Consider the following 54,633-nt stretch of genomic DNA (forward strand, 5'->3'; position numbering starts at 1 on the left):
GTTCGACTGTGTGTGTCCATTCCGATAAACTTCATTTGCAGCGCCTCCTTCCTTGGCTTGTGTTGGGCAAACAACAAGCTATCAGGAGGGGCGCTGCTTTTTCATGGTGCCTTTTTTTTGGGGGGGGCGCCGCGCGAAGACGGATGGGAGGGATCGTGAAACGAATCATGATCGCAGGAATGGCACTGGTCCTGTCCAGTTGTGGCGGCACGAAGCAGTCGCCGACGGGCGATGCGCTGGAATCGTACTTGGTACAAGGGGCCCGCGCGGAAGGTTCTCCTATTGCATCGGTACCTTCTGAGTCCACCGCGGCAACCGGAATCTCGACTGATTCGGCAGGGGTGCAGTGGGTTACCTCTATCCCAGCGGGCGTGCAGTTCTCGAAGACCGAAATCACAGTGGATCAATACCGGGCGTGCGTGGATGCGGGAAAATGTACGGAGGACGGCGTGACGATGCCATACCGCCTCGAACGCGAACAACCCACAGGCGCGAGGTACTGCAACTGGGGCAAAGCGGATCGGGGAAATCACCCGATGAACTGCTTGGACTGGCAGCAAGCGGCAGATGTCTGTGCATGGTTCGGAGGAAGACTCCCGTCCGGTGAAGAGTGGTATGCGGAAGCGTCGAACGGTGGAACGCGCAAGTGGCCCTGGGGGGCGGACCCGACGGCGAGTTGCGACTACGTAGTGATGAGTAATTCGAGGCCGGGGAGGGGGTCAGAGGGGGCCGGCTGTGGACGAGGTACGGCGTGGCCGGTTTGCTCAAAACAGCGTGGAAACAGCGTGTCGGGGCTGTGCGACATGAGCGGCAACGTGATGGAGTGGACGTCGCAGGATTCAGAACTCGGCGAAAAGCTAATCTGCGGTAGCGATCTAGGGATGGTTAAACCTTCGCTTCTCAGCTCGGATTGTCAGTGGCGGGATGCGCCTGAGACCCGGAATTCCACCCTTGGCGTTCGATGCGCTCGAGCGTCTGAAGAAGAAGCGCAGAAGGGCGACGAAGAAGGGGTGGTCAGTAACCAGGCGGAGGAGGCTCCTACCGACGAGCACGAAGAGAAAGCCCAGCCAGCGACCGAGAAGAAGAAGACGAAGAAGGAAGTGAAAGAGGAGGCGGCTCGTCAGAAGGCCGTCCTTGCGTACGCCGATAACGTGCCGGAGAGAATCAGCGCTCTCCACATTCAGACGGAGGGAGACGGCTTCATCGGCTACTTCGCGCTTTCTACTTCCCAGGACGAGCCATCGGTTTCTTCGGGGCAGCTCACCCTGACGATAAACCTGACGAGCCGCGGGATGCTTGTCGAGAAAGAATACTACTACACGGGTGAAATTAGAGCCGAAGACTACCGGGAGGCCACTATTGGCCTCGGTGTTTTTGCGAGAGGAGCGATCGTGTACCGGTTACCCTACGTCAAGTGGTCAGATTTCTTGGGCCGTATGGTCTCGCTCGCGGGACCACGTGGTTTTGACAACACCTACGCTTACCAGGCAACGGTTCGTCTTGTGACCGACGACGGTATTGTTCTCGAATCCTCGACCGATTTCCGCCCCTGATCCGGTTCCAGCGAGACACTCGGTTGTCCACAAACCGGTCCCTTTGTGTCCTAAATGCCTTGCATATGTAAGACATAATGATTACATTCTGGTTAGGAGAGACCGGGATGAAAGCCAAGACCAAACGTAACCGACACGACGAGCACCGGGTAGTGGGCTACCTCCGGGTGTCTACCGACGAGCAGGCCCTCGGACCAGAGGCACAGCGGGCCTCCCTGGAGCGCTGGTGCCGGGAGCGGGGCGCCGTCCTCGTCGCCGTGTTCGAGGATCGCGGGGTGTCCGGCGGTGCCGCTCTGGAGCGCAGGAAGGGTCTTCTGGCCGCGCTCGACGCGCTCGACGACCTGGGAGCAGGGGTGTTGCTTGTGGCGAAGAGAGACCGTCTCGCGCGCGACGTGATACTGGCCGCCATGACCGAGCGCTTGGTCGAGCGCAAGGGAGCGAAGGTCGTCGCGGCCGATGGAACCGGCAACGGCGACGGTCCTGAGGCGCAGCTCATGAGGCACATGGTGGACGCGTTTGGCGAGTACGAGCGCGCCTTGATCCGCGCCAGGACCCAAGCGGCGATGAACGTCAAACAGGCACGAGGCGAGCGCGCGTCCCGGTGGTTGCCGTTCGGGTCTTCGCTTGCGGCGGATGGCGTGCACCTGGAGCCCAACGCCGAGGAGCAGGAAGTGATCGGCCTCGTGAAGCAGCTCCGCGCCGACGGGCTGTCCATACGGGCGATCGCCGATCGATTGAACGCCGAGGGCCGACAGGCGCGAGGCGCGAAGTGGCACAAAACCAGTGTCAGCCGCGTTCTCGACCGGGCGGCATGATCGATCTGGCGAGGGCTCGCCGCATCAGGCACGGTCTGGAGCGGCTGACGGAGATTGTAGGCACGAACTCGAGACTGGCCGCGCGCGCTCGAGCGTGGCTTGTTGTTGAAGAGAAGGAGGACGCTATGGTGCAAGATGCGACGGTGACGATCAGGCTGCCTCAGGATCTCCTCGACCGGGCCGAAAAACTGATCCCGCGACTGGAGAAGCAGGGAGCGCTTGCGGCGACGAGAGTGAGCAAGGCGGTTGTGATCCGGCTCGCGCTGCTCCGCGGACTGGATGCGATCGAGAGCGAGTTGAAGGCCAGTCGAAAGCGTTCGTGAGAACCGACAGCCACATCTTTGTCAGGGGAACATGAGCCGGCGATCCTTGAAACGGGCACATGCAACTCAGTCTTGGTCTTGGTACTGATCGTCGTAGTCCTCAGCTCGACGCTGCCACACCTCCCGAAGCGCATCGAAAACAGCGTCAACTTCCTCGGCAGAGAACCCGATCACGCGAAAGAAGAAGCGAAGCCGGTCCTCTTGCCCCAGGTAGGAGCCGAACGCCGGCTTCGGGATCATCGGGCAAGGTCTGGTTCTGTAGTTGTCGAGCGTCCGCTTGCCGAGCCCAAGCAGGTTCGCCACGCGCCCATAGGCACACTCATGAGGACCACCCTCACTACTGATCACCGACCTGGATACCGCGTCGAGGAAGCTCATCTTCGCGTTGCGGAACTCGTCGGTGGGAAGGTGACTCTCCAGAAGGAACACGAGAGCCGCTCGCAGGTCGTCGTGCGTGAAGGAGTCGTCCTTCTGGAACCTGCCGTACAGCTTCGCCACCTCGTCCGCGAGATCTCGGTAGAGGCTGTTGACGTGGTCCGTCTCCTGCCCCGGGCGGGGCTTGAGCAGGACGGGCACGACTTTCCCGAGCACCTTCTCGGCGGCCGGGTCTCGAGCGTCCGGACCTCGAGCACAGTAGGCGGCGGCCAGATCCAGGAAGATCCTGAGCGCCGTGCGGATCTCTTGGTCGTCGAGTTGCGGGACCATTCCGGGGCCAAATCTCCGTTCGATGTGGCAATCGCCACAAGCCGTGTCTAACATGGTCGGGGAAAAACCGAGGCGTTACAAGCCTCACAACGCGAGCAGGGCGAGAAGTGTCAGCTCATAACCCGAAGGTCGTAGGTTCAAATCCTGCCCCCGCTACTGAAAGCCTCCGGTGAAAGCCGGGGGCTTTCGTCTTGTTAGGGCATTTCTGCAACTTCGCTCCCTGATGCATTTCGGTCCGTTGCCCAACTGTTGCCCAATCCCGACCACGGACGGTCGAGATCCTCGACCGCCTGGGCCGTCACCGCCGGCGCCAGGTGCGAATAGCGGACCGCCATCGCGATCGTGCTGTGACCGAGCACCTCCTGCACAACCCGGATCGACTGGCCGCGCATGACGAGGTGGCTCGCGGTGCTGTGCCGGAGCTTGTGCCACGACGGCTCGCGCGGGATCCCTGCGCGCCGACAGATGCGGGCGAGCGCCCGGTCGGCCGTGCTCTTCGGGATCCGCGAGCCATCGGCAGAGGCGAAGACGAGGTCGTCGCCCTCGGTGTTCCCCTCCTGATTCTCCTTGAGCGCCGCCAACACCTCGGCCGTATGGGTGCTCAAAGCCACAGAACGCCCCCTGTTGCTCTTAGGCAGCGTGGTGTAGCCCCGGGAGTGGCTCCGGCGAACGTCGACGCGCCGGGCTTCCAGGTCGATGTCCGACCATCTCAGCTCGAAGATCTCGCCGCGCCGGGCACCGGTCCGCAGGGCGAACAGGATCGCCGCGTGCCAGGTCGGGTCATTTTCCGCCCTGGCGGCGGCGAGAAGCCGCTCGCTCTCTCCGAAATCGAGGAAGTCGAAATCGGACGACGGCGCCGTGGGCAACTTCATCCGGGGCGCTGCAGCGATGGTGCCCGTCTCCTCGGCGTAGTGCAGCACCTTGGACAGGAGCGCCAAGGCGTTGCGCACGCTCTTCCTGCCGAGCCCGGTGCCGAGCAGCTTCGCCTTGAGCTTGTCGGCCTCGAGCGCGCCGATCGCGTCGATCCGGGTCGGGCCGAGCTCCGGCAGCAGGTAGAGCCGGAAGAGCTGCCGGTACAGGTCGGCGGTGCGCGGCTTGCAGTTGGGCACCGCGTGCCAACTTTGTAGGCGGTGGTCGAGGAGAAGAAGAAGTAGACGGGCGGCTCCGCGATCCGCGGCGTCGCCCGGCCCGGCCGTAGAGGTCGGGTTTGGGGTCGAGGCATGCACATTCCACTGATCACTTGAATTCCAGTGACCACTTGAAGTAGACTCTCCTCCGGATGAAGCATTCCGATCCCATCGAGCTGGTGAAGCAGGCGCTCGGCGCGTCGCTATCTGGCTGCTATTTCAAGAAGGGCGGCGCGAAACGGGGCGGACCGGAGCTCGTCATCGTCTGCCCACCCTCGAAGTACGCGGCCCGGCTCGTGGCCGTGACCGCGCCGCGGGTCTCGGACGTGCTCGGCCGCCTGGCGGTCGCGATCCTCGAACGCGCCTCGTGGTGCGCGCCCGACGGGCTGTCGCCGTTCATCGCCGTGCTGATGCCGGCCTTTGGCCCGAAGATGGTCGAGGCGGTGCGCGACTTCATCGAGCAACACGCCGGCGACGTGTCGTGGATGCTCGTCAACCCGCAGGGTGGCCACCACCTGGAGATGAAGAGGAAGACGGGCGTCATCGTCACCGACCACGCCGCAGAGACGCCGTCGCAGCCGCAGCGGCCGAGCAACCGCAGGGGCTCGCTCTTCTCCGATCTCTACCGCTGGATGCTGAAGCTCCTGCTCCTGCGCGACGCGCCGGCGCCGTACGAGGCGCCGTTCCGCGGCAAGGTCGCGAACCCCACGCACCTGGGCCGCGCCGCGCAGGTGTCGGTGGAGACCGCGCACCAGTTCGTGCGCGCCTTCGCGGAGCGCGACTTCCTCCGCGTCGAGCGGGGCGACCTGAAGCTCGTGCGGCGCAAGGAGCTGCTCGAAGCCCTGCTCACCGAAGAGCGGCAGGCTTCCCCGGTCTGGACGCACGCGCGCCCGGCGGACGGCGGGACGTTCGACCTGGACCACATGCTCGCCTCGCGGCCGGCGGGCGGGATCGCGGTCGGCGGCTTCGAGGCGTGCCGCCGCTACGGGCTCCTGCACACCGCGCCGGGCGTGCCGCTGCTCCTCCTCGAAGGCCCGCCGAACGCCCTCGTCGCCGCGTGGGATCTCGATTACTGTGGACCGCGTGAGGCCCAGATCGTGATCGCCGAACCTCGATACCGCGCCTCGGTGTTCCGCGCCGTCACCCACGTCGGCGGCGTCCGGGTCGTGGATCTCCTCCAGGCCGCGCTCGATGTCGTGCCGGTGCCCGGACGCGGCTTCGAGCAGGCCGAGCTCGTCGTCGCGGAGATCCTCTCGTGGGGCGGTGCATGACCATCCGGCTGCCCGCGGAGATGGAGGACGCGCTGCGGGATCTGGGCGCGTGCCTCGCGAGCCTCGGGCCGTACCGCGACCGGGCGGTGCTCGCGGGCGGGATGGTGCCCGTGCTCTACCGCCACATGGAGTCGGTGCGCGAGGTCGACCGCGTTCCGCTCGCGACGTTCGACCTCGACATCGCGCTCCCGGCGAAGCTCGCGGCGCGGGGACAGCCGCGCATCGCCGATCTGCTCGAAGGGGCGGCGTTCGAGTCGCGGCTGCGGGGCTCGGACGATCCGCCGGTCGCGATCTACCAGCACGCGCGACACGGACGCGACGGCGTCGCGCCGATCCACGTCGAGTTCCTCGCCCCGCTCGTCGGCCCCGAGACCGATCGCGCCGGGGAGCAGCGGCGGCTCGTCGAGGTGCAGCGCGGCTTCCACGCACAGGCGCTGCGCTACATCGGCCTGCTGCTGGAGCATCCGCTCGTCGTCCGCTCCGACCGCGTGCCGGCGCTCCACGTCCCCGCGCCCGGGATCGAGCTCCGCGTCCCGCACCCGGCGATGTTCGTGCTGCAGAAGATGCTCTGCCGCGACGCGCGCCCCGTGGCCAAGCGGGACAAGGACCTCGCATACGTGTTCGACGTGGTGACGCTCTTCGCCTCGCGCTGGGCCGAGATGGGCGAGGTCGCCCGCGATGTATCGTCCGGAAGCGCGGCGCACGCGTCCTGGATCGTCAACGCGACGAAGCGGCTGACCGCGCTGTTCGCGTCGCCGACGGCGGACGGCCCGATCTCCGTGCGGCGCGTGTACGGCGGGTCGGGATCTGCGACCGCCCCCTCCGAGGACGGGGTGTTCCGGATCGTCGGCCGCTTCCTCGACGAGTCCGGGCTGCGCGCCGGGTGACGCTCGTTTCCTGCCCCCGCTACCGAAGAGAAACCCGGCAGCCGCAAGGCTCGCCGGTTTTTTCTTGTCCGGCCTCAGGGCATCGCGGCAACACTGTCACCCTCGAACTGTCGCAAAAAAAACACACCTCATCGAAAAACCGGCGGATTTTCGGGCCCGTCGCCATGGTTCGGATTTTGCAACCCATACTCGGGCATGGGCACCTCATGGAAAACCGCCATCGCAATCTGTCCCGCCGGACCGGCGGCCGGGACCGTCGGCCGGAAGCTCCTGGGCCTCGACATCGGCGAGCGGCTCCTGCTCGCCCTTGCGCACGCCGGGGTCGAGCGCGTCCTGTGCGTCGGGCCGGGTGAGCGACCCCGTTGTGCGCGCGCCGCCATTCGGGTCGACGAGCTGAAGCCCGGCTCCCTCGCGGTGCGGGAGCGGGCCGTGCTCCTCCCCGCGGATCTCGTCTTCGACCGCCGCCTCGTCGAGGCCAAGGGCGCCCTCCCCGCGGATCTGCCGCTACGGGAGGTCACCGCCGCCTCGGTCGGCGGGCTGCTCGCGCTCCCCGAAGAGCACCTCGATAGGCTCGGCGTCGGAAGCACCGGCGGCGCGGGGAAGGGCTTCGCCGTGCGGGTGACGGATCCTTCGTCCGCGCGCGGGGCCGAGCGCTCGCTCCTCGCGTCGCTCCGCAAGCCGACCGACGGGATCGTCTCGCGCCTCCTGAACCGCCGGATATCGCTCGCCGTGACGCGCCTCGTCGTGCGCACCCGCCTGCGCCCCAACCACCTGACGATCATGCTCATGGCGCTCGGCCCGCTGGCGTTCGCGGCGGCGGCGTTCACGGGGTCGTGGTGGGGCCTCGTGCTCGCGGGGCTCCTCTACCAGGCGCACTCGGTGCTCGACGGGTGCGACGGGGAGATCGCACGGCTCACCTACCGCTTCTCGCGGACCGGCCAGTGGCTCGACTCGATAGGCGACGCCCTCGCGAACTACCTGTTCTGCCTCGGGCTCGCGTTCGGGCAGGCGCACGCCCACGGCTGGACCTGGCTCTACGTCGCGGGCGCGCTCCTGTTCGCCATCCAGTGCCACGCCTCGGGGATCAACATCCGGCGGGGCGCGCGGATGGGCTCGGGCGATCTCCTCTCCGTGCCGAACGCCCTCACCGGCGGGCCGCCGCGCGGAGCGTTGGGGCGGTTTGCGCGCGGGTTCCACGCGGCCGCGAGACGCGACGTCTACGCGCTCATGACCGCCGTGCTCGCAGCGGCGCAGCTCCCCCTCGTCGCGCTCGGCGTGTTCGCCGTCGGCTCCGTCGTGCTCGCCTGCGCCATGACCCTGAACGAATGGCGGCTGCGCGCGCTGGAGCGGGAGGGCCGCGCCCTGCCGGACCCGGCGATGCCGGTCTCCATCGGCGGCCGCGAGCTCGGGCGCGCAGCCTGAACGCGGAGAGCCTCCCCGATCACCTTGATCACCCTCGCCGGGCAGTGTTACGTTGCCGACGCTGGGAGGCCCCATGGAGTTTCGATTCACCGAGGAGCAGGAGTTCTTCCGGGCCGCGGTCCGGGACGCGGTGGACAAGCTGATCCGCCCGCGCGCCGCGGCGATCGACGAGGCGGACGACTTCCCGCGCGATCTGTGGAACGAGTTCGCGGCGCTCGGCTACCTCGGGCTGCGCCACCCCGAAGTGTACGGCGGCATGGACGCCGACGTCGTCACCTCGATGATCTTCTATGAGGAGCTCGCGCGCGGCTCGTGCGGCTTCTCGATGTCCGTGACGATGCAGATCCTCATGGGCACCTACTTCGTCGGCCGCTTCGGGAGCGAGGAGATCAAGCAGCGCGTGCTCGTGCCCGCAATCCGCGGCGAGAAGATCGGCACGATCTGCTTCACCGAGGATCAGTCCGGCTCGGACCTCGGCGGCACGCGCACGACCGCGACGCGCAAGGACGGCGGCTGGGTGCTGAGCGGCCGCAAGATGTGGATCACGAACGGCCCGATCTGCGACTTCTGTACCGTGCTCGCGACCACGGATCCGGCGAAGGGGATGGAGGGCCTGAGCTTCTTCCTGGTGGAGGCCGGGACGCCCGGCTTCGCTCGGGGGCAGAGCATCCACAAGCTCGGCTCGCACGGTTCGGTCACGGGCGAGCTGATCTTCGACAACGTCTTCGTGCCGGATGAGAACCTGCTCGGCGAGGGTCCCGGCAACGGCGTGAGGTACACGACCGCGATCCTGAACGAGGTGCGCGTCATGACCGCGCTGAACGCCTGCGCCATCGCGAACGAGGCGATGGAAGACGCGCGGAAGTACGCGCAGGATCGCGCGGCGTTCGGCAAGCCGATCGCCCAGTACCAGCTCATCCGCTCCAAGTTCGGGAGCCACTGGGCGTGGTACGAGGCCGCGCGCCTGCTCGCCTACAAGGCCGCCTGGATGATCCAGGAGGGGCTCGACTGCCAGTACGAGTGCATGCTCGCCAAGATGTTCGCCACCGAGATGTGCCAGTCGGCTGTCGACGAGGCGAGCCGCATCTACGGCGGGAACTCCTACGCCATGGAGTACGCGCAGCAGCGCTGGTTCCGGGACGCCCGGTTCACGCTGTTCGGCGGCGGCTGCCACGAGGTGCTGCTGAATACGCTCGGAGCGGCCTATTTGAGAAGAGGGGGAAAATAGGAACCCATGGTTCCCAGGATTCCCATCGAGAGGCTCCCATGGCGCTGAAGATCGCGGTGCTCGTGAAGCAGGTCCCCGACCTGGAGGCGATGATCGAGATCGCGCCCGACGGGCAGCTGCGCATCGAGGACAGGTACGTCTGCGCGTTCTTCGACGAGATCGCGGTCGAGGCGGCGCTCGGCGTCAGGGCGGCGGTCCCGGACGCGGAGCTCGCGGCGTTCTCGGCCGGCGGCCGCCGCGCGATCGACGCGCTGCGCAGGGCCGTCGCGATGGGGATCGATCAGGTGGAGCAGCTCGGGGACGAGAGCCTGGAAGGCGCGGACAGCCTGACGGTCGCCGAGGTGATCACGGCGCGGCTCCGGACGTTCGGCCCGTCGCTCGTGCTCGCGGGCAAGCAGGCTGGCGACGACGACATGGCCGCGGTCGGGCCGATGGTCGCCGGGCTGCTCGGCATCCCCCACACGAGCGCGGCCGTCTCCCTCCGCGTCGACGCCGCCGGCGGCTCGATCGAGGTCGATCGCGCCGTCGAGGGCGAGCTGCTCACGCTGCGCGCCCCGCTCCCGGCGCTCGTCACGGCGGAGAAGGGGCTCGCGGTGCCGCGCGTCCCGGTCGTGATGCGCGTCATGAAGGCGATGAAGGCGAAGATCCCGAACGTCCCGCTCGCGGAGCTGGGCGTCGCGGCGCCCGCACCGGGGGCACGGCTGCGGCACCTCCGCTACGCGCCGCCGCCGACCCGACCGCCCGTGCAGATGATGGCCGAGCCGTTCCCCGCGAACGTGGACGCGCTCGTGCGCCGCCTCCTCGAGGCGGGCGTGCTGGCATAGGAAGGGAGGGCCCATGGCGTCGAAGGAGATCTGGGTCCTCGCGGAGGTTCGCGGCGGCGCCGTCACGAGGGGCACGCTCCAGCTGCTCGGCGCGGCGCGCGGGCTCGCGGCCCCGGGAGACGCGATCGCCGTCCTCGTCGGCGGCGACGAGGGGATCGCGGCGGGACTCGCCGACTTCGCGCCGACGACGCTGCGCCTCGACGGCCCGGGGCTCGCCACGTACGAGGCGACCCGGCACGCGGCGGCGATAGCAAGGCTCGTCGAGGAGCGCGGCGCGCCCGCAGCGATCCTCGCGCCCGCCTCGTCGAAGGGGCTCGAGCTCGCGCCGCGGATCTCGGCACTGATCGGGGCCGGCTACCTGGGCTCGTGCGTGGCGCTGTCGCTCGAGGGCGGCGCGCTCGTCGCGCGCAGGCCGGTGCACGGAGGGAAGGCGTACGAGGAGATCGCGTTGTCGGCGGCCCCGGCGCTCCTCACGGCTCGCCCCGGCGGCTTCCCGATGCCCGAGAGGCTCCCGGCAGCGGGGAGGATCGACATCGTGCCGATCGCCCTCCCCGACCGGCTGGGATTCGAGATCGTCTCGCGCAAGTCGACGGCCGCGGGCCGCCAGGACGTCTCCGAGGCCAAGCGCGTGGTGTCCGGCGGGCGCGGCATGGGCGATCCCTCCAAGTTCGCGATGATCGAGGAGCTCGCCTCGGCGCTCGACGCGGCGGTCGGCGCGTCGCGGGCGCTCGTGGACGCAGGCGTCCGCCCGCACGCCGAGCAGGTCGGCAAGAGCGGCAAGACGATCTCGCCGGAGCTGTACGTCGCCTGCGGCATCTCGGGCGCCATCCACCACACGCTCGGCATGAACACCTCGAAGGTGGTCGTCGCCATCAACAGCGACCCCGACGCGCTCATCTTCAAGAGCGCGGACTACGGCATCGTGGGCGACGGCGCGCAGGTGGTCCCGGCGCTCGCGGCGGCGGTCGCGAAGGTCGTGAAGAAGGCTTGAGCGCATGAGCGACGGCGACGAGCTGGACGTCATCGTGGTCGGCGCCGGTCCGGCAGGGCTCGCGTGCGCCTGGGAGGCCGCGTCGGCCGACCTGCAGGTCGCGGTCGTGGAGCGCGGCGACGTCGCCGGGGCCAAGAACCTCTCCGGCGGCCGACTGTACCTCGAGCCGCTCCTCGGGCTGTGCGGCCCGCTCCTCGATGGCGCGCCGCTCGAGCGGCCCGTGGTCTCCGAGTCGATCGTGCTGGCGGATGACGCTTCGAGCGTCTCGTTCCGGATCGACGACGCCCCGGGCAAAGGGCTCCCGAGCTCGGCGACCGTGCTGCGCGCGCGGCTCGACGCGTTCCTGGCCGACCGGGTCGCCGAGAAGGGCGCGATGGTGCTGCCGCAGCAGCGCGCCGACGAGCTCATCGAGGAGGGCGGGCGGATCGTCGGGGTGAAGATCGCCGGGGACGAGCTGCGCGGCGGGCTCGTCGTGATCGCGGAGGGCGCCCTGTCGTTCCTCGCCGAGAAGGCGGGGCTGCGCGGCGCGCGTTCGCCCGAGCAGTACGCCGTGGGCGTCAAGGAGGTCGTCGCGCTCGACGCCGCGGCGATCGATCAGCGGTTCAACGTGCCCAAAGGCATGGGCGCGGCGCGGCTCTACATGGGCGCGGTCACCGCCGGCGTGCCGGGCGGCGGTTTCCTGTACACGAACGCGGAGAGCGTCTCGCTCGGGCTCGTCTTCCAGCTGCCGGCGGTCCGGGGCTGGAGAGGCGAGGACCACCTGTGGGAGCTCCTCGAAAGGTTCAAGGCCCGCCCGGACGTCGCCCCCCTCATCGAGGGCGGCCGCACGGTCGAGTACGGCGCGCACCTCGTGCCGGAGCCCGACTTCGCGAAGCTCCCGAAGCCCGGAGGGCCGGGGATGCTGCTCGCAGGCGACGCGGCGGGCCTCGTCCTGAACACCGGCGCGACCGTGCGCGGGATGGACTTCGCGATCGCCTCCGGGGTGCTCGCAGGCCGCGCGGCGGCCGAGGCGAAGAAGGAGAGGCTCGACCCGGCCGCAACCGTCGCGCGCTACGAAGCCGCGCTCGCGGGGAGCTTCGTCCTGCGGGAGCTGTGCGCGCACCGGCGGGCCCACGGCGTGCTGGCGACGCCGCACCTCTATTCGCACTACCCGGCGGCGGTGAGCGCCCTCGCGCGCGACTTCTTCCGCGTCGGCGAGGACGGGAAGACGATGACCGTGAAGCAGGCGACGAAGCGGCTGCGCAAGGACGTGCTCGGCTGGCGCGGGATCCGGGATCTGCTCCGGTTTGCCAAGATGTAGGCGGCCATGAAGATCGAAGAAAAAGTCGCGCTGCTCGCCATCAAGGCCCACGAGAAGAGCCACATCACCGTGGATCAGGCCGCTTGCGCCTCCTGCGACAATCGCATCTGCCTCTCCGTCTGCCCGGCCGAGCTGTACACGCTCGAGCCCGAGACCAAGCAGATCAAGATCGAGCACGCCGGCTGCCTCGAGTGCGGCACCTGCATGATCGTCTGCCCCAAGGGCTCGATCACGTGGGCCTACCCCGAGCCGGGGTTCGGGATCAGGTACAGGTTCGGGTGAAACACCGATCGCGGTGACCGGTGCAACCGCGCGCTCGCGCCGGTTGCCAGGCACGCGTGTTTGTATTACAAAGATATCAGGAGGTGCTTTAGTATGCGGGTGCAGACGATACGGCTCTCCGATGACCTGAGCTCGAAGCTCGACAAGGCGGTTTCTCGGACGCGGCGCTCCCGTAGCTCGCTCCTGCGCGAGGCGCTCGAGAGGTTCCTGGAGGACGCCGAGGATCTGGAGATCGCCCTCTCCCGCCTGCGCGATCCGGGCGCCGAGTGGGTGAGCCACGCGCAGGTCGTCCGTGATCTCGATCTCGATTGACTGGGAACGGAAGGCGGTGAAGGAGCTCGCCGCCGTGCCGAAGAAGGAGCAGCGTCGCATCGTCGACGCGGTCGCGCTTCTGCGTCGCGATCCGCTCCGGGGCAAGCCGCTCAGCGCCGAGTGGAAGGGCCTGCGCCGCCTGCGCGTCGGCGACTACCGCGTGATCTACGCCTTCGACGGGAAGAAGCTGCGCGTCTGCATCGTCCGCGTGGGTCATCGCCGGGGCGTGTACGACGCGGGGTGATCTCATGCATGCCGTACCCTCACCCCACAGTGATCCGTCCTTGCGTAAAAAGAGACGCTCCCTTGTGCCACGGCGACACGCCCTTTCGCCGCAGTGACCCTTCCTAGCGCCTTTCTTCCCTTGGGTTGCGGCCTGCGGAGCCTGTTTTTCGGCTCGAGCCGGCTCCTCCGGCGCAGAAGTTGCGCGTCTTTTCGCGATCGTGAGGCGTTTTACGGTTCGGACGACGCGTTCTCGGCTCTTGCAGAATGAGTCTGAGCCATTTCAACGAGGGCGCCGTTTCCGGTCACCGAACGCCACCACACGGCAAGCGGATCCTTAGATGTCCAAACCCAGACGGCGTGGCGTTTTTCGGCCTCTTCGGCCCCCAACTTCGCCTCCTCCTCGCCGATCTCCGCCTGGATGGAGCTCTTCAACTCGACGCAATCGAACGCCTTCCGTTTCCCCTTGCCCATCACACCACCTCCAGTGGCGACCGGATCTCGATCGCGGTGTAGCCCCGCATCAGGTTCACCGCGTTGAACATGCGGATCTTGTCGTAGTGTACCACGTGCTTGAAGTTCCAGCTCACGACGAGGTCGGCTCTCGCCACGGTCGCGAGGGCGACGTGGAACGCGTCGTTTGCAGAGGCTCTGCCCACGACTCTCGCCTTCAGGTACGCGTCCCTGAGCGCCCTCGCCTCGGCGGAGTCCGCTATCACTTCCACGCACGTGGAAGGCAAACCAGCGAGCACGAGCCGCACGCTCTCAGGCGCTCTGGACAGCTCACGCACGAGAAGGCCGGACACCAGCAGCAGCGCCTTCCCCTGGCGGGCCTTCTCGAACAACGCCCTGCTTGGGGCCTTGAACTCGTCGTCCAGGCAGCCGCCGACGACCGAGGTGTCGATGTAGATTCGAGGGGATCTCATTCGTGCCTCCCTGTGAAAAGGGTTGGTTTTTTTGTCCCGATCTCTCTCTATTCCTCATCGTCGTCTTCTTCGACAGGCGTACACCATTTTGGCCGCTGTGATTCCAGCCCGCTCCATCCCCAATCGCGCAGCATGTCGATAAAGGAATCGCGATCGTACTCCACCGACTCCTCTGGCTCAGAGAGCGTCGAAAACCCGTAGCCAGCGTCGCCAACTTCCTTCCAGATATCCGCGATCACGGAGTAGTCGGTAACCACAATCATCCCGCGAGTGTATCCGAAATGCTTCAGAAGCAGGCGCGCGTTAAGCTGTGCACCCGACGGAAGCACGCACCTGTAGGGTGCCACGATTTCTAGACCCAGGTCCCGAGCCGCCGCACGCCATTCCTCCAACAAATGATCTTCCATTTTGTCGGCCCTTCTGGTTGCTGGAGCGTTCCGCTTCATTCTATCGGACAAGATCCCCGAGCGCCTTCTCGTACTCCTTCAGATCTCTCTCGCTGAAACACACGAAGATCACCTTCTCGATCGTCGCGTCGTTCTCGAGGAAGCGCAGCGTCTCGGCCAACGCGATCCGGCACGCCTTGTCGATCGGGTAGCCGTAGGCGCCGGTGCTGATCGACGGGAACGCGATCGTGCGAAGGCCGTTCGAGGCCGCGAGGGTGAGACTGTTCCTATAGCAGCGCGCGAGCAGCTCGGGCTCGCCCTGCCCTCCCCCGTGCCACACTGGCCCGACCGTGTGGATGACGTGCCGCGCCTCGAGGTCGTACCCGCCCGTGATCCGCGCCTCTCCCGTGGGGCAGCCGCCGAGCGTGCGGCACTCCTCGAGCAGCCCCCTCCCCGCGGCCCTGTGGATCGCGCCGTCCACGCCGCCGCCGCCGAGCAGGCTCTCGTTCGCGGCGTTGACGATGGCGTCGACGTCGCACGCCGTGATGTCGCCCCGAATGATCTCGATGCGGTCCATGTCCCCTCCGAACTGCGCGCCCTTGACGGCATCGCGCCCCCGAGAATACGATGCGGAACCGTTTTTCAAAGCCCCAAAGAAGGATCGACGCATGACCGACAAGAGAGTCCGCATCCTGGTCGCCAAGCCCGGCCTCGACGGGCACGACCGCGGGGTCAAGACCGTCTGCCTCGCCCTGCGCGACGCCGGCTTCGAGGTGATCTACACCGGCCTGCACAAGACCCCGGACCAGATCGTCCGCGCCGCGCTCCAGGAGGACGTCGACGTGATCGGCCTCTCCATCCTCTCCGGCGCGCACGTGCCGATCTCGACCGAGGTCAAACAGAAGATGCGCGACGCCGGCATCGGCGACACGCTGTTGCTCGTCGGCGGCGTGATCCCGGGTCGGGACGTCCCGAAGCTCGAGGCCGCGGGCGTCGACGGCGTCTTCCCGGTCGCGTCCCCTTACGACGCGATCGTCGCGTTCATCAAGGAAAAGCTCCATGTCTGACAAGAGCGAACCGAAGAAGCCGAGGAAGGAGGCACCGCCGCGCTTCCTGGAGTCCGGGATCGAGGTCAAGCCCTGCTACGGCCCGGAGGACGTCGCGGGGATCGACTTCGCGCGCGAGGTCGGCAAGCCCGGCGAGTTCCCGTTCACGCGCGGCATCCACCCCGGGATGTACCGCTCGCGCCCGTTCACCATGCGGCAGTACGCCGGCTTCGGCGCGCCGCACGAGGCGAACGGCCGCTTCAAGTACCTCATCGAGCACGGGCAGAACGCGCTCAACGTGGCGTTCGACCTGCCGACGCAGAACGGGCTCGACTCCGACGATCCGCGCGCCGCCAACGAGGTCGGGCGCGTGGGCATGGCGATCGACACGCTCGCCGACATGGAGACCGCGTTCGACGGGATCGACCTGTCGAAGATCTCGGTTTCTCTCACCATCAACCCGGTCGCGTCGATCATGATCGGCATGTACAAGGTGGTGGCCGAGAAGCAGGGCGTGCCGAACGATAAGATCATGGGCACGGCGCAGAACGACATCCTCAAGGAGTACGTCGGCCGCGGCACGTGGATTTACGCGGTCGAGCCGTCGCTGCGCCTGATCACCGACACGATCGAGTACTGCGCGAAGGAGCTGCCGCGCTACTTCCCGGTGTCGGTGTGCGGCTACCACATCCGCGAGTCGGGCGCGACGCCGGTGCAGGAGATGGCCTACGCCTTCTGCATCGCGAAGGAGTACGCGCGGCGGGCCATGGAACGCGGCCTCGCCCCGGACGACTTCCTCGGCCGGACGAGCTTCAACCTGGACATCTACGGCAACTTCTTCGAGCAGATCGCCAAGTTCCGCGCCGGCCGCAGGCTCTGGGCGAAGATCTGCCGCGACGAGCTCGGCGCGAAGAAGCCGGAGTCGATGATGCTCCGCGGGATCTTCGGCGGCGGCGGCGGCGGGCTCACGATCGAGGAGCCGGAGAACAACATCGTCCGCACCGCGTACTACGCGCTCGCCTCGGCGCTCTCCGGCACGCAGACGATGGCGCTGTGCTGCTACGACGAGGCGTACACGATCCCCTCGGAGCGCTCTTCGCTCATCGCGCTGCGCACCATGCAGATCCTCCAGGAGGAGGTCGGCCTCTGCGACACGGTCGATCCGTTCGGCGGCTCCTACTACGTCGAGGCGCTCACGAGCGAGATCGAGCGGCGCATCGTCGACGAGATGGCGAAGGTCGACAGGATGGGCGGCATCGTCCGCTGCGTCGAGAACGGCACCATCCAGCGGATCGTGGCGCGCCAGGCGTACGACGAGGAGCGGAAGATCCGCTCGGGCGAGATCCCGAAGGTCGGGGTCAACAGGTACAGGACCGAGGAGAAGGCGTCGCGCGAGGTCCAGCTGCACGAGCTCGACCCCAGGAACCGCGAGGAGCAGATCGCGCGGCTCGGCGCGGTCAAGGCGCGGCGGGACGCGGCCGAGGTCGCGCGCTGCCTGGCGAAGCTGCGCGACAAGGCGGCGGCCACGCAGGAGAACCTGATGCCGCACCTCATGGACTGCATCCGCGCGTACTGCACGGTGGGCGAGATGAGCGCGGTGTTCTGCGAGGTGTTCGGCGAGTTCCAGGAGCCGATCGACTTCTGATCGGCGCTTTTCGGGGAGGCCTTCGATGCGCATCGGGATTGACGTGGGCGGGACGTTCACCGACTTCCTCCTGACCCACGACGACGGCACCAGCCAGGTCTACAAGGTGCTCTCCACGCCGGACGATCCGTCCGTCGCCACCATGCGCGGCATCGAGGAGATGTCCGCGGATCGGGGCGTCGCGGCGAAGGAGTTCCTGCAGGGCGTCGACGTGATCGTGCACGGCACCACGGTCACGACGAACGCGGTGCTCACGCGCACGGGCGCGAAGACGGGCCTCCTCACGACGAAGGGCGTCCGCGACGCGCTCGAGATGCGGCGTGGCATCCGCGAGGAGCAGTACAACAACCGCTTCGAGAACGTGCGGCCGCTCGCCGATCGCCGCTACCGCCGCCCGATCGCGGAGCGCCTCGACTACCGGGGCGAGGTGATCGAGCCCATCGACCTCGCGGGCGTCGAGGCCGCGATCGCGCTGTTCGAGGCCGAGGGCGTCGAGGCGGTCGCGATCTGCTTCATGAACTCGTTCGCCAACGGCGCGCACGAGGAGGCCGCGGCGCGCGTCGTCCGCGAGCGGATGCCCGGGGCGTACCTCACCGCGTCCGCGTCGTTCCTCCCGTCCATCCGGTTCTACGACCGCGTCAGCACGACCGCGCTCAACTCGTACGTCGGGCCGATCCTGCGGCGCTACCTCCAGTCGCTGCTCGCGCGCCTCGCCGCGGTGGAGTTCTCCGGCGTGCTCCTCATCATGCAGTCGAACGGCGGCGTGATCGCTCCCGAGGTCGCGATCGACAACGCGGCGGTGACCCTGCTCTCCGGGCCGGCCGGCGGGCCGGTCGCGGGCGTCTGGTACACGGCCGATCAGGGCTACGACGACTGCATCACCATGGACATGGGCGGCACCAGCTTCGACGCGGCGCTGGTCAAGGACCGTACGCCGTTCGTCACCACCGTCGGCGAGATCGATCGCCTGCGGATCGCGCTGCCGATGCTCAACGTCGTCACGATCGGCGCCGGCGGCGGCTCGATCGGCTGGATCGACGAGGGCGGGCTCCTGCGCATGGGGCCGCAGAGCGCGGGCTCCAAGCCGGGGCCGGTCTGCTACGGGCTCGGCGGCGAGCTTCCGACGTGCACGGACGCGGATCTCGTCCTCGGCTACCTCGACAAGGCCTACTTCGCGGGCGGCCGCATCCGGCTCGACCTCGAGCGGGCCGCGCGGGCGATCGAGGAGAAGCTCGCGAAGCCGCTGGGCCTCTCGCCGCACGAGGCCGCGGCCGGGATGTACAACCTCATCAACGCGAACATGGCCGCCGCGGTGCGCGAGGTGGCGGTCAAGCAGGGCCAAGACCCGCGCGACTTCCCGCTCGTGGTGGCGGGCGGCGCCGGCCCGAACCACGCGTGCCGGATCGCGCTCGAGCTCGAGATCCCGCTCCTCATCGTGCCGCGGGAGTCGTCGATCTTCTGCGCCGCGGGCATGCTCATGAGCGACCTGCGGCACAGCTTCGTGAAGACCTACGCGACGCCGCTCGCCAAAGCGGACGCGAAGCGGTTCCGGGCCCAGTTCGAGGAGATGCGCCGGACGGGCGTCGCGCTCCTCGCCTCGGAGGGGATCCCGGAGGAGCGGGCCGAGCTCGTCTACGCCCTCGATCTCCGGTACGTGAACCAGTACCACGAGGTGAGCGTCGAGGTGGGCGCCGACGAGGTCGCGGGGGGCGACTTCGCGGCGATGGCCAGGCGGTTCCACCCGAAGCACAACGCCCTCTACGGCTACTCGCTCGAGGCCGAGGGTGCGCCGGTCGAGCTCATCAACATGCGGCTCGTGACCGTAGGCGTGACCGAGAAGCCGAGGTTCCTGCCCATGGAGTGGGCGGGCGATGATCCGGCGAAGGCGCGCAAGGGCCGCAGGAAGGCCTACCTGCCGAAGGAGAAGCGGTTCGCCGAGGTCGACGTCTACGACGGCTTCAAGCTCCGGTTCGGCAACAGGATCGCGGGGCCCGCGATCATCGAGCAGGTGAACACGACGACCTTCGTGACACCCGAGTACCGGGTGATCGTGGATCGCTTCGGGAACTACACGCTGTACATGCCCGAGCGCGAGGACGAGGCGTGCGGGAGGGTGCTCAAATGGAAAAAATAGACAAGGTGCTCGCCTCGATCCTGCAGAAGCGGTTCAAGTCGATCGTCGAGGAGATGTCGATCGCCATCACCATGACGACGCGCTCGCCGATCCTCTGCGAGGCGCAGGACTTCGTCACCGGGCTGTACGACGCCGAGGGCAAGATGCTCGAGCAGAAGGAGAACCTGCCGATCCTCTCGTTCTCCCTCGGGCCGGTGTGCGAGTACATCCTCCAGTACTACGGTGACGACATCCACCCCGGCGACGTGATCTTCCACAACGACGTGTTCTCGATGGGCAACCAGAACAACGACGTGGCGGTGTACAAGCCGATCTTCCACGGCGAGCGGCTCGTGGGCTGGGCGGCGTGCAAGGGGCACCAGGCCGACATCGGCGGCGCGGTCCGCGGCGGCTACAACCCCCAGGCGACCGAGATCTGGCAGGAGGCGCTCCGCATCCCGCCCATCAAGGTGTACGAAAAGGGAAAGCTCCGGAAGGACGTCTGGGAGCTCATCTTCGCGAACATCCGCCTGCGGATGGTCGAGGAGGATCTCAAGGCGCAGATCGGCAGCTGCGTCGTCGGCGAGCGCGCGATCCAGAAGCTCGTCGAGAAGTACGGGCTCGAGGTGTTCGAGGCGCACAAGCGCTACCTGTTCGACGCCACCGAGCGGATGATGCGGGCCGAGATCCGCTCCATCCCGAGCGGCGTCTACGAGGGCGCGGCGACCGGCTACTACGACGGCCGCAACCCGGGCTCCAAGTACACCATCCGCGTGAAGATCACGGTCGAGGGCGACGGCATCGCGTTCGACTACTCGAAGACCGATCCGCAGACCAAGGGGTTCGTCAACGGCACCTTCACGTCGAGCGCGTCGGCGACGATGCTCACGTTCCTGCAGATGGTGAACCCCGACATCCCGCACAACGACGGCATGGTGCGGCCGGTGAAGATGATCATCCCGAGCGGCACGGTCGTGAACGCGGCGTACCCGGCCGCGACGACGTACGGCAACCACCTGTGCCCGATCACGGCGAGCGCCATCATGCGCGCCCTCGGGCCGGTGATCCCGGACCGCGTCACCGCCGAGTGGAACTCGCTGCTCTGCTCGCTCACGACCGGCACCGATCCGCGCAAGGGCGAGCACTACGTGGACATCTGCTTCATGGGGCTCAAGGGCGGCTCGGGCGCCATCCAGGGGTGCGACGGGTACGATCACATCGGCATGATCGACGCCTCCGGCGGCGTGCTCGACCAGGACTACGAGATGTTCGAGCAGCAGACGCCGCACCGGATCCTCCAGCACGAGTACTGGACCGACTCCGCGGGCGCCGGCGAGTGGCGCGGCGGGCTCGGCGTGGTGACCCGGTTCGCGCTCGGCGGCGAGGGCAACACGCTCGTCACCTTCGGCGAGGGCGACGTGGAGCGGCCGCTCGGCGCGTTCGGCGGCAGGCCCGGACCGCTCAACGCGATGACCCTCACCTACCCCGACGGCAAGGTCGTCGCGCCGACCACCAAGGATCTCATCAAGGACGTCCCGGCCGGCACGATCTACTTCCAGGAGGCCGGCGGCGGCGGCGGCTGGGGCGACCCCAGGCGGCGCAAGGTCGAGAAGGTGCTCGACGACGTCCGCAACGAGAAGGTCAGCCCCGCGAGCGCCCGGGACGACTACGGCGTGGCGATCGACGAGAAGACGATGACCGTGGACGAGAGGGCGACCGAGAAGCTGAGAAGCTAGCCGGTGGACAGTGGACTTTGTGGACGCAGTGGACCAAGTGGACTGGGTGGACGTCCACTGCGTCCACAAAGTCCACTGCGTCCACAAAGTCCACCAGCCCCCCCCCCTGCGCTTTTTCGGCAACCTTTTCTCGAAACGGCCGATAGATCCTGTGTGGAGCGCGAAAACGAACGCCTGATCCCGACCCACGGTGGCTACCGCAAGCTCAAGAGCTTCCAGGTCGCGCAGCTCGCCTACGACGTAACCGTCCGCTTCTGTGACCGCTATGTGGACAGGTTCAGCCGGACCCGCGACCAGATGGTCCAGGCGGCGCGGTCGGGCGTGCAGAACATCGCAGAGGGGAGCCAGGCGTCGGGCACCTCGAAAAAGACCGAGCTCAAACTCACCAGCGTAGCCCGCTCGAGCCTCGAGGAACTCCGCGTCGACTACGAAGACTTCCTGCGCCACCGAGGTCTGGAGTGCTGGACAGACGAGATCCGCGGGGCGCCGCGCTGATCGCCAGGAGGCCGCGCTGCGCGGAAGAAGTCGCGGACTGGGTGAGAGAAACCAGGAATGGACCACGTGGACACAATGGACGCAGTGGACACGGCGGACCGGCCACCGAGTCCACTAAGTCCACTAAGTCCACCGCGTCCACTTCCTCCTCCGGTCCCTCCTCCGCCGAGATCGCGGCCAACGGGGCGCTCGCGCTCGTCCGCGTGGCGTGCATCTTGTTGGATCGACAGATCGCGTCCCTAGCTCGAAGCTTCCAGGCTCAAGGCGGCTTCGCGGAACGACTGTACAGGGTGCGGTCGGCCGCTAGAAAGCCCGCGTAGCTCCTCTTCCTACCACGTTGATCTCGCCCCGACGATGACCTATAGTTTGCCGTCCCCGAGAGAGAAAACCGCGTCCAACGAGGAGGGATCATGAAACCCGGAGAGAAGAAGTATCCCCACATCTTCAGCCCAGCGAAGCTCGGCAAGATGGAGGTCAAGAACCGCATCAAGTACGCCTCCACGGAGACCAACTTCAACTACGGCGACGGCTTCGTGGCGGACAAGGAGATCGCGTACATGGAGGCCCAGGCGCGCGGCGGCGCCGGCATGGTCACCACCCAGGGCGCGTACACCGATCCCCGCGGCGAGGGCCAGGGCTACGTGGGCATGATGGGCATCTGGGACGACAAGTTCATCCCGGGCCTCAAGAAGATCAACGACGCCATCCACAAGCACGGCGCCAAGTCGGTGCTCCAGCTCATGCACTGCGGGCGCGTCGGCGGCATCAACCTGCACTACACGGTCGGCCCGTCCCAGGTGAAGCAGCGCATCCCGCGCTTCCGCGAGCCTGTCGAGATGACGCGCGAGCAGATCGAGATGGGGATCCAGGAGCACGTGCTCGGCGCCCGCCGCTGCGTGGAGGCCGGCTACGACGCGGTCGAGATCTCCGGCATCGTCGGCTACCTCATCTCCAACTTCATCTCGAGCTACACGAACCAGCGCACGGACGAGTACGGCGGCTCGGTGGCGGGCCGCGCCAAGTTCATGACCGACATCGTGAGCCGCATCCGCAAGGAGGTCGGCCCCGACTACCCCATCATCATTCGCCTGTGCGCGGACGAGCTGCTCCACGATCGCGGCGGCAACAAGCCGGAGGAGTCGCTCGAGGTGATCAAGCTCGCCGAGAAGGCGGGCGCCGACTGCCTCTCCGTCACCGCGGGCTGGCAGGAGTCGGCCGTGTCGGTCATCTCGCGCGACTGCAAGATGGGGCAGTGGCTCTTCCTCGCCAAGCGCGTGCGCGAGGCGCTCGAGCCCACGACCTCCGTGTCGATGGCGTACCGCCTCTTCGTGCCCGAGCTGCCGGAGCAGGCTATCGCGAAGAAGGAGCTCGACTTCTGGGAGATGTGCCGCCCGATGATCGCGGACCCGTTCCTGCCGCTCAAGATCATGGAGGACCGACAGAAGGACATCATCCCGTGCATGGCGTGCAACATCTGCCTGGCGCGCCTCTTCCGCGACGCGGAGCTCAACTGCATGGTGCGGCCGTCGCTCGGCCACGAGTCGGAGCCGGAGTTCGGCTTCTACGGGTTCCCGAAGGTCGCGCAGCCCAAGCAGATCTGGGTGGTCGGCGCGGGGATCGCCGGCATGCAGGCCGCGGCGATCGCCGCGGAGAAGGGCCACCAGGTCACGGTGTTCGACAAGCGCGATCACGTCGGCGGCCAGGCGGCGACCGCGTCGCACGGCCCGTACGGCGACGAGGAGTTCATGCGCCTCGTCAACTACCTCAAGGCGTACTGCGACAAGGGCAAGGTGAAGTTCGAGCTCAACCGCGCGCTGACCGCCGAGGAGCTGAAGGCGAGCGGCGCGGACGAGATCGTCGTCGCGACGGGCGCGGCGCCGAGGAGCGCGCTCCCGGGAGCGGACGGCAAGAACGTTGTGTCGTGCCTCAACGTGATGGACGGGGTGGCGAAGCTCGGCAAGTCCGTCGCGATCCTCGGCTCGGGCGGCGTCGCGATCGCGACCGCGCTCTACCTGCTCGAGAAGGGCGGCGTGCAGATCGCGCTCGTGCACCAGGGCAAGAAGCCGGGCGCGGACGTGAACCCGAGCTACATCTGGCGCTACATGAGCAAGCTCAAGGAGGGCAAGGTGGCGCTGGTCTCGTTCGCCAAGCCCAAGGAGATCACGGCGAAGGGGATCCAGGTCGAGACGCCGGACGGCGAGAAGCTCGTCGAGGCCGAGACCGTCATCCTCGCCGACATGTTCTCCGTGAACGACCTGGCGAAGGCGCGCAAGGGCGTCTACGTCATCGGGGATGCGCTCACACCGCGGCGCGGCAACTCGGCGGTTCTCGACGGCTACAAGATGGGCATGCGCCTCTAGGGGCGACGAGGAGGACGACATGATACCGAAGATCGACGTTTTCCGCTGCGACGGCTGCGGCGTCTGCGTGAAGCACTGCCCGCCCCAGATCATCGGGCTGGTGAAGAACAAGGCCGCCATCCTCATCGACCTGTGCGAGGAGTGCGGCATCTGCTTCGAGGCGTGCAAGACGGGCGCCATCCACTTCAGGCTCCCGAACAAGGGCGTCGAGGCGGCCTCGGACGCGTACGCGACGCCGCGCGCCTACACCCCGAACCCCGGCAACTGGAGCGTGGGCGTGCCCCGCGGTTACGACGGCGAGGGCAACGCCGCGAAGAAAGGCTGAGCCATGAAGGTCAACAAGATCGATCACCTCTGCATCGCGGTGAAGGACCTGGATCAGGCCATGAAGGCGTGGGAGCCGGTGCTCGGCAAGCCCAAGCCCGACGACCCGTACATCGACGAGCCGGAGAAGATCCGCGTCGCGCGCTACTGGCTCGGCGGGGTCGGCTTCGAGCTGATGGAGTCGACGAGCCCCGACGGCGACGTCGCCAAGTGGATCGAGAAGAACGGCGAGGGGATCATGCTCGTCGGCCTCAACGTCGACAACACCCGCGCGGCGATTGGCGAGCTCGAGCCCAAGGGCTACAGGTTCATCCCGAACCCCAAGCCGCTCGCCGACGATCCGAGCAAGAAGTCGCGCGCCTTCCGCGACTGCGAGTTCGCCTTCATCCACCCCAAGAACGTGAACGGCGTGCTGCTCGAGCTCATCGACTACAAGTGGGACGAGCTCAAGTAGGGGCAACCCTGCGTGGTTGCCCTATGGTAGGGGCAACCCTGCGTGGTTGCCCTATGGAACACGTGCGCGATCGACGATCGACCGAGGGGCAGACACGTAGGTCTGCCCCTACAGGGGTTCCGGCAACGGTCCCGAGATCACCTCGCAACCGTCCTCCGTGACAAGGATGTCGTCCTCGAGGCGCACGCCGAACTCGCCCGGCAGGTAGACGCCCGGCTCGGCGGTGAGCACCATGCCCGGCAGGAGCGGCTGCGTGTTCCCGCGCGCGCAGATCGGCTCCTCGTGGAACTCGAGGCCGATCCCGTGGCCGCCGCGGTGCGTGAAGAACGCCCCGTAGCCCGCGCGCTCGATCACCCGCCGCGCCGCGAGATCGACCTCCTCGGCCCTCGCTCCCGGGCGCGCCGCGTCGATCGCCGCGGCCTCGGCCTCGCGCACGATCCCGTGGATCTCGCGCATCCTCGGGGACGGCCTCCCGAAGAAGAAGGCGCGCGTGACGTCCGACCTGTAGCCCTCGACCCGGTCCCCGGCGTCGATGACGATCGCGTCGCCCGGCCGCAGCCGCCCGTCCCGGCCGTTCTCGTTCGGGAGCGACGTCGTCCTCCCGATCTGCACCATGGCGCTCGGCCCGAACGCGGCCGCGAGCTCGCGCTCGCTCATCCCTTCCTTCAGCACCTCGGGGACGCCGGCCATGCGCGCCATCGTGCGGCCCGCCGCCTCCCGAAGGCACGCGATCTCGGCCGGGCTCTTCAGCGCGCGCAGGCGATCCGTCGCCGCACGGGAGTCGACGAGCTGCGCACCCGGTAACGCCTCCGCGAGCGCGAGGACGAAGTGGTACGGAACGGTCGCCTCGAGCCCCACGCGCGGGTGCGCCCCGCACCCCGAGGAGATGATCCGGGCGAGGAGCGCGTACTGGTCCTCCTCCCGCTCGTCGTCGAACGGGTGCAGGCGCGCGGGCACAGGGCACGCCGCGAGCTGCGCCTCCTCGAAGCGCGCGCCGACGAGATCGAGGCTCCCGTCGGCCCGGACGAGCGCGACGAAGAGCCGGTGGCGCTCCCTGGCGTGCATGAGCCCCGTGAAGTAGTAAAAATTCGGTCCCGGCAGGAGCACGAGGCAGTCGGCGCGGATGTCCCGCATCGCGGCCGCAGAGCGACCGAGCCTCTCGCTCCGCTCGGCCGGCGTGATCCGGATCATGGCTATGGGTTTCCGCGCCCGGGGCCGTCCTTCGGGAACGCGAGCGCCTCGGTGAGGACGTACGCCGCCTGGAGATACGACGTCGGGCAGAGCGGGAAGCACTCCTTGCAGGCGTCGCACTCCTTCGCGGCGATCTCCGGAACGAAGCTGATCTCCTTCCAGATCCCCCGATCGATGAACCCGACGGCGTGCTTCCCCTTCACCTCGGCGCAGTACCGGACGCACAGGCCGCAGTGGACGCAGAACGAGGGCTCCTTTTCGAAGCGGTTCACGTCCGCGCCGTACTCTTTCGCCAGATCGCGCAGCGCAGGAGAGTCCGGCGCGTGCGCGAGCAGGAGCTCGAGCAGCGTCTTGCGGATTCGGTCCACCTTCTCGGACCTGGTCCGGACGACCAGGCCCTTCTCCGCCGGGTAGACGCAGGAGACGACGAGCCGTGTCCCGCCGCGTGCCGCCACCTCCACGATGCAGAGCCGGCAGCCGCCGAACGGCTCCAGGCGATCGTCGTGGCAGAGCGTGGGGATGCGGATTCCGGCGCCCCGCGCCGCCTCGAGCACCGTCGCCCCCTCCGCCGCCAGGATCTCCTTGCCGTCGATCTTCAAGGGTATCCCGCTCACGCCTCGGCCCCCTTCCTGCGCACCGCCCGCTGGTCCTCGGGCGGCGGCGGCGGCACCGGCACCCCCGACAGCTTCATCACCGCGCCGAACTTCGGCGGGCAGACCTCGAGGCAGTTGCCGCAATTCGTGCACTTCTCCTGATCGATGACGTGGATCCGCTTCTTGCCGCCGTCGATCGCCTGGGCCGGGCACTTCCTGAGGCAGATCATGCACGCCTGGCACTTCTCCGGGTCGATGTGGTAGTGGATGAGCGCCTTGCAGGACAGCGCCGGGCACCGCCTCTCCTTGATGTGCGCGTCGTATTCGCTCCGGAAGTAGCGCAGCGTGCTCAGGAACGGGTTGGGCGCCGTCTTGCCGAGCGCGCAGAGCGAGGCCTCGATCGCCGTCTCGGACAGCTCCTGCAGGGTCTGGATGTCCTCCTCCCGCCCCTTGCCCAGGGTGATGTTCGTGAGGATCTTGTGCATCTGCCGGAGGCCCTCGCGGCACGGGACGCACTTGCCGCACGACTCGCCCGTGAGGAAGTCGACGAAGTACCGGGCCACGTCGACCATGCAGGTGTTCTCGTCCATGACGATCATGCCGCCCGAGCCCATCATCGAGCCCGCCCGGGTGAGCTCGTCGAAGCCGACCTGCAGGTCCAGGAGCTCGCCCGGGATGCACCCGCCCGACGGCCCGCCGGTCTGCACCGCCTTGAACCTCTTGCCGCCCGGGATGCCACCGCCGATCTTGTAGATGATGTCCCGAAGCGTGATCCCCATCGGCACCTCCACGAGGCCGGTGTTCGTGATCTTGCCGACCAGGGAGAAGATCTTCGTGCCCTTGCTCGTCTCGGTCCCGTACTGCGTGAACCAATCGGCACCCCTGTTGATGATGAGCGGCACGTTCGCCCACGTCTCGACGTTGTTCAGCACGCTCGGACGGTTCCACAGCCCCTTGATGTTGGAGCGGACGTACTTCGGTCTGGGCTCGCCCGCCCGGCCCTCGAGGGCTGTCATCAGGGCGGTCGACTCGCCGCACACGAACGCGCCGGCGCCCCTATGCACCTTGACGACGAGGTCGAACCCCGAGCCGAGGATGTCCTTCCCGAGCAGGCCGTACGCCTCGGCCTGCTCGATGGCGAGGTTGATGTTCTCCACGGCGAGCGGGTACTCCTGCCGCACGTAGACGTACCCCTCGTTCGCGCCGACGGCGTAGCCGCCGATGATCAGCCCCTCGAGGATGGAGTGAGGGTTCCCCTCGAGGAGCGCCCGGTCCATGAAGGCGCCGGGATCGCCCTCGTCGGCGTTGACGATCACGTACTTCGTCCTCTCCGAGGCGTTGCGGGAGCCCTCCCACTTCTGCCCGGCCGGGAAGCCGCCACCGCCGCGCCCCCGCAGGTTGGACTTCTTGATCTCCTCCACCACGTCGACCGCGGACATCCCGGTGAGCGCCTTGGCCAGCGCCGAGTAGCCGCCGATGGCCAGGTAGTCGTCGATGCTCTTGGAGTCGATCCGGATGTTGTTGCACAGGACGTTCCGGACCTGGTTCCCGTAGAACGGGATGTCGGACTCGTGGACCGCCCGATCGCCAGTCGAAGGATCGACGAACAGCAGGCGCTCGACGACCTTCTTCTCCCGGATGGTCTGCGATACGATCTCTGGGACGTCACCGGGCTTCACCTGCAGGTAGCAGATCTCCTCGGGGTAGATGACGACCACCGGCCCCCGCTCGCAGAAGCCGGGGCACCCGGTCCCCTTGGTGCTCACGGACGCCGAAAGGCCCTGCCGCTCGATCTCCGCCCGGAACGCGGCAATCACCTCGCCCGCGCCCGAGGCGAGGCACCCGGAGCCCGCGCAGATCGAGATGACCGGCGCCGCGGGATCCCTCCGGGACAGGATCTCCCGTCTCAACTTCTCCAGCTCGTCGGGCGAATTCAACCGCGTCATCGCACTCCCCTACTTGTAGCCCTTCAGCACCTCCGCCGATTCGGCCGGAGTGAGCTTGCCGTACGTCTTCCCGTCGATCTCCATCACCGGCCCGAGCGCGCAGCAGCCCAGGCAGTTGACAGTCTCCAGGCTGAAGCTCAGATCCAGGTCGGTCTCGCCGGGCATGATCCCGGTCTGCTCCCGAAGCGTGTCGAGGATGCGGGTCGCGCCGCGGACGTGACACGCGGTGCCGACACAGACGTGGACCTGATGGAGCCCCTTGGGGACCAGGCTGAACGCCTTGTAGAAGGTCGCGATGTGCTGGATCCGGCTCAAGGGGACCTGCAGCCTCTCGGCGACCCGATCCAGCGCCTCCTTGGGCAGCCAGCGGTTCTCGCTCTGGATCTCCAGCAACACCTGGATGAGCGAGCTCGCCTCCCCGCGATGCCTCTCGATGATCCTGTCGATGCTCTCGATGTCCATGTCCGCTTCCCTGACGCCTTACGCCAGCGAGTAGCGCTTGCGCTCGACGTCGTACTTGACCAACCCGTGCCTCGACGAGGCGTTCATGTGTTTCGACACGTCGGACGGGCTCAGGCTCAACCGCCGCGAGATCTCTCCCGTCGGCAGGGGCCCCTCTCCGAGGAGCAGCATGATCCGGCTCAGCTCCCACTTCTCCGCGATGATCTCCCGGAAGAGCCGCACGACCTCGCCGCTCTCGAAGAACCTCTCGTACTCTTCCTTCGTCTTCGAAGGCGCCCTGAGCCTCTCCCGCTCCACCAGCCGCAGGTACGGGACGATCCGCTCGGCGGCCTCGAGCTTGAGCTTCAGCGCTCCGGGCTCCATCCCCTCGGCCGTCCCGAGCGGTCCGAGCCCCTTGATCTTCTTCGTGAAGCCGTCGATGGCCTCGGCCAGGATGTTGCCGTCCCCGCCGGACATGAAGGTGATGTTCAGCCGCTCCGGGTAGAGCCCCATGTGCGCCAGCAGGAACCTCGCGACGTGCACCATGGCCAACGCGTCGTAGTTCCCGTGCGTGACGTAGTTGCACTCGTTCAACCGGCAGCCGCCGATGAACACGCCGTCGTGTCCGTTCGCGAAGGCCCTGAGCACGAACCTCAGATCCACCCTTCCCGAGCACATGACGCGAACCAGCCTGATCTCACTCGAATACTGTAGCCGGGAAACTCCGGCCATGTCCGCCGCTCCGTATGCTCACCAGTGGCAGACGAAACCCAGCATCCTCGGCTTGAACTCGAGACTCTGGCTCATCGTCACCCTCCTTTCTCCCCGCTCTCGAACGCCCATCCTCAGGCGCCGCCTATCGCCGCGTCGATCTGTCCCAGGATCTCCTCTTCGGTGAAGTGCTTCAGCACGATGGCGTTCGTCGGGCACTTCGCGTTGCACAGGCCGTCCCCCTTGCACAGGACCGGGTTCACCACGGCCTTCCTCCCGCCGGGGGTGTCGCAGAGCTCGATCGCCCCGTACGCGCACGCCGTGACGCACGCCCCGCACGAAACGCAGTCCTCCTCCCGCACCTCGCACACGGAGCCCGACGCGGTGACCGTGTCGTGCGACAGCAGCGTCAGCACCCGGCCGGCCGCGCCGTAGGCCTGGTTGATCGTCTCGGTGATGTGCTTGGGGTAGTGCGCCGTCCCGCACAGGTACACGCCGTCCGCGGCGAACTCGACCGGCCGCAGCTTGACGTGCGCCTCCTTGAAGAACCTGTCCGGGCTCAAGGTGACCTTGAACAGGCCGGCGACCTCGTCGGTCCCCTCGGCCGGGACGACGGCCGCGGCCAGCGAGACGACGTCGGCGTCCAGTTCGAGCCGCTTGCCGAGCACGGGATCGGCGACGGTCACCCGGAGCACGGGCTTCCCGCCCTCCGTGACGGCCTCCACGACGGGCGCGTCCTCGGGCGTGTAGCGGACGAACCTCACGCCCCTGTCCGCCGCCTCCCGGTAGTAGTCCTCCTTCAGCCCGTAGGTGCGCATGTCCCGGTACAGGATGTAGACCTCCGTCTCGGGGTTCAGCTTCTTCAGCTGCAACGCGTTCTTGACCGCGTGGCTGCAGCAGACCCGGCTGCAGTAGTTCCGCTCGTCGCACCGCGAGCCGACGCACTGGATCATCACGACGCTCCGGGCGCCCGTCACCCGCGCGTCCCCCTCGGCGAGCCGCTCCCCGAGCTCGAGGTGGGTGAGCACCCGCTCGTCCTTCCCGTAGAGGTGCTCGGTGGGCTCGTACACGCCGGCGCCCGTCGCGATGACCGTCGCGCCGTGCCGGATCTCCACGATCCGCCCCTCGGATTTCACCGTGGTCACGAAGCTGCCGATGTAGCCGGAGACGTTCGTGACGACCGCCCCGTGGAGCACGTGGATCGCCGGGTTCGCGTAGACCCTGCCGACGAGATCCCGCAGGAACGCCTGGACGTCCAGCCCCTCGAGCGTGTGGTGGATCCGTTGCGCCATGCCCCCGAGGCGCGCCTCCCGCTCCAGCAGCCAGACCTCGTGGCCCTGCCCGGCGATGGAGAGCGCGCACGTCATGCCGGCGACGCCGCCGCCGACCACCAGGGCCGTCTTGTCCACCGGCAGCTCGAACTCTTGGAGCGGCTCCAGGTGGCGGGCCCGCGCCACCGACATCCGGATGATGTCCTTCGCCTTGTCGGTGGCCTCCTCCTTCTGCTTGGAGTGCACCCAGGAGCAGTGCTCCCGGATGTTGGCCATCTCGTAGTAGTACTGGTTCAGCCCGGCCTCGCGGAGGGTGTCCCGGAACAGCGGCTCGAGCGTCCGCGGGGAGCACGCCGCGACGACCACCCGGTTCAGCCCCTTCTCCCTGGCGAGATCGGTGATCTCCTTGGCGGAGTTCGTGGCGCACGAGAAGAGCTGGTTGGTGGCGAAGACGACGTTCGGCATCAGCCTCGCCGCCTCGACGGTCGACGGGACGTCGACGACGCTCGAGATGTTGGCCCCGCAGTGGCACACGAAGACGCCGATCCTGGGCTCCTCCGCGGACACGTCCTTCTCCGGCGGATAGACGCGCTCGGTGGTCAGCTTCCCCCGCCGGCGGTCGAGGAGCTCTCCGGCCTGGGCGCCGGCGCCGCTCGCCGAGAAGACCGACTCCGGGATGTCCGTGGGCCCCTGGAAGGCGCCGCTCACGAAGATCCCCGGCCGGCTCGCCTGCATGGGGTTGGCGTCGCGCGCCGCGGCGAACCCGTGCGCGTCGAGCGCGATGCCGAGCTTGCCCGCGAGCGCCTCGCGATCGGCGGGGGGGTTCAGCCCGACGGACAACACCACCATGTCGCACTCGTCCTCCTGCACGCCGTCCTCGAAGGTGGAGTACCGCACGACGACGTTCTTGCTCCCGGCGACCTCCCTGTCGACGGACGTGTAGCTGCGGACGAACCGGACCCCGGGGAGCGCCTCCGCCCGCTGGTAGTACCGCTCGAAGTCCTTCCCGTGGGCCCGGATGTCGTTGTGGAAGATCGTGCACTCGGCCTCGGGATCGTGATCCTTGGTCAGGATCACCTGCTTCTGCGTGTACGTGCAGCACACGCCGGAGCAGTAGCTGTTCTCCCCCGGGGTGACCCGCCGCGAGCCGACGCACTGGATCCAGGCGATCTTCTTGGGGTGCTTCTTGTCGGAGGCTCGCAGGATCTGGCCCTCGTACGGGCCGGTGGCGGACAGCAGGCGCTCGAAGTCCATGCTGGTCACCACGTTCTCCATCTTCCCGTAGCCGTACTCCTCGACGAGCGCGGGATCGAACGGCTCGATGCCCGCGGCCAGGACGATCGCCCCCACGTTGACTTCCGTCCTCTCGGTCGTCTGCCTGAAATCGATCGCCCCGTTCTTGCAGACGGCGCTGCAGATGTCGCACTTCCCCTCCTTGAGGCGGAGGCAGCTGTCGTCGATGTACGCGACGAGCGGGATCGCCTGGGAGAAGAACACGTGGACGGCCTTGTTGTCCGAGATCTCCTGGTTGAACCTGTCGGGGTACTCCTTCGGGCAGTACTGCACGCAGGTCTTGCACCCCGTGCACTTGTCCTCGACGATGTACCTGGGCCTCGTGGTCAGCGTGACCTTGAAGTCCCCTGCGCAGCCGTCCACGGCGTCCACGTCAGTGAACGTCAGGACCTCGATATTCGGATGCCGGCCGACCTCGACCAGTTTCGGTGAAAGAATTCACATCGAACAGTCGTTGGTCGGGAAGGTCTTGTCGAGCTGCGCCATGTGGCCGCCGATGCTCGGGCCTTTCTCGACCAGGTAGACCTTGAACCCGGCGGTCGCGAGATCGAGCGCCGCCTGGATGCCGCTGATCCCGCCACCGACGACCATCACATCCCCGAAGCTCCCGTTTTTCATCCCTCAAATCACTTCCTGGACAATCTCCGTGATGTCCTTGACCACGATCTTGTCCTCGCACTCCAGGTTCAGCCTGGAGTCCTCGAACATGGTGATGCAGTACGGGCAGGCGGTCGCCAGCACCTCGGCGCCGACGCCCATCGCCTGCTCGATCCGGAGGTTGGAGAAACGCTCGCCCTTCGGCGTGTCCATCCAGATCCGCCCGCCGCCGCCCCCGCAGCAGAGGCTCCCCTGGCGGGAGTTGGGCATCTCGGCGAGCTCGAGCCCGCCGACCTTCTTCAGGATCCCGCGCGGCTCGTCGTAGATGCCGTTGTGGCGGCCCAGGTAGCACGGGTCGTGGTACGTCACCCGCTTCCCGTACTCGCCCTTGAGCTCGAGCCGCCCCTCCTCGATGAGGCCGAAGAGGAGCTGGGACATGTGGAGCACCTCGAAGCGCACCATGAGCTCCGGGTACTGGTTCTTGAACGCCTCGTAACAGTGCGGCGACGAGACGACGATCTTCTTCACGCCGGCGTCGACGAACGCCTTGATGTTCTCCTTGGCGAGCCCCTTGTAGACCTCCTCGGCGCCGGTCTTGCGGATGCTCTCGCCGCAGCAGCTCTCCTTTGTGCCCAGGATGCCGAAGTCGACGCCGGCCTTGTTCAGGATGGCGGCCGTCGCCCGTGCGACCTTCTTCATCCGCGGGTCGTAGCTCGAGTAGCAGCACCCGAAATACAGCACCTCGGTTCCCTCGGCGAACGGCTTGACGCCGAGCTCCTTGGCCCAGTCCGCGCGCTTCGCGCGCTCCTCGTTCAGCGGGTTGCCCTCGGTGGTGAGGCTGCCGCGCACGGCGCGCGCGGGTTTCGCGGAAGCCGGAAAGACGTCGTAGCTCGACGCGAGGCGGCGCAGGGCGATCCCGACGTCGATCTGCTTCACGCCCCGCGGGCAGCGATCGGGGCAGGTGCCGCAGGTCGTGCAGCGCCAGACGTCCTCGCTCTCGATCTCGGTCAGGCCGAACGCGGCCTCCCGGACGATCTTGCGCATGCTGAAGCTGCGGACCCTGTTCCACGGGCAGACGACGTCGCACTTGCCGCACTGGAAGCACAGCTTGGCGATGTCGCCGCCGGCCTGCTTGATCTCGTCGATCACTTCCTGGAACGGGGCGACTGTTTCCAACTCTTCCAAGACCCTCTCCCTTCGCCCTAGCCCTCTTGGCCCTTCTTCGACATCCGGGCCACCGTGTCCGCGATCTTCCGCAGACCGTACTTGTTCGCCAGCGACTCCAGCCCGATCTCCAGGTCCTCCGGCTTCTGCTGCTCCTCCTCCTCGGCCGCCTCCTCCCGCTCCTCGTAGATCAGGGCGTCGTTGATGCACCACTTGACGCAGAGCGGCTGCTCCTCGCCCTCGCACATGTCGCACTTCAGCGGGAGGCCGGAGTCGGGCTCCTTGAAGAAGTCCCTGGACGGGCAGGAGGCCCGGCAGAAGGCGCACTCGTCGTACTCCTTGCCGTCGATCGTGTACTTGTCCCGGCCCGCGCACTCGGCGACGACGTAGTCCCCGGCGTACACCGGGACGTAGAGATCCCGGAGCGGATCGTGGATCACCCGGATGCGGGCCCGCGCCGTGTTGTTGCTCGAGTACTTCGGCGAGGCGTGGAAGGCGGAGCAGACCACCTCGCACGCCCTGCAGCCGTTGCACTTGTCGACGTCGATCCGGATCGTCTTCACCTTCTTCGTCGTGTTCTCGGCCATCACGCTTCGCTCCCCGCCGTCTCGGTCAAGATGCCCCGCTTCTGGAAGTCGTCGGCGACGTAGCCCAGGGACAGCTCGTGCAGGGACTCCTTCGTCGGGACGCCGTCGGCGTTCCAGCCCTTGAACTTGTAGTACTCGTCGAGCAGCTTCGCCTCGAGCTCCGGGAACCTGTTCTTCCAGTGATCCGTCGGCGGCTTCTCGTCGGCCCGCCGCATGCCCCTGCGCACGTTGACCGCGCGCACCAGGGTCCGGTTCCGCTTGGCGATGTGCTTGAGGCTCGGCGTGTCCATCTCCATGCCGGTCGCCGCGGAGATGAAGCTCGGCAGGTTGTGCAGGTGGTACGGCGGCTTCAGCGGGAACGACGACAGGCCCGCGCACAGCCCGAGCGCGTCGTCGATGTGGTGCATCTGCTCCTGCCAGTTGACGATCTCGCAGGTGGCCTCGGGGGGCGGGTAGTGGGGGATCGACTTCTCGCCGCGCGGCTCCCACTCCAGCAGCCACTGCTTGAACCGCTCGTCCGGGACGTGGATCCAGTCCTTCACGAACTCCTCCCGCTCCTCGACCGTGAGGAACGGCGCCTGCGGGAAGTTCCCCTCGATCTGGGTGATGTTGATCTTCTCGCCGGTCGAGTACATGAGGAAGTAGATCGGGTTGAGCATCCCGAGCTTGAGCGGCAGCTGCTCGTGCTTCTTGATGTTGTTGTGCGCGTACTCCTCGGCGCCCTTGCCGATCCGCTGCGCGGCCCAGTGCGTGCCGTCGGCGAGGACGTCGCCGATCCCCTCGCGCCGGACGATCCTATCCAGCAGCCAGACGAACCGCCCCTCGTTGTCGACCGGCATCCCGGGGAAGTCGGCTTCGGTCAGGATGCCCGCCTCGAGGAGCTCGAGGCCGAACGCCATGACCTGCGGCGCCGAGAACCCGTCGACCCCGTACTCCGTGGCCGTCCGCGCGATCTTCAGGCCGAACTCCAGGTCCGTCATCGAGGCCATCGTGTACGTGAGCTTCGAGAAGCACTTCATCATGTAGGTCGGATGCCCGGGGACCGAGATCGTCGCCCCGCACTTCATCGGGCAGTTGTAGCAGCTGATGAGCCGCGTCCGCATGCTCTCCAGCGTGTCCTTCCAGTTCGCCGCGATCTCCGGGGTCCAGAACCCCTTCCGCCGCAGGCGGGAATTGCCCCACATGAAGTTCTCGGTGTGCCACTTCTCGTCGTGGACGTTCATCTCCGCCGGCGAGCCGAGCCCGGCCAGGATCGGCATCACCCCGGGGATCGGGTGCCCGTCCCGCGCCTTGATGTACTTCAGCACGCCGTCGCACAGCTCCATGAACTCCGCCGGGCGCGCGACGTTGACGTCCCTCGTCCCGCGGACGACGATCGCCTTCAGCCCCTTGTCCCCCATGACGGCGCCCATCCCGCCGCGGCTGGCGCTCGACCGTCCCTGCTCGACGGACGCGAAGAAGACGCGGTTCTCGCCGGCCATGCCGATGGCCGCGACCTGCGCCCGCGGCTCCTTCAGCTCCTTCTTGATGATCTCGGCGGTGTCGATGGCGCCCTTGCCGCGGAGGTGGGAGGCGTCGCGCAGCTCCACCTTGTCGTTGTGGATCCACAGATAGACCAAGCTGGGAGACCTGCCGCGGATGATCACCTTGTCGTAGCCGGCGTACTTCAGCTCCGGCGCCAGGAACCCGCCCATCATCGAGTACGCCATCAGGCGTGTCTGCGGAGAGAACGTGGAGACGATCGTCCGGTTCGCGCCGGGCGCGGGCGTGCCGCACAGGAGGCCCGTGCTGAAGATCAGCAGGTTCTCGTCGGAGAACGGCTCTGTCTCCGGCGGGACCCGGTCCCACAGCGTCTTGGCGTTGGTGCCCAACCCGCCCAGGTGCAGATCGGTCAGCTTCGGGTCGGTCGCAACCCTCTCGATGTTGCCTCTCGTGAGATCGACTTCCAGGTTGTAACCCGTCTCTGCAAACCTCATTTGATTTCCTTTTCCGTTTTTCGAATCCGCCTCTTCCACCCGTCCCCGTTGGACTTGACCAGAATTCGAATTCAGTCAATATGTCCCAAAGTCACGCGGGCCGCAAGGGAAGAAAGCGCGGAGAGAACAGCGTCGTGGTCAAAAAGATCAATGAAAAGGACGATTTCGACAATGACGGCTCCAGGCGCGACGCGATCCTGAAGGCGGCCTGGGACCTCATCAAGCACTACGGCTACAACAAGACGACCATCGACGACATCGCGCGCCGCGTCGGCATCGGCAAGGGCACGCTCTACCTCCATTTCAAGTCCAAATCCGAAATCATGCTCAGCCTGACGGACCGCACGAACGAGCGGATCGTCGCCAGGCTCGAGGAGATCGCGGCGACCGACGCGCCGCCGCGGGACAGGCTGCGCGCGTGCCTCCTCCACCGGGTGATGGCGCTCTACGACATCGTCGATCGCCACCCGCACAGCGAGGACGTGATCGCGAAGATGATGCCCGACGTCGTCGAACGGCTCGACCACTACGTCCGGCGGCACGGCGAGATCCTCGGCGGCATCGTGCGCGAGGGGTGCGGCGCGGGCGCCTTCCGGTCCGCCGATCCGGTCGCCGCCGGGCACCTCCTCGCCGACCTGTTCGAGTTCCTGACTCCGCCGTACTACCGCTTCTCGTCCCGGGAGTCGCTCGAAAGGTTCGCGAATCAGGTGGTGGATCTGGTGCTCGCCGGATTGTAGTATGTCCCCTGCGAAAGACGCGAAAGGAGAACCCCCAATGGCAGAAGAGAAGAAGAAGCCCTCGTTCAAGAAGATCATGGCGGCGGACGCGATGAAGAAGGTGATGGCCAACCACTTCTACGACCTCAACAACGCCGTGAAGGCCGGCGGTCCCAAGATCGCGTGGTGCACGAGCGTGGGCCCCGCAGAGCTGCTGCGCGCCATGGGGTTCCTCGTCTACTTCCCGGAGAACCACGGCGCGGTGCTCGGCGCGACGCGGACCGCGATGGACTACATCCCCATCGCCAACGCGGTCGGCTACTCGCCGGAGATCTGCTCGTACCTGACGAGCGACGTCGGGGCGTACCTCAAGGGCGAGACGCCCTTGTCCAAGCAGTACAAGGAGATCACGTCGGTGCCGAAGCCGGACGTGCTCGTCTACAACACGAACCAGTGCCGCGACGTGAAGGACTGGTTCCAGTGGTACGGCCGCAGGCTGAACGTCCCGTGCGTCGGCATCGAGACGTTCCGCAACATCGGCGACGTCGGAGCGGACGAGGTCAAGGCGATCTCGGCGCAGATCCAGGAGCTCGTCCCGACGCTCGAGAAGATCTCCGGCGCGAAGCTAGACATCGACAAGCTCCGCGAGGTCGTGGGCCTGTCGCGGCGCTGTTCCGATCTCTGGAAGGCGGTGCTCGAGACCGCCGCCGCGATCCCGAGCCCGTTCACGTTCTTCGACGGCACGATCCACATGGGCCCCGCCGTGGTGGCGCGCGGCACGCAGGAGGCGGTCGACTACTACGAGCTGCTCCTGCCGGAGCTCAAGAAGCGCATCGCGGACGGCGTCTCGGCGGTCGAGGGCGAGAAGCACCGCATCTACTGGGACGGCATGCCGGTCTGGGGCAAGCTCCGCGAGCTCTCCACCCTCTTCCTCGAGCAGCAGGCGTGCGTCGTGGCGTCCACGTACTGCAACTCCTGGGTCTTCACCGCCCTGGACGCCAAGGATCCTTTCGACTCCATGGCCCGCGCCTACACGGAGCTATTCATCGTGCGGTCCGACGACGCCAAGGAGAAGTACATCGAGCGGATGCGCGAGCTGTTCAAGTTCGACGGCATCCTGTTCCACGACTCCAAGACCTGCCCGAACAACTCGAACAATAGGTACGGCATGCCGCAGCGGCTCGCCGAGAAGCTGCACATCCCGAGCGTGGTCATCCACGGCGATCTCAACGACCTGCGCTGCTACAGCGAGGAGCAGGCCGTCACGCAGATCGAGGCGTTCATCGAGCAACTCGAGGGAAAGAAGTAGGATGCCGGGACCGCTCTTCGCCGGCGTCGACGTCGGGGCGTCCGCCACGAAGGTCGCGCTCGTCGACGCGGCGGGCGCGCTCGTCGGCAGGGCGATCCTGCCGAGCGGCGTGGACTTCGCGGCGGCGGGCGAGACGGCGCTCGACATGGCGCTCGGCGGATCCGGCGCGGCCCGCGGGGACGTCGTCCGCGCGGTCTCCTCCGGGTACGGCCGCAAGAACGTGGCGTTCGCGACCTCGTCGAAGACCGAGATCGCGTGCCACGCCCGAGGCGCGCACTTCTTCTTCCCGCGGGCGATCACGGTCATCGACATCGGCGGGCAGGACAACAAGATCATCAAGCTCGACGACGCCGGCAACCGGCTCGACTTCAAGATGAACCGCAAGTGCGCGGCGGGCACGGGCTCCTTCCTCGAGGAGATCGCGCGGCGCATCGGCGTGCAGGTCGAGGAGATGGAGGCGCTCGCGCAGAAGAGCACGCGGCGCGTGGAGATCGGCTCGTTCTGCACCGTGTTCAGCGCCACCGAGATCCTCGCCCTCGTGCGCCGCGGCGAGCAGGTGCCCGACATCGTGCGGGGCGCGTTCCTATCGGTCGTCAAGCGCGTGACCGAGATGGATCCGCTCGAGGGCGAGGTGATCGCCACGGGCGGCGTGGTGGCGCACAACCCCACGATCGTGGAGCTCCTGTCCGAGGCGATCGGCCGCCCGGTGCTCACCCCTCCCGAGCCGCAGCTCACCGGCGCGATCGGCGCCGCGCTGTTCGCGAGGGACTGAGGTCGAACGTCGATCGAGGGCGGCCGGGCGTGATGTCGTAGGTGAGCTCGGTGTCGCCCCGCGCGAGGCACGCCAGCTCGTCGTCGCCGTCGAGGAGGTGGACGTCGACGTCCGCGGGCGCCGCGGCCTCGACGGTGACCGTCAGCGTCCCCGACGCGTCCAGCAGGAGGAGGTAGACGTCCTCCGGGCCGGACTCGTCGGCCGCCGAGCAGTTGTAGAGATCGAAGGCGCTCTCCTCCGAGATCGCGGTGTCCCCGGCGGCGGAGAACGGCAGGGCGTCGACGAGGAACGGGCAGCGGTGCGATCCGTCCCGCTCGGCGCAGGGCTCGAAGATCTCGGGCGCGAGGTCGCGGGCGTCGAGCAGGAAGTAGTCGACGCCGTCGCCCTCCTCGGTCCAGGCGCTCATGATGAACTCGGTCCAGTCCGCCATTCCGGCCAGCACCTGGCACCCCGCCGACCACATGCCCACGCGCACCGCGCCGAGCGGCCCGTCCACGCACGCGAGGTGGATATTGTGGGCGCTCCCCTCCCGGTCGAAGTCGAGCGGCGTCGCTGGGGGCAGCCACCCGTTGCGATCGCCATCCCAGTGGCCGTTCGAGTTGGCGTCGTCGCGCACGCGGTAGGCGTCGTCGCCCATGTGCAGCGCGTTGTAGGTGTCCTGGTGCCAACCGCAGGTGTGGTGGTAGCGCATGTTCGGGCGCAGCGACAACATCGTGTCGTAGGCGTAGGCCCCGGTGTCGAGCCCGGCGGGGAACTCACGGACGTGCGCCGCGCCGTCGCCGTCGATCCAGAGCAGCGCCAGCGTGTCGTTGAACAGGTCGGGCGCGTTGCCGTGCCAGGTGAACGTCCCGGGGTACGCGCCGCGCAGCCCGATCACGGTGCGCACCTCGGGCGTGGCGTCGAGCGGGACGCCCGTCGTCGCCTCGGCGAGAGCGCGGTACAGATCGTACGCCTCGTCCTCCGTGAGGTAGTACGCCCCGTCCCGGAGCTCGAAGCACCGCGTCGGCTCGGTCCACGGGGCGCGCGGCGAGCGCCTTGCCGGCCGAGAAGACCTCCTCGTAGCAGAAGCCGCAGTCCGCGGCGTCCGGGCCGGTGTCCGTCTCCGTGTCGCCATCGGTACCGCCGTCCTCGTCCGGAGCGCCGTTCCGCGCGCCGTCGTCGCACGCGGCGGCGGGGAGCAGGATCGCGACGACGAGCAGGGCCCGCGACAGTCCATGAGGCATGCCGGGTCTCCTCTCCTTTGTGTCCCATCGGAGCATATCAGAATCGTGTTGAACTTCCTTTCTCGACTTGTAGAATCGCGACTGGCTCTCGCCTCGAAAAAACGGAGGAAATCATGCTAGACGGGCTGTTCAGACCTCGTTCCGTCGCCATCATCGGCGCGTCCGCGAACCCGCTCTCCATCGGGCACATCGTTTTGCGCAACCTGACGGAGTTCGGCTTCCAGGGGCCGATCTTCCCGATCAACCCCAAGACGCCGCAGATCCGCAGCTTCAAGTGCTACAAGTCCGTCCTGGACGTCCCGGATGAGATCGACCTCGTGAACATCTCCATCGCGGCGAAGCTGCTCCCGTCGGTCATCGAGGAGTGCGGCAAGAAGGGCGTCAAGTTCGCGATCGTCCACTCCGCCGGCTTCAAGGAGATGGGCCCCGAGGGGATCAAGCGCGAGCAGGAGCTCGTCGCGATGGCGAACAGCCACGGCATCCGGATCTTCGGGCCGAACTCGCAGGGCGTGCAGAACTCCGCCCCCGAGGTGTCCGTCTACGCGAACTTCACCTTCGTGCCGATGAAGCCGGGCAACATCTCGATCCTGGCGCAGAGCGGCGGCGTGGGCGAGATGCTCAAGCTGCACCTGCACAACGTCGGCCTCGGCCACCGCATGTACGCGTCGTACGGCAACGAGAGCGACCTCACGATGCCGGAGATCCTCGAGTACTACGGCAAGGACGACGGCACCCGCGCCATCATGGTGCAGATCGAGAGCTTCAAGAACCCGGCGAAGTTCCTCGAGGTGGCGTCGGCGATCACGCCGAACAAGCCGATCCTGGCGATCAAGGCCGGCCAGACGCGGGAGGGCTCGGTGGCGGTGTGCTCCCATACGGGGAGCCTCGTCGACCAGGGCGTCATGGCGACCGCGATGTTCCGCAAGTCGGGCGTGCTCGAGTTCCGCGACACGGACGAGATGATCAAGGCCGCCATCGCGATGTCCTCGCAGGAGCCGCCTCCCGGGCGCCGCGTCGGGCTCGTCACGAACACCGGCGGGCCGGGTGTGCAGGCCGTGGACGAGGCGATCACGCGCGGCCTCACGCTCGCCGTCTGGTCCGACGAGGGCAAGGCGAAGCTGCGCGCGGGGCTCCACCCCGAGGCGAGCGTCGGCAACCCGGTCGACGTCGTCGCGACGGGCGGTCCGGAGCACTACAGGCTCGCGATCGAGACGCTGCTCGCGGAGAAGGAGACCGACATGGTGCTCGTCTTCTTCGTGACCGCGCCGTTCGTGGACCTCGACAAGATCGCGGCCGAGATCAAGAACGCGCTGGCGACCTCGAAGAAGCCGGTCGTGGCGGTCATCGAGACGAGCGAGAAGTGGTACAGCCTGATCAAGAACCTGCGCGCCGGCGGCGTGCCGGTCTACGAGTTCCCCGAGGACGGGGCGCGCGCGCTCGCGGCGATGGCGAAGTACTCGGACATCCGGGCGCGCAAGACAGAAGCTGCGCCGGAGCTCAAGGTCGACAAGGCCAAGGCCGAGGGGATCGTGAAGCGCTTCGCGGGCAAGGACGCGTACCTGCCGCAGGCGGAGGCGTTCGACCTGCTCGCGGCGTACGGCGTGCCGGTGCCGAAGATCGCCCTCATCGCCGCCGACGGCGACGTGGCGGCCGCGGCCAAGAAGGTCGGCTTCCCGTGCGTCCTCAAGGTCGACTCGACCGAGGTCGTCCACAAGTCCGACGCGGGCGGCGTGCAGCTCAACATCAAGGACGAGGCCGCGCTCGCGGCGGCGTTCAAGTCGATGCGCGACAAGTTCTCGGGCGCCAAGGCGACGTTCGTGGCCATGGAGCAGAAGCCCGTCGGCCGCGAGGTGATCATCGGCGTGACCGAGGCGCCCGGCCTCGGCTCGCTCGTCATGTTCGGGTTGGGCGGCATCTTCGTCGAGGTGATGAAGGACGTCATCTTCGGCGTGTCCCCGCTCTCGAAGCCCGAGGCGGACGAGATGATCCGCGGCATCAAGGGGTTCCCGATGCTCGAGGGCGTGCGCGGCGAGAGGGGCGTCGATCTCAAGGCGCTCGAGGATCTCCTGTGCCGGGTCTCGCGGCTCGCGGCCGACTTCCCGTCCATCGTCGAGATGGATCTCAACCCGATCTTCACCTACCCGGCCGGCACCTCTCCGGCCGCGGTCGACGTCCGCATGAAGGTCCGGTAGCGACCCGTTCCTGAACCTCGTTCCGCCACCAACCCACTTAACAAACCAAGAAGCCGCGTGCCGCCTTTCCGAGGGAGCTCTTCATTTTTTCGGCAACCCTGCACTCCTACCGAAAGTCGGCGCTGATCTACGACTACACGTACCGGTTCTGCCGGCGCTTCCTCGCCAGAAGCGATCGCACGATCGACCAGATGGTGCAGGCGGCTCGTTCGGGGAAGCAGAACCTCGTCGAGGGCAGCAAGGCGGCCGCGACCTCCAGGGAGATGGAGATCAAGCTCACGAACGTGGCGAGGGCGTCCTTGGAGGAGCTCCTCGAGGATTTCAGGGATTTCCTCGCCGTGCGGGATCTTCGGGAGTGGAGCAAGGACGAGCCGGAGGCGCGCCGCATCCGTCACCTCGGCGCGCAGGATCCGCTCCCGGCCGAGTCGTTCAGGGAGATCGTCGAGACTGGCCCGGCCGAAGTCGTCGCGAACACGGCGATATGCCTGATACACCAGGCCAACTTCCTGATTGATCGGCAGGTCCAGAAGCTCTTGCGAGAGTTCGTCGAAGACGGTGGGCTTCGCGAACGCATGACGAGGGCTCGGTTGGAGGCGAGGCGGAGAAAATGGGAATGGGAAGAAGGGGAGTCATGAGATCCATGGGATCACTGGCCGCTCCCATGATTCCCATGCTTCCTATGATTCCCATCCTCTTCTCTTCCCCGAGGCGACTACAGAACCCGAAGCGGTTGCTGTTGCCACCGGCCTGCCGTTTCGGCATGATGTCGGGCAAACACCGGCACGGAGAAGGACTTCGTCACCCGATCATGGGCGTGAGTTCCAATGACCCACTGGATTCCCCTCGCCATCGTCGCCGCGTACCTCGTCGTCCTCTTCGCCGCCACGTGGTGGTCGCAGAAGCTGACCAAGCGATCCGGCGGCGGGCTCGTCGGCTACCTGATGGCCGGCCGGCAGCTCCCGGCCACGGTCGCGGCCGCGCTCCTCGCGGGGCTCGCCGTCGGGGGTGCCTCGACCATCGGGGTCGCGGAACAGGCGTACAAAGTGGGCTTCTCCGCCGGGTGGTACAACGCCGCCTGGGCCGCGGGCGCCTTCGTCTTCGCGTTCGTCGCCGCCAGGCGCTATCGGCGGACCGGCCTCACGACCCTGCCCGAGATGTTCGAGCGCTGCTACAGCAGGACCGGGCGAATCCTCGGCGTGGTCGGCCAGCTCGCGATCCAGGTCGTGATACCTCGCTCCAGTACGTCGCGGGCGGCGCCATCCTCTCGTCGCTCATGCCGGAGATCTTCTCTTTCCAGATGGGCATGTGCGTGACGGCGTTGGTGTTCGTCGGGATCACGCTCATCGGCGGCTTCTGGGCCGCGGGGCTCACCAACGTCATCAATGTGGTTGTCATCTACGTGGGGATCATCGTCGGCGTGATCCTGACCATCGGCGACATCGGCGGGATCTCGAGTCTCGAGGTCAAGCTCCCGGCCGGGCACCCGGGGTTCGACCTCGGGGCCGTTGGGATCGGCGTGATCTCGGCCTGGTTCCTCGTCATGATCACGCAGGCCCACTCCACGCAGGCCGTGGTCCAGATCGGGCTCGCGTGCAAGAACGAGAAGACCGCGCAGCGCGCGTACGTCCTCGGCGGGCTCCTCATCCTCCCCGTCGGGTTCCTCGCGGCGATCATCGGCATGGCCGCCGCGGTCGTGCACCCGGGCATCATCCCGGCGGAGGCGCTGCCCCGCGTCGTGCTCGACCTCCCTCCGGTCGCGGCCGGGATCGTCCTCGCGGGCCTGTGGGCCGCGGACGTGAGCACCGCGTCGGCGCTCCTCATGGGCAGCGCCACGCTCGTGTGCAACGACATCGTGAAGCGGTTCTTCTGTCCGGATCTGAGCCCGCGACGCGAGCAGCTCGTGTGCCGCGTCACGGTCATGCTCGTGAGCGTCGTCACGTTCCTCCTCGCCCTGTCCGTGAGCGGCATCCTGAAGATGCTCCTCGCCGGGCTGACGCTGACCACCGCGTACACGCTCATCGTCCTCATGACCATGTACGCGCCGCGCCTGTGCCGCCGCTCTTCGGCCACGGCCACCCTCGCCGCGACGATGATCTCGCTCGCCGCCTGGCTGTTGGCGCCCGAGAGCTGGCAGTTCCTGCCGCACCCGATCTACTTCACCTGGATGGTGAGCCTCGCGACCTTCTTCGTCGTCGCCCTCGTCGACAAGCGGCGCATCCCGGAGCTCGGGACGTTCCAAGAGGGCCCGGGCGCCTGAGCGGTCGATCCGGCCGACACGTTCGTCCGGATTTCCCCTTGCCGCTTCGAGATCCGCGTGGAATATTTTGGCGGGTTCCGCGCGACGAGGGAGGCGGCGATCGAGGTGGGGTCCGAAATCGAGATCATCGTGAACGGCGATCGCGAGCTCGTGCCCGAGCGGTCGACCATCGCGCGCCTCATCGAGCGGTTCGAGGAGGGTGACACCCACCTGATCGTCCAGCGGAACGGGCGCTGCGTCTACCCGAACGACTACGCGGCGACCGTCGTCGCGAAGGGCGACACGATCGAGTTCATCCACCCCGCATTCGGCGGCTAGGCCGCCCGAGGAGAGAGGGGCCATGAGGATCCTGCACGACTTTTCCTACGAACGACCGAAGAGCCTCAAGGAGGCGCTCAAGCTGCTCGAGGCGCACGGCGCGGCGCTCAGCCCGCTGGCTGGCGGCACCGACCTCGTGGTCAACATGAAGATGCGCGGCATCCTCCAGATCACCGAGAAGGCCGGCACGGCCGACGCGCGGTGGCGCGCGGCGCGACGCGTCCAGCCGATCCAGACGCCGTCGGTGGTCATGTCGCTCGCCGATCTCCCGAAGCTTCGCGGCGTCCGCAAGGGCAAGGGGCTCGTGCGGATCGGCCCGACCACGACGATGGCCGAGCTCGCGGCGCCGGGCGCCCTCCCGCCGGCGCTCGCGGCCGTGGGCGACGCCGCCGCGATCATGGGATCCGCGCTCATCCGCAACCGGGCCACGATCGGGGGCAACGTCGTCAACGCCCGCCCGGCGGCGGACACCGCCGTCGCCCTCCTCGCCGCGGGCGCGAAGCTCAGGCTCGCGGCGCGATCCGGCGAGCGCGAGGTCGAGATCGCGGCGTTCTTCACCGGGCCCGGAAGGAGCGTGCGGCGCGCGGACGAGCTGCTCGTCTTGATCGAGGCGCCCGCCGAGAGGGGCCAGGGGAGCGCCTACGTGCGCATGGGCTCTAGGCGCCAGCTCGAGATCGCGCTCGTGAGCGCCGGCGCGTGGCTCGAGGTCGACAAGCCGACCCGGACGATCCGGGCCGCGCGGATCTCCCTCGGCGCCGTCGGTCCGACCCCCCTGCTCGCCACCAAGGCCGCCGCCGGGCTCGTCGGGAGGACCGCCGACCCCGAGGCGTTCGCCGCCGCGGGCAGGACCGCACGCGCCGAGGTGAAGCCGATCGACGACTTCCGCGGCTCCGCCGCGTACCGGCTCGAGCTCGTGGAGACGCTCGTGCAAAGGGCCCTCGCGGCCGCCGCCTCGCGCGCCGTCGGGAAAGGAGGCCGGCGATGAAGGCGGTCATCAGGTTCAGGGTCAACGGCCGCGAGCGGGAGATCCTGACGGCTCCTGCGCGCACGCTCCTCGAGGTGCTGCGCGAGGATCTGCGCCTCACGGGCACGAAGCAGGGCTGCGGCGAGGGCGAGTGCGGCACCTGCACGGTGCTGCTCGACGGCGCGGCGGTCAACGCGTGCCTCGTGCTCGCCGTCGAGGCCGCCGGCCGCGAGGTGACGACGATCGAGGGGCTGGCCGACGGGCCGTCCCTCCACCCGCTGCAGCGGGCGTTCGTCGATCACGGCGCGATCCAGTGCGGCTTCTGCACGCCGGGCATGATCCTGTCCGCCAAGGCGCTCCTCGACAGGCGGCCCGACCCGACCGAGGCGGAGATCCGGGAGGCGCTCGGGGGCAACCTGTGCCGCTGCACCGGCTACCAGAAGATCGTCGAGGCGGTGCTCGCCGCCGCCCGGGCGACCGCCGGTGGCGAGGGAGGTGCGAGATGAGCGATCACCGCGTCCTGAACACCCGCGCCGTCCGCGTGGACGCCTTCGACAAGGCGACCGGCCGCGCCGTCTACGTCGACGACATCACCCGACCGGACATGCTGCACGCCGCCCTTCTCCAGAGCCCCGTGGCCCACGGGCGGATCAAGCGGCTCGACACGTCCCGCGCGGCGGCGCTGCCGGGCGTCGTCGCGATCGTCACGGCGGCCGAAGCCGGGGACGCCAAGTTCGGCGTGAGCCCGGCCCGCTACGACGAGACGGTCTTCGCGATCGACAAGGTGCGCTACCTCGGCGAGGAGATCGCGGCGGTCGCGGCCGACGATCCGGTCACGGCGCTCCGGGCGGTCTCGATGATCGATCTCGAGATCGAGGAGCTCCCCGCGGTGCTCGACATGGAGGCGGCGCTCGCCGACGGCACGACGGAGATCTTCACGGGCTACGACGGCAACATCACCGCCGAGGTGCTCCAGGAGTTCGGCGGCGTCGACGCCGCGCGCCCCCAGGCCGACAAGATCTACAAGGACCACCTGCTCAACAAGATGCAGGACGGCGCCTTCATGGAGCCGCAGGGCTGCATCGCCGAGATCGACGGCCGCGGCGTCCTCACGCTCACGAGCTCCACGCAGACGCCGCACTACGTCCAGCGCACGATCGCCATGATGCTCAGGATGCCGCTCGAGATGGTCCGCGTCGTGAAGCCGTACGTGGGCGGCGGCTTCGGCCCCAAGGCGTCGGCGTCCAACCTCGAGCTCGCGTGCTGCCTGCTCGCCGTGAAGACGGGCCGGCCCGTGAAGTGCACGCTCAGCCGCGAGCAGGTCTTCCTCCGCTCGCGCGCGCGGCACCAGTTCCTGCACGAGATGGAGGTCGGGCTCAAGAACGACGGCTCCCTCGTCTTCCTGGATCACAGGTGCGTGCTCGACGGCGGCGCCTACTCGAGCTTCGGGATCGCGACGATCTACTACGCGGGCTCGCTGCTCGGCGGGCCGTACCGGCTGCCGAACATGCGCTACCACGGCGTTCGCGTCTGCACCAACAAGCCGGCCAAGGGGGCGCAGCGCGGGCACGGCGGCGTGATCGCCCGGGCACTGTTCGAGTCGATCCTCGACCGCGCGGCCGAGGAGCTCGGCATGGATCCGGTCGAGCTGCGCATCAAGAACATGATGTCCGCGGGCGAGACCACGTGCAACGATCTCAACATGTCGAGCCTCGGGATGAAGGAGTGCATCGAGAAGGTGCGCGACCTATCGGGGTGGAAGAAGAAGAAGGGCGCGCTCGGCGGCGGCAAGGGGATCGGGGTCGCCTGCGGCTTCTTCGTCTCCGGCGCCGGCTACCCGATCTACCGCTCGGGAACGTGGCACTGCACGGCCACGGTGCAGCTCGCGGAGACGGGCGGCGTCGCGATCGTGCGCTCCGCGTCCGCCGAGATCGGGCAGGGCTCGGACACGATGCTCGCGATGATCACGGCCGAGGAGCTCGGCATCCCGCTCGAGAGCGTCCGCGTCATGAGCGGCGACACCGACTTCGGCGTGGATCTCGGCGCCTACTCGAGCCGGCAGACGCTCATGACCGGGCACGCCATCCGCTCGGCGGCGATCGACGCGCGCCGGCAGGTGGCCGCGTGCCTCGCCGAGGCGTTCGGCGTCCCCGCCGAGAAGCTCGTCTTCCGGGACGGGTTCGTGGCCCTCGCCGAGGGCGAGCTCGACATCGCCAAGGTGCGCGAACAGTTCGTCAAGGAGCACCGCGGGTTCGTGGACCACCCGACCGGCGCGCGCCTCACGTTCCGAGAGGCCTCGCGGCTCGCGTTCGTCATGAAGGGCACGATCATCGGCCGCGGTGAGTACAAGCCGCCGGCGCTCGGCGGCCAGTTCAAGGGCGCCGCGGTCGGCACGTCGCCCGCGTACGGCTGCTCGGCACAGATCATGGAGGTGGAGGTGGACGCCGGCACGGGCCAGCTCTCGCTCGAGCACGTGACCGCCGCGCACGACTGCGGCTTCGCCATCAACCGCACGCAGGTCGAGGGGCAGATGCAGGGCAACTTCCTCATGGGGCTCGGCGAGGCGTGCTTCGAGGAGGTCAAGTTCGACGACCTCGGGCGCACGGTCAACCCGAACCTCGCCGAGTACAAGATCCCGACGATGATGGACGTGCCGAACATGGATCCGGTCGTCGTCGAGAGCGGCGAGCCGAACGGGCCGTACGGCGCGAAGGAGGTCGGCGAGGGCGGCATCATGCCGACCATCCCGGCGATCATGAACGCGGTGTACGACGCCACCGGGATCCGGTTCCGCGAGCTGCCGCTCACCCCGGAGCGCGTGCTCATGGCGCTGAAGCAGAAGCGCGAGGGCCAGCCGGTCACGTTCGCCGCGGACGCGAAGTGCGAGGCCGTGATGGAGCTCGTCCGGCGGCACAAGGCGAAGCGCGGGTAGCGCGGCGGCCGGTGCGGCGCTTGACTCGGGTGTTTCATGTAATTACATTGTGATCACCTCGCGAGAGAGGGGAGGTGTTCGATGAGGACCCAGCTCGTACGCGTGGGCAACTCCAAGGGGCTCAGGATCCCGAAGGCGGTGCTCGAGCAGCTTTCCATCGCCGACGTGGTCGAGATGGACGTACGGGGCGACACGCTCGTCGTCAGACGCGGCGGCGCTCCGCGCGACGGATGGGACGAGGCGTTCGCCGCGATGGCGAGCGCCGGGGACGACGCGGATCCGGCCGACACGCCGTCACTCTCGCCTTTCGATTCCGAGGAGTGGGAATGGTAGCGCGGTTCGACGTCTTCCTCGTGAACCTCGAACCCTCGCTCGGCGCGGAAATCCGCAAGACGCGCCCCGCGGTGGTGGTTTCGCCCGACGAGATGAACCGCCACATCCGCACGGTGATCGTCGCGCCGATGACGACCGCCGGTCGTCCGTACCCGACGCGGGTGCCGTGTCGCTTCAAGAACAAGCGCGGCCAGGTCGCCCTCGACCAGATTCGGACGGTCGACAAGATGCGCCTCGTGCAGAGGTTGGGCGCGCTGGACACCCGCACCGCGGGCGCCGTGCTCTCGGTCCTCGCCGAGATGTTCGCACCGTAGGGAGGATGAGCATGAAGACGATCGGCCTGTGGGGAGGCACGACCTGGCACTCCACGCTGGAGTACTACCGGCAGTTCAACGAGGGGATTGCCGCGCGCATCGGGCCGCAGCACTCCGGCCGGATGATCATCCACTCGATCGACTTCCACGATCTGGCGACCGCCGGCCAGGCGGAGGACTGGGACGCGGTCGCGGCGCTCGGGCAGAAGGCCGTGCGCAGCCTCGAGGCGGCCGGCGCCGACTGCGTCATGTTCGGCGCGAACACGCTCCACAGGTTCGCTCCCGAGGTCCTGCAGGCTACCAAGCTCCCGTTCATCGACATCGTCGAGTGCGCGGTCGACGCGATCCGCGACCGGGGACTCGGGGCCGTCGCGCTGCTCGGGACCCGGCTGACCATGCAGGACGACTTCTTCAGAGGAAGGCTCGAGCGAGCGGGGATCCGCGCCCTCGTCCCCGAAGGCGAGCGGATCGATCGGCTCCACCGCATCATCGTCGAGGAGTTGTCCGCCGGCCGCTTCACGGACGAGCACCGGAACGCCTTCTGCGCGGCCGTCGACGCGCTGGTCGCCAAAGGGGCCGAGGGCGTGATCCTCGGCTGCACCGAGCTGCCGATTCTGTTCGAGGGCGCCGCCCTGCCGGTGCCCGCGTTCGACACCCTCAGGCTGCACGTCCTCAAGGCGGTCGACTTCGCGCTGGGATGAGCGGCCCGGAGCAGCCGCGCTCTCGACCGCAGGTGTCGATCCCACGAGATTGGTCGCCCATCTCGACACATCAAGCCCCATCGAGAGGATCTCACCCGGAGCGGTACCACCTCGACATCTCGGCGAAGCCGTTTTATGGAACGTCGATGGTCGATTCGAAGTACTTCTGCATCATCCTCGCGGCCGGCGAGGGTCGCCGCGCCGGCGGCTACAAGCCGCTCATGGAGCTCGGCGAGGGGCTGGTGATCGACCGCGTCGTCGACGCCGCGTCCGAGGTCGCGGGCGAGATCCGCGTCGTCGGCGGCTGCGAGTTCGCACGGCTCGAGGCGCACCTCGCGCGGCGCTGGCCGCACGCCGTCGCGGTGCGCAACGCACGCTGGGAGCGCGGCATGTTCTCCTCGGCGCGAGCGGGGCTCGAGGGCGTCGCCGGCGCGGCGTTCATCCACCCGGCCGACGTCCCCGGCCCGAGCCGCGCGATCTACCGGGCGCTCGCCGCGGCCTACGAGGCGGAACCGCGCGACGTGTTGCGGCCCGCTTTCGGCGGGCGCCGCGGCCACCCGGTGCTGCTCTCGCCCGCGGCGGTCCGCGCGGTGCTGTCGGCCGGGCCGGAGGCGACGCTGCGCGAGGTGCTCGCCCCGCTGTCGAGCGCCGAGGTTGCGGCGGGGGACGATCTCGTGCTCTACGATTTCGACACGCTCGACGAGCTCGAGATCCTGCGCAGGCGCCTTGCGCGAGGCGCGTGACCGAGGAGGTTGGCCATGGAGACGCTGCGGAAGGCGGTTTCGCATTCGGACGGGGGCGAGGATCTCGTACTCGTCACGGTCGTCGCGGTCGAGGGCTCGGCCCCGCCCCGCGTGGGGTTCCGAATGGCCGTCACCGCGAAAGGGACGGCGGGAACGGTCGGCGGCGGCGCGCTCGAGAACGAGGCGGTGCGCATGGCGCGCGCGCTCCTCGCCGGGGACGGCGGCGCGAGGCTCGAGCGGATCGACGTCGCGACGGTCGGCATGGCGTGCGGCGGCGAGCTGACGCTCTTCCTCGAGCCGTTCCGCGCGGCGCCGCGCCTCTGGATCTTCGGCGGCGGCCACATCGGCAAGGCGCTCGCGCCCATGGCCGCGGCCGCGGGCTTCAGCGTGACGGTGGTCGACAACCGGCCGGAGTTCGCCGACCGTGCGCGCTTCCCCGAGGCGTCCCGCACGCTCTGCATGCCGTACGACGACGCGGTGAAGCTCGTACCCGAGGGCGCGTTCGTCGTGATCGTGACGCACGGGCACATGCACGACGAGGAGCTGCTCGGGGCCGTGACCCGCAAGGAGCCGCGCCTCCCGTACGTCGGCATGATCGGCTCGTCGCAGAAGATCGAGAAGGCGCTCGCGGAGATCCGCGCGACCGGCGTCGATCCCGGGCCGAACGTGTTCGCGCCCGTGGGGCTCGATCTCGGCGGCGGCACGCCTGGAGAGATCGCGGTCGCCATCGCCGCGCAGCTCCTCGGCGTACGCCACAGCAAGCCAGGCCTCCCCCACTACCGCGATCGGCACGTCCCCAAGTGAGGAGGCCTCGCGCCATCCTCCTCGTCGGCCCGCTGTTCTCGGGCAAGAGCCTCTTCGTCGAGCGGCTCGCCGTTTCACTCGGCGCGTCCGGGACCGCGCTCGCCGGGTTCGTCCAGCGCGGCGCTTTCGGCGCCGACTGCCGCAAGATCGGCTACGACCTCGTCGGGCTCGCGACCGGGGCGATCCGCCCGCTCGCGCGGCGCTCCGAGGCGGGCGACGGGTGGCTGTTCGAGGAGGCGGCGTTCGACGCAGCGCTCGGTGAAATCCGAGAGGGCGCGGACCTCACCGTCATCGACGAGGTCGGCCACCTTGAGCTCGCGGGAAAGGGCCACGCGGCAGCCGTCGATCGCGCCCTGTCCTCTTCGGCAATGGTGTTGATCGTCGTCCGCGATGGGCTCGCAGACGAAGCGAAGAAGTGGCTCTCCACCCGCGCCGAGGTGACCCGAATCCGCTTCGAGCCGGGACGGGACGCCGATGTGACCTCCGAGATTCGGAAAAGTCTGGCGGGCTGAGGACCGCTGCTCACGCCCCGGCGCAGATCGCGATCAGGGCGGTGGCCCAGCAGAAGGCGGCGACGCCGAGCGCGGCGCCGTGGTAGACGATCGGCCGGCGCTCCGCGAGGGCGAAGAGCGGCGCGCGGACTCGGGCGCCGAGCGCGAAGCCGGCCGGGAACAGGACGGCCGAGAACGCCGCCCAGACGAGCCCCTCCTGCACCATGAACGCCGCGAACCCGCCCGCGCGGTCGAACGACATGAGGTAGGCGCACGGCGCGACCGCGAGCCCGACGAAGTAGAAGGGAACGGCGGAGGCGAGCCCCGCCCCAGCGCCGGCCCCGGCGCGCGCGATCGTGCTCTTCCCGAGCCCGCGCATCGCGACGGCGGCGACGCCCGCGAGGAGCGCCGCTTCGAGCAGCACCGCGATGCACGAGTTCGCCTTGCACAGCACGGACGCGCCCAGGATCGGGACGACCATCTGCTTGACGAGCACCGCGATCACGGGGACGCCGAGGATGGCGAGCGGCCTGCGCCCGTACCCGAGCAGGATCCCCATGGCGAGCATCCCGAACCCGGTCAGGATGCCGGCCCGGAACGGAACGTCCGCGGCCTTGACGACGTCGTTGAGCACGACCTCCGCGACGCCCCACAGGGAGCCGAGCACGAGCACGGCGATGGCGATGTTCCGCACCGTCGCGGCGCGGTGGTCTCTGGTGAAGGTTGCTGCGGTCATGTCGGTCCTCCTCGCGTCACTTGTTATTATCGCGCTCGGCGAGCGCGGCAAGGATTTTCTCGGGCGTTATCGGCAGGTGCCGGATCCGCACGCCGATCGCGTCGTAGATGGCGTTCGATATCGCCGGCGCGGTCGGGACGAGCCCCGGCTCGCCGACGCCCTTGGCGCCAAACGGGCCGACGCCGTCGTCCGTCTCGACGAACTCGAGGTCGATGGGGAAGCCCATCTCGCCGATCGTCGGGATCTTGTAGTCCATGAAGCTCGGGTTCAGGATGCGCCCGTCCTCGGACGCGACGTTCTCGTACAGGGCGTAGCCCACGCCCTGCGCGAGCGCGCCGTACATCTGCCCCTTGAGCGCGAGCGGGTTCAGCACCTTGCCGACGTCGTGCACGGCCGCGATCTTGACGATCGTGACCTCGCCGGTCTCGGTGTCCACCTCGACCTCCGCGCCCTGCGCCCCGTAAGCGTACGTCGACGAGATGTTGCCGTACCCCTTCTCGAAGTTCGGCAGCTCGTTGGGCGGATCGTAGAACGCGTCGGCCGAGAGCACGTCGCCCTGATCGCGGAAGTGGATCGACCGCAGCATGGCGCCGAGTTCCACGCGCAGCCACGGCTCCTTTGGCGCGTCCTTGACGAAGAGGAAGCCGTCCCGGATGTCGAACCGCTCGCGCGTCGCCGCCGCCTTCACGTCGAACTCCGCCGCCTTGTACTCGGGGTTCTTCTTCCTGAGCGACTTGAGGTTCTTCGCGACGGCGTCCGCGTAGAGCCCTTCGGCGTGGCCGAAGATCTTCTCGCGCAGCGTGTCGCACGCCCGGATGGCGGCGCTGCAAGCCATGAACGCGCCCCGGCTCGCGTGGGTCCCGACGTCCCAGGGACACGTGGCCGTGTCGGTCTGGTTGACGAACACCTTGTCGGGCTTCACGCCGAGCCGCTCGGCGATCGCGAGCTGCAGCACGGAGTGCAACCCCTGCCCCATCTCCACGCCGCCGTAGTAGGCGTTCACGTTCCCGAAGTCGTCGAGCTTGAGGATGATCCCGCTGCCGTCCGAGCGGTAGATGCGGCCGCCGCCGCCGACGTGGATGAGCGACGCCATGCCGACCCCGCGGGCCTTGCCCCTGCCGCGCTTCGCCTTCCACTCGAGCTTGTCCGCCACCTTCTCGAGGCACTCGCGCAGCCCGCAGGTCGTCACCTTGAGCCCCATGGGCGTCAGCTCGCCGGGCTCGTTGCAGTTCAGCATGCGCAGGTCGAACGGATCGACGCCGGCCTTCTCGGCGAGCTCGTCCATGTTCTGCTCGAGCGCCCAGCACCGCC

53 protein-coding genes and 2 pseudogenes are annotated in these 54,633 nt (G+C 68.0%); 37 read left to right on the forward strand and 18 right to left on the reverse strand.

Annotated elements, in window-relative coordinates; all coding sequences use genetic code 11:
* Positions 1 to 803: 803 nt before the first annotated feature.
* The 3 genes from M0R80_12395 to M0R80_12405 all read left to right on the forward strand — a co-directional run bounded on the left by M0R80_12395 (position 804) and on the right by M0R80_12405 (position 2,691).
* Positions 804 to 1,553, forward strand: a complete 750-nt coding sequence (locus M0R80_12395) for a hypothetical protein (protein ID MCK9460430.1) — start codon at positions 804 to 806, stop codon at positions 1,551 to 1,553.
* Positions 1,554 to 1,660: 107 nt separating this feature from the next.
* Entirely contained in the window at positions 1,661 to 2,368 is a 708-nt protein-coding gene (locus M0R80_12400) for a recombinase family protein (GenBank protein ID MCK9460431.1), read from the forward strand.
* Positions 2,365 to 2,691, forward strand: coding sequence for a hypothetical protein (locus tag M0R80_12405; GenBank protein ID MCK9460432.1), 327 nt, complete (start codon positions 2,365 to 2,367; stop codon positions 2,689 to 2,691). The genes M0R80_12400 and M0R80_12405 overlap by 4 nt, the downstream gene beginning before the upstream one ends.
* A 66-nt stretch (positions 2,692 to 2,757) precedes the next feature.
* On the opposite strand, the gene M0R80_12410 is transcribed toward M0R80_12405, so the two are convergent.
* The gene (locus M0R80_12410) at positions 2,758 to 3,396 is read right to left on the reverse strand and encodes a hypothetical protein (protein MCK9460433.1); all 639 of its coding nucleotides are present in this window, start codon (positions 3,394 to 3,396) and stop codon (positions 2,758 to 2,760) included.
* A 194-nt stretch (positions 3,397 to 3,590) separates the two neighbouring features.
* Complete coding sequence (locus M0R80_12415; protein ID MCK9460434.1) at positions 3,591 to 4,505, reverse strand: site-specific integrase; 915 nt, start codon at positions 4,503 to 4,505, stop codon at positions 3,591 to 3,593.
* Between the two features lie 170 nt (positions 4,506 to 4,675).
* Between M0R80_12415 and M0R80_12420 the strand changes: the two genes are divergently transcribed.
* The 10 genes from M0R80_12420 to M0R80_12465 all read left to right on the forward strand — a co-directional run bounded on the left by M0R80_12420 (position 4,676) and on the right by M0R80_12465 (position 13,284).
* Complete coding sequence (locus tag M0R80_12420; protein MCK9460435.1) at positions 4,676 to 5,794, forward strand: hypothetical protein; 1,119 nt, start codon at positions 4,676 to 4,678, stop codon at positions 5,792 to 5,794.
* On the forward strand, positions 5,779 to 6,681 hold the full coding sequence (locus M0R80_12425) for a nucleotidyltransferase domain-containing protein (protein ID MCK9460436.1): 903 nt from the start codon (positions 5,779 to 5,781) through the stop codon (positions 6,679 to 6,681). The genes M0R80_12420 and M0R80_12425 overlap by 16 nt, the downstream gene beginning before the upstream one ends.
* Before the next feature lie 195 nt (positions 6,682 to 6,876).
* Positions 6,877 to 8,103 (forward strand): CDP-alcohol phosphatidyltransferase family protein, encoded by a 1,227-nt coding sequence (locus M0R80_12430; GenBank protein ID MCK9460437.1) that lies wholly within the window; start codon positions 6,877 to 6,879, stop codon positions 8,101 to 8,103.
* 73 nt (positions 8,104 to 8,176) lie between these two features.
* Positions 8,177 to 9,331 carry an acyl-CoA dehydrogenase family protein gene (locus tag M0R80_12435; protein ID MCK9460438.1) on the forward strand — a complete coding sequence of 385 codons (1,155 nt, stop codon included), beginning with the start codon at positions 8,177 to 8,179 and terminating at the stop codon, positions 9,329 to 9,331.
* Between the two features lie 38 nt (positions 9,332 to 9,369).
* A complete protein-coding gene (locus M0R80_12440; protein ID MCK9460439.1) occupies positions 9,370 to 10,155 on the forward strand; it encodes an electron transfer flavoprotein subunit beta/FixA family protein in 786 nt (261 codons plus the stop codon).
* 13 nt (positions 10,156 to 10,168) lie between these two features.
* Positions 10,169 to 11,146: an electron transfer flavoprotein subunit alpha/FixB family protein gene (locus M0R80_12445; GenBank protein ID MCK9460440.1), complete on the forward strand. Its 978-nt coding sequence runs from the start codon at positions 10,169 to 10,171 to the stop codon at positions 11,144 to 11,146.
* Positions 11,147 to 11,150: 4 nt separating this feature from the next.
* Positions 11,151 to 12,446 carry an FAD-dependent oxidoreductase gene (locus M0R80_12450; protein ID MCK9460441.1) on the forward strand — a complete coding sequence of 432 codons (1,296 nt, stop codon included), beginning with the start codon at positions 11,151 to 11,153 and terminating at the stop codon, positions 12,444 to 12,446.
* A 6-nt stretch (positions 12,447 to 12,452) separates the two neighbouring features.
* Positions 12,453 to 12,728 (forward strand): 4Fe-4S dicluster domain-containing protein, encoded by a 276-nt coding sequence (locus tag M0R80_12455; GenBank protein ID MCK9460442.1) that lies wholly within the window; start codon positions 12,453 to 12,455, stop codon positions 12,726 to 12,728.
* 93 nt (positions 12,729 to 12,821) lie between these two features.
* Entirely contained in the window at positions 12,822 to 13,040 is a 219-nt protein-coding gene (locus M0R80_12460) for a DUF6290 family protein (protein ID MCK9460443.1), read from the forward strand.
* Entirely contained in the window at positions 13,021 to 13,284 is a 264-nt protein-coding gene (locus M0R80_12465) for a type II toxin-antitoxin system RelE/ParE family toxin (protein MCK9460444.1), read from the forward strand. The genes M0R80_12460 and M0R80_12465 overlap by 20 nt, the downstream gene beginning before the upstream one ends.
* A 209-nt stretch (positions 13,285 to 13,493) precedes the next feature.
* On the opposite strand, the gene M0R80_12470 is transcribed toward M0R80_12465, so the two are convergent.
* The 4 genes from M0R80_12470 to M0R80_12485 are packed head-to-tail and all read right to left on the reverse strand — an operon-like array spanning position 13,494 to position 15,151.
* Complete coding sequence (locus M0R80_12470) at positions 13,494 to 13,736, reverse strand: hypothetical protein (GenBank protein ID MCK9460445.1); 243 nt, start codon at positions 13,734 to 13,736, stop codon at positions 13,494 to 13,496.
* On the reverse strand, positions 13,736 to 14,188 hold the full coding sequence (locus tag M0R80_12475; protein ID MCK9460446.1) for a hypothetical protein: 453 nt from the start codon (positions 14,186 to 14,188) through the stop codon (positions 13,736 to 13,738). Before M0R80_12475 ends, M0R80_12470 begins: the two co-directional genes overlap by 1 nt.
* A 47-nt stretch (positions 14,189 to 14,235) precedes the next feature.
* Positions 14,236 to 14,595, reverse strand: a complete 360-nt coding sequence (locus M0R80_12480) for a hypothetical protein (protein MCK9460447.1) — start codon at positions 14,593 to 14,595, stop codon at positions 14,236 to 14,238.
* A gap of 40 nt (positions 14,596 to 14,635) precedes the next feature.
* Positions 14,636 to 15,151 carry an O-acetyl-ADP-ribose deacetylase gene (locus M0R80_12485; GenBank protein MCK9460448.1) on the reverse strand — a complete coding sequence of 172 codons (516 nt, stop codon included), beginning with the start codon at positions 15,149 to 15,151 and terminating at the stop codon, positions 14,636 to 14,638.
* A 91-nt stretch (positions 15,152 to 15,242) separates the two neighbouring features.
* On the opposite strand from M0R80_12485, the gene M0R80_12490 reads away from it, so the two are divergent.
* The 8 genes and pseudogenes from M0R80_12490 (at position 15,243) to M0R80_12525 (ending at position 24,747) form a co-directional block, all read left to right on the forward strand.
* Complete coding sequence (locus tag M0R80_12490; GenBank protein ID MCK9460449.1) at positions 15,243 to 15,641, forward strand: cobalamin B12-binding domain-containing protein; 399 nt, start codon at positions 15,243 to 15,245, stop codon at positions 15,639 to 15,641.
* Entirely contained in the window at positions 15,634 to 17,265 is a 1,632-nt protein-coding gene (locus M0R80_12495) for a methylmalonyl-CoA mutase family protein (protein ID MCK9460450.1), read from the forward strand. The genes M0R80_12490 and M0R80_12495 overlap by 8 nt, the downstream gene beginning before the upstream one ends.
* Before the next feature lie 25 nt (positions 17,266 to 17,290).
* Entirely contained in the window at positions 17,291 to 19,399 is a 2,109-nt protein-coding gene (locus M0R80_12500) for a hydantoinase/oxoprolinase family protein (protein MCK9460451.1), read from the forward strand.
* Positions 19,387 to 21,114: a hydantoinase B/oxoprolinase family protein gene (locus M0R80_12505; GenBank protein ID MCK9460452.1), complete on the forward strand. Its 1,728-nt coding sequence runs from the start codon at positions 19,387 to 19,389 to the stop codon at positions 21,112 to 21,114. The genes M0R80_12500 and M0R80_12505 overlap by 13 nt, the downstream gene beginning before the upstream one ends.
* Positions 21,115 to 21,267: 153 nt before the next feature.
* Positions 21,268 to 21,929: pseudogene (locus tag M0R80_12510) on the forward strand (four helix bundle suffix domain-containing protein).
* 90 nt (positions 21,930 to 22,019) lie between these two features.
* Positions 22,020 to 23,969 (forward strand): FAD-dependent oxidoreductase, encoded by a 1,950-nt coding sequence (locus M0R80_12515; GenBank protein ID MCK9460453.1) that lies wholly within the window; start codon positions 22,020 to 22,022, stop codon positions 23,967 to 23,969.
* Between the two features lie 19 nt (positions 23,970 to 23,988).
* Complete coding sequence (locus M0R80_12520) at positions 23,989 to 24,294, forward strand: 4Fe-4S binding protein (protein MCK9460454.1); 306 nt, start codon at positions 23,989 to 23,991, stop codon at positions 24,292 to 24,294.
* Positions 24,295 to 24,297: 3 nt separating this feature from the next.
* A complete protein-coding gene (locus tag M0R80_12525; protein MCK9460455.1) occupies positions 24,298 to 24,747 on the forward strand; it encodes a VOC family protein in 450 nt (149 codons plus the stop codon).
* Between the two features lie 108 nt (positions 24,748 to 24,855).
* On the opposite strand, the gene M0R80_12530 is transcribed toward M0R80_12525, so the two are convergent.
* From M0R80_12530 to M0R80_12570, 9 genes are read right to left on the reverse strand one after another with little or no spacing between them, the layout of a single operon-like run.
* The gene (locus M0R80_12530; protein ID MCK9460456.1) at positions 24,856 to 25,938 is read right to left on the reverse strand and encodes a Xaa-Pro peptidase family protein; all 1,083 of its coding nucleotides are present in this window, start codon (positions 25,936 to 25,938) and stop codon (positions 24,856 to 24,858) included.
* A gap of 2 nt (positions 25,939 to 25,940) precedes the next feature.
* Positions 25,941 to 26,552, reverse strand: coding sequence for a 2Fe-2S iron-sulfur cluster-binding protein (locus M0R80_12535; protein MCK9460457.1), 612 nt, complete (start codon positions 26,550 to 26,552; stop codon positions 25,941 to 25,943).
* Positions 26,549 to 28,477 carry a 4Fe-4S binding protein gene (locus tag M0R80_12540; protein ID MCK9460458.1) on the reverse strand — a complete coding sequence of 643 codons (1,929 nt, stop codon included), beginning with the start codon at positions 28,475 to 28,477 and terminating at the stop codon, positions 26,549 to 26,551. The genes M0R80_12535 and M0R80_12540 overlap by 4 nt, the downstream gene beginning before the upstream one ends.
* A gap of 9 nt (positions 28,478 to 28,486) precedes the next feature.
* On the reverse strand, positions 28,487 to 28,939 hold the full coding sequence (locus tag M0R80_12545; GenBank protein ID MCK9460459.1) for an NAD(P)H-dependent oxidoreductase subunit E: 453 nt from the start codon (positions 28,937 to 28,939) through the stop codon (positions 28,487 to 28,489).
* Positions 28,940 to 28,957: 18 nt separating this feature from the next.
* Positions 28,958 to 29,725: a hydrogenase iron-sulfur subunit gene (locus tag M0R80_12550; GenBank protein MCK9460460.1), complete on the reverse strand. Its 768-nt coding sequence runs from the start codon at positions 29,723 to 29,725 to the stop codon at positions 28,958 to 28,960.
* A 38-nt stretch (positions 29,726 to 29,763) separates the two neighbouring features.
* Positions 29,764 to 32,811 carry a CoB--CoM heterodisulfide reductase iron-sulfur subunit A family protein gene (locus tag M0R80_12555; GenBank protein ID MCK9460461.1) on the reverse strand — a complete coding sequence of 1,016 codons (3,048 nt, stop codon included), beginning with the start codon at positions 32,809 to 32,811 and terminating at the stop codon, positions 29,764 to 29,766.
* A gap of 3 nt (positions 32,812 to 32,814) precedes the next feature.
* Positions 32,815 to 33,966, reverse strand: coding sequence for a (Fe-S)-binding protein (locus M0R80_12560; protein MCK9460462.1), 1,152 nt, complete (start codon positions 33,964 to 33,966; stop codon positions 32,815 to 32,817).
* A gap of 26 nt (positions 33,967 to 33,992) precedes the next feature.
* Positions 33,993 to 34,541 (reverse strand): (4Fe-4S)-binding protein, encoded by a 549-nt coding sequence (locus M0R80_12565; protein MCK9460463.1) that lies wholly within the window; start codon positions 34,539 to 34,541, stop codon positions 33,993 to 33,995.
* A complete protein-coding gene (locus tag M0R80_12570; GenBank protein ID MCK9460464.1) occupies positions 34,541 to 36,517 on the reverse strand; it encodes an aldehyde dehydrogenase in 1,977 nt (658 codons plus the stop codon). Before M0R80_12570 ends, M0R80_12565 begins: the two co-directional genes overlap by 1 nt.
* Before the next feature lie 134 nt (positions 36,518 to 36,651).
* Between M0R80_12570 and M0R80_12575 the strand changes: the two genes are divergently transcribed.
* The 3 genes from M0R80_12575 to M0R80_12585 are packed head-to-tail and all read left to right on the forward strand — an operon-like array spanning position 36,652 to position 39,314.
* A complete protein-coding gene (locus M0R80_12575) occupies positions 36,652 to 37,254 on the forward strand; it encodes a TetR/AcrR family transcriptional regulator (protein ID MCK9460465.1) in 603 nt (200 codons plus the stop codon).
* 37 nt (positions 37,255 to 37,291) lie between these two features.
* Positions 37,292 to 38,542: a 2-hydroxyacyl-CoA dehydratase family protein gene (locus M0R80_12580; protein ID MCK9460466.1), complete on the forward strand. Its 1,251-nt coding sequence runs from the start codon at positions 37,292 to 37,294 to the stop codon at positions 38,540 to 38,542.
* Between the two features lies 1 nt (position 38,543).
* Positions 38,544 to 39,314, forward strand: coding sequence for an acyl-CoA dehydratase activase (locus M0R80_12585; GenBank protein ID MCK9460467.1), 771 nt, complete (start codon positions 38,544 to 38,546; stop codon positions 39,312 to 39,314).
* Here the strand turns inward: M0R80_12585 and M0R80_12590 are convergent.
* Positions 39,274 to 40,428, reverse strand: a complete 1,155-nt coding sequence (locus tag M0R80_12590; protein ID MCK9460468.1) for a hypothetical protein — start codon at positions 40,426 to 40,428, stop codon at positions 39,274 to 39,276. The genes M0R80_12585 and M0R80_12590 overlap by 41 nt on opposite strands.
* Positions 40,429 to 40,650: 222 nt before the next feature.
* Here M0R80_12590 and M0R80_12595 point away from each other — a divergent pair, with 222 nt between their 5' ends.
* From M0R80_12595 to M0R80_12655, 13 genes and pseudogenes are all read left to right on the forward strand, one after another.
* Positions 40,651 to 42,729: an acetate--CoA ligase family protein gene (locus M0R80_12595; GenBank protein MCK9460469.1), complete on the forward strand. Its 2,079-nt coding sequence runs from the start codon at positions 40,651 to 40,653 to the stop codon at positions 42,727 to 42,729.
* 83 nt (positions 42,730 to 42,812) lie between these two features.
* Positions 42,813 to 43,364 carry a four helix bundle suffix domain-containing protein gene (locus M0R80_12600; protein ID MCK9460470.1) on the forward strand — a complete coding sequence of 184 codons (552 nt, stop codon included), beginning with the start codon at positions 42,813 to 42,815 and terminating at the stop codon, positions 43,362 to 43,364.
* 306 nt (positions 43,365 to 43,670) lie between these two features.
* Positions 43,671 to 44,986: pseudogene (locus M0R80_12605) on the forward strand (sodium:solute symporter family protein).
* Positions 44,987 to 45,043: 57 nt separating this feature from the next.
* Complete coding sequence (gene thiS / locus M0R80_12610; protein MCK9460471.1) at positions 45,044 to 45,304, forward strand: sulfur carrier protein ThiS; 261 nt, start codon at positions 45,044 to 45,046, stop codon at positions 45,302 to 45,304.
* A gap of 22 nt (positions 45,305 to 45,326) precedes the next feature.
* Positions 45,327 to 46,289 (forward strand): FAD binding domain-containing protein, encoded by a 963-nt coding sequence (locus M0R80_12615; protein MCK9460472.1) that lies wholly within the window; start codon positions 45,327 to 45,329, stop codon positions 46,287 to 46,289.
* Positions 46,286 to 46,774, forward strand: a complete 489-nt coding sequence (locus M0R80_12620) for a (2Fe-2S)-binding protein (GenBank protein ID MCK9460473.1) — start codon at positions 46,286 to 46,288, stop codon at positions 46,772 to 46,774. Before M0R80_12615 ends, M0R80_12620 begins: the two co-directional genes overlap by 4 nt.
* Complete coding sequence (locus M0R80_12625) at positions 46,771 to 49,200, forward strand: molybdopterin-dependent oxidoreductase (GenBank protein ID MCK9460474.1); 2,430 nt, start codon at positions 46,771 to 46,773, stop codon at positions 49,198 to 49,200. The genes M0R80_12620 and M0R80_12625 overlap by 4 nt, the downstream gene beginning before the upstream one ends.
* 81 nt (positions 49,201 to 49,281) lie before the next feature.
* Positions 49,282 to 49,533, forward strand: coding sequence for an AbrB/MazE/SpoVT family DNA-binding domain-containing protein (locus M0R80_12630; protein ID MCK9460475.1), 252 nt, complete (start codon positions 49,282 to 49,284; stop codon positions 49,531 to 49,533).
* Positions 49,521 to 49,847, forward strand: a complete 327-nt coding sequence (locus M0R80_12635; protein MCK9460476.1) for a type II toxin-antitoxin system PemK/MazF family toxin — start codon at positions 49,521 to 49,523, stop codon at positions 49,845 to 49,847. The genes M0R80_12630 and M0R80_12635 overlap by 13 nt, the downstream gene beginning before the upstream one ends.
* 11 nt (positions 49,848 to 49,858) lie before the next feature.
* Positions 49,859 to 50,548 (forward strand): amino acid racemase, encoded by a 690-nt coding sequence (locus M0R80_12640; protein MCK9460477.1) that lies wholly within the window; start codon positions 49,859 to 49,861, stop codon positions 50,546 to 50,548.
* Between the two features lie 146 nt (positions 50,549 to 50,694).
* Positions 50,695 to 51,291: an NTP transferase domain-containing protein gene (locus tag M0R80_12645; protein MCK9460478.1), complete on the forward strand. Its 597-nt coding sequence runs from the start codon at positions 50,695 to 50,697 to the stop codon at positions 51,289 to 51,291.
* A gap of 15 nt (positions 51,292 to 51,306) precedes the next feature.
* Positions 51,307 to 52,095: an XdhC/CoxI family protein gene (locus tag M0R80_12650; GenBank protein MCK9460479.1), complete on the forward strand. Its 789-nt coding sequence runs from the start codon at positions 51,307 to 51,309 to the stop codon at positions 52,093 to 52,095.
* Complete coding sequence (locus M0R80_12655) at positions 52,092 to 52,607, forward strand: DUF2478 domain-containing protein (GenBank protein MCK9460480.1); 516 nt, start codon at positions 52,092 to 52,094, stop codon at positions 52,605 to 52,607. The genes M0R80_12650 and M0R80_12655 overlap by 4 nt, the downstream gene beginning before the upstream one ends.
* Before the next feature lie 10 nt (positions 52,608 to 52,617).
* On the opposite strand, the gene M0R80_12660 is transcribed toward M0R80_12655, so the two are convergent.
* Both M0R80_12660 and M0R80_12665 read right to left on the reverse strand, forming a co-directional pair.
* A complete protein-coding gene (locus M0R80_12660) occupies positions 52,618 to 53,322 on the reverse strand; it encodes a hypothetical protein (GenBank protein ID MCK9460481.1) in 705 nt (234 codons plus the stop codon).
* A 16-nt stretch (positions 53,323 to 53,338) separates the two neighbouring features.
* A partial coding sequence (locus M0R80_12665; protein MCK9460482.1) for a molybdopterin-dependent oxidoreductase occupies positions 53,339 to 54,633 on the reverse strand: 1,295 nt, incomplete at its 5' end.

This window comes from Pseudomonadota bacterium, from assembly GCA_023229365.1.
Lineage (GTDB): Bacteria > Myxococcota_A > Polyangia > JAAYKL01 > JAAYKL01 > JALNZK01.

Bases quoted from the DNA above. Each gene is read 5' to 3' on its own strand.
- M0R80_12395 (MCK9460430.1), top strand. From the start codon at position 804: ATGAGCGGCAACGTGATGGAGTGGACGTCGCAGGATTCAGAACTCGGC.
- M0R80_12400 (MCK9460431.1), top strand. From the start codon at position 1,661: ATGAAAGCCAAGACCAAACGTAACCGACACGACGAGCACCGGGTAGTG.
- M0R80_12405 (MCK9460432.1), top strand. From the start codon at position 2,365: ATGATCGATCTGGCGAGGGCTCGCCGCATCAGGCACGGTCTGGAGCGG.
- M0R80_12410 (MCK9460433.1), bottom strand. From the start codon at position 3,396: ATGGTCCCGCAACTCGACGACCAAGAGATCCGCACGGCGCTCAGGATC.
- M0R80_12420 (MCK9460435.1), top strand. From the start codon at position 4,676: ATGAAGCATTCCGATCCCATCGAGCTGGTGAAGCAGGCGCTCGGCGCG.
- M0R80_12430 (MCK9460437.1), top strand. From the start codon at position 6,877: ATGGGCACCTCATGGAAAACCGCCATCGCAATCTGTCCCGCCGGACCG.
- M0R80_12435 (MCK9460438.1), top strand. From the start codon at position 8,177: ATGGAGTTTCGATTCACCGAGGAGCAGGAGTTCTTCCGGGCCGCGGTC.
- M0R80_12440 (MCK9460439.1), top strand. From the start codon at position 9,370: ATGGCGCTGAAGATCGCGGTGCTCGTGAAGCAGGTCCCCGACCTGGAG.
- M0R80_12445 (MCK9460440.1), top strand. From the start codon at position 10,169: ATGGCGTCGAAGGAGATCTGGGTCCTCGCGGAGGTTCGCGGCGGCGCC.
- M0R80_12450 (MCK9460441.1), top strand. From the start codon at position 11,151: ATGAGCGACGGCGACGAGCTGGACGTCATCGTGGTCGGCGCCGGTCCG.
- M0R80_12455 (MCK9460442.1), top strand. From the start codon at position 12,453: ATGAAGATCGAAGAAAAAGTCGCGCTGCTCGCCATCAAGGCCCACGAG.
- M0R80_12460 (MCK9460443.1), top strand. From the start codon at position 12,822: ATGCGGGTGCAGACGATACGGCTCTCCGATGACCTGAGCTCGAAGCTC.
- M0R80_12470 (MCK9460445.1), bottom strand. From the start codon at position 13,736: ATGGGCAAGGGGAAACGGAAGGCGTTCGATTGCGTCGAGTTGAAGAGC.
- M0R80_12475 (MCK9460446.1), bottom strand. From the start codon at position 14,188: ATGAGATCCCCTCGAATCTACATCGACACCTCGGTCGTCGGCGGCTGC.
- M0R80_12480 (MCK9460447.1), bottom strand. From the start codon at position 14,595: ATGGAAGATCATTTGTTGGAGGAATGGCGTGCGGCGGCTCGGGACCTG.
- M0R80_12485 (MCK9460448.1), bottom strand. From the start codon at position 15,151: ATGGACCGCATCGAGATCATTCGGGGCGACATCACGGCGTGCGACGTC.
- M0R80_12490 (MCK9460449.1), top strand. From the start codon at position 15,243: ATGACCGACAAGAGAGTCCGCATCCTGGTCGCCAAGCCCGGCCTCGAC.
- M0R80_12495 (MCK9460450.1), top strand. From the start codon at position 15,634: ATGTCTGACAAGAGCGAACCGAAGAAGCCGAGGAAGGAGGCACCGCCG.
- M0R80_12500 (MCK9460451.1), top strand. From the start codon at position 17,291: ATGCGCATCGGGATTGACGTGGGCGGGACGTTCACCGACTTCCTCCTG.
- M0R80_12505 (MCK9460452.1), top strand. From the start codon at position 19,387: ATGGAAAAAATAGACAAGGTGCTCGCCTCGATCCTGCAGAAGCGGTTC.
- M0R80_12515 (MCK9460453.1), top strand. From the start codon at position 22,020: ATGAAACCCGGAGAGAAGAAGTATCCCCACATCTTCAGCCCAGCGAAG.
- M0R80_12520 (MCK9460454.1), top strand. From the start codon at position 23,989: ATGATACCGAAGATCGACGTTTTCCGCTGCGACGGCTGCGGCGTCTGC.
- M0R80_12525 (MCK9460455.1), top strand. From the start codon at position 24,298: ATGAAGGTCAACAAGATCGATCACCTCTGCATCGCGGTGAAGGACCTG.
- M0R80_12530 (MCK9460456.1), bottom strand. From the start codon at position 25,938: ATGATCCGGATCACGCCGGCCGAGCGGAGCGAGAGGCTCGGTCGCTCT.
- M0R80_12540 (MCK9460458.1), bottom strand. From the start codon at position 28,477: ATGACGCGGTTGAATTCGCCCGACGAGCTGGAGAAGTTGAGACGGGAG.
- M0R80_12545 (MCK9460459.1), bottom strand. From the start codon at position 28,939: ATGGACATCGAGAGCATCGACAGGATCATCGAGAGGCATCGCGGGGAG.
- M0R80_12565 (MCK9460463.1), bottom strand. From the start codon at position 34,541: ATGGCCGAGAACACGACGAAGAAGGTGAAGACGATCCGGATCGACGTC.
- M0R80_12570 (MCK9460464.1), bottom strand. From the start codon at position 36,517: ATGAGGTTTGCAGAGACGGGTTACAACCTGGAAGTCGATCTCACGAGA.
- M0R80_12580 (MCK9460466.1), top strand. From the start codon at position 37,292: ATGGCAGAAGAGAAGAAGAAGCCCTCGTTCAAGAAGATCATGGCGGCG.
- M0R80_12585 (MCK9460467.1), top strand. From the start codon at position 38,544: ATGCCGGGACCGCTCTTCGCCGGCGTCGACGTCGGGGCGTCCGCCACG.
- M0R80_12590 (MCK9460468.1), bottom strand. From the start codon at position 40,428: ATGGCGACACGGAGACGGACACCGGCCCGGACGCCGCGGACTGCGGCT.
- M0R80_12595 (MCK9460469.1), top strand. From the start codon at position 40,651: ATGCTAGACGGGCTGTTCAGACCTCGTTCCGTCGCCATCATCGGCGCG.
- M0R80_12615 (MCK9460472.1), top strand. From the start codon at position 45,327: ATGAGGATCCTGCACGACTTTTCCTACGAACGACCGAAGAGCCTCAAG.
- M0R80_12620 (MCK9460473.1), top strand. From the start codon at position 46,286: ATGAAGGCGGTCATCAGGTTCAGGGTCAACGGCCGCGAGCGGGAGATC.
- M0R80_12625 (MCK9460474.1), top strand. From the start codon at position 46,771: ATGAGCGATCACCGCGTCCTGAACACCCGCGCCGTCCGCGTGGACGCC.
- M0R80_12630 (MCK9460475.1), top strand. From the start codon at position 49,282: ATGAGGACCCAGCTCGTACGCGTGGGCAACTCCAAGGGGCTCAGGATC.
- M0R80_12640 (MCK9460477.1), top strand. From the start codon at position 49,859: ATGAAGACGATCGGCCTGTGGGGAGGCACGACCTGGCACTCCACGCTG.
- M0R80_12645 (MCK9460478.1), top strand. From the start codon at position 50,695: ATGGTCGATTCGAAGTACTTCTGCATCATCCTCGCGGCCGGCGAGGGT.
- M0R80_12650 (MCK9460479.1), top strand. From the start codon at position 51,307: ATGGAGACGCTGCGGAAGGCGGTTTCGCATTCGGACGGGGGCGAGGAT.
- M0R80_12660 (MCK9460481.1), bottom strand. From the start codon at position 53,322: ATGACCGCAGCAACCTTCACCAGAGACCACCGCGCCGCGACGGTGCGG.